This window comes from Hymenobacter rubidus (genome assembly GCF_016734815.1).
GTDB classification, from domain to species: domain Bacteria; phylum Bacteroidota; class Bacteroidia; order Cytophagales; family Hymenobacteraceae; genus Hymenobacter; species Hymenobacter rubidus.
The window spans coordinates 1-57,671 of the sequence record NZ_JAERQF010000013.1; the positions used below are offsets into that span (position 1 = coordinate 1).

At 63.7% G+C, this 57,671-nt stretch carries 30 protein-coding genes and 1 pseudogene (1 of these 31 running past the window's edge); 6 read left to right on the plus strand and 25 right to left on the minus strand.

The window, feature by feature from the left end:
• Positions 1–96 precede the first annotated feature (96 nt).
• The 4 genes and pseudogenes from JKL48_RS23760 to JKL48_RS10990 all read right to left on the minus strand — a co-directional run bounded on the left by JKL48_RS23760 (position 97) and on the right by JKL48_RS10990 (position 6,244).
• On the minus strand, positions 97–936 hold the full coding sequence (locus JKL48_RS23760) for a glycoside hydrolase family 16 protein (RefSeq protein ID WP_394368854.1): 840 nt from the start codon (positions 934–936) through the stop codon (positions 97–99).
• 396 nt (positions 937–1,332) lie between these two features.
• Positions 1,333–2,277 (minus strand): annotated as a pseudogene (locus JKL48_RS23765) (BNR repeat-containing protein); the annotation flags it as partial.
• 16 nt (positions 2,278–2,293) lie between these two features.
• Positions 2,294–3,019 (minus strand): hypothetical protein, encoded by a 726-nt coding sequence (locus JKL48_RS10985; RefSeq protein WP_201982358.1) that lies wholly within the window; start codon positions 3,017–3,019, stop codon positions 2,294–2,296.
• 69 nt (positions 3,020–3,088) lie between these two features.
• The gene (locus JKL48_RS10990) at positions 3,089–6,244 is read right to left on the minus strand and encodes a glycoside hydrolase family 2 TIM barrel-domain containing protein (protein ID WP_201982360.1); all 3,156 of its coding nucleotides are present in this window, start codon (positions 6,242–6,244) and stop codon (positions 3,089–3,091) included.
• Between the two features lie 319 nt (positions 6,245–6,563).
• Here JKL48_RS10990 and JKL48_RS10995 point away from each other — a divergent pair, with 319 nt between their 5' ends.
• Positions 6,564–7,646 (plus strand): glycoside hydrolase family 43 protein, encoded by a 1,083-nt coding sequence (locus tag JKL48_RS10995; RefSeq protein WP_201982361.1) that lies wholly within the window; start codon positions 6,564–6,566, stop codon positions 7,644–7,646.
• Between the two features lie 96 nt (positions 7,647–7,742).
• On the opposite strand, the gene JKL48_RS11000 is transcribed toward JKL48_RS10995, so the two are convergent.
• The 18 genes from JKL48_RS11000 to JKL48_RS11085 form a co-directional block, all read right to left on the minus strand.
• On the minus strand, positions 7,743–12,680 hold the full coding sequence (locus JKL48_RS11000) for a glycosyl hydrolase (protein ID WP_201982362.1): 4,938 nt from the start codon (positions 12,678–12,680) through the stop codon (positions 7,743–7,745).
• 249 nt (positions 12,681–12,929) lie between these two features.
• Entirely contained in the window at positions 12,930–13,934 is a 1,005-nt protein-coding gene (locus tag JKL48_RS11005) for a glycoside hydrolase family 43 protein (RefSeq protein WP_201982363.1), read from the minus strand.
• A gap of 197 nt (positions 13,935–14,131) precedes the next feature.
• Positions 14,132–16,009 carry an NPCBM/NEW2 domain-containing protein gene (locus JKL48_RS11010; protein ID WP_201982364.1) on the minus strand — a complete coding sequence of 626 codons (1,878 nt, stop codon included), beginning with the start codon at positions 16,007–16,009 and terminating at the stop codon, positions 14,132–14,134.
• A 76-nt stretch (positions 16,010–16,085) separates the two neighbouring features.
• Positions 16,086–18,500, minus strand: a complete 2,415-nt coding sequence (locus JKL48_RS11015) for a glycoside hydrolase family 127 protein (protein ID WP_317191924.1) — start codon at positions 18,498–18,500, stop codon at positions 16,086–16,088.
• 94 nt (positions 18,501–18,594) lie between these two features.
• Positions 18,595–20,529 (minus strand): glycoside hydrolase family 97 protein, encoded by a 1,935-nt coding sequence (locus tag JKL48_RS11020; RefSeq protein WP_201982367.1) that lies wholly within the window; start codon positions 20,527–20,529, stop codon positions 18,595–18,597.
• A gap of 23 nt (positions 20,530–20,552) precedes the next feature.
• Entirely contained in the window at positions 20,553–22,667 is a 2,115-nt protein-coding gene (locus JKL48_RS11025; protein WP_201982369.1) for a family 43 glycosylhydrolase, read from the minus strand.
• 65 nt (positions 22,668–22,732) lie between these two features.
• Positions 22,733–23,905 (minus strand): glycoside hydrolase family 88/105 protein, encoded by a 1,173-nt coding sequence (locus JKL48_RS11030; protein WP_201982371.1) that lies wholly within the window; start codon positions 23,903–23,905, stop codon positions 22,733–22,735.
• Positions 23,906–23,938: 33 nt separating this feature from the next.
• On the minus strand, positions 23,939–26,083 hold the full coding sequence (locus JKL48_RS11035) for a family 43 glycosylhydrolase (protein WP_201982373.1): 2,145 nt from the start codon (positions 26,081–26,083) through the stop codon (positions 23,939–23,941).
• 52 nt (positions 26,084–26,135) lie between these two features.
• Positions 26,136–27,782, minus strand: a complete 1,647-nt coding sequence (locus JKL48_RS11040) for an alpha-L-fucosidase (RefSeq protein ID WP_201982376.1) — start codon at positions 27,780–27,782, stop codon at positions 26,136–26,138.
• A gap of 72 nt (positions 27,783–27,854) precedes the next feature.
• The gene (locus tag JKL48_RS11045) at positions 27,855–29,393 is read right to left on the minus strand and encodes a glycoside hydrolase (RefSeq protein ID WP_201982378.1); all 1,539 of its coding nucleotides are present in this window, start codon (positions 29,391–29,393) and stop codon (positions 27,855–27,857) included.
• Position 29,394: 1 nt separating this feature from the next.
• Positions 29,395–31,470, minus strand: a complete 2,076-nt coding sequence (locus JKL48_RS11050) for a DUF2264 domain-containing protein (protein ID WP_201982379.1) — start codon at positions 31,468–31,470, stop codon at positions 29,395–29,397.
• A gap of 60 nt (positions 31,471–31,530) precedes the next feature.
• The gene (locus JKL48_RS11055) at positions 31,531–31,836 is read right to left on the minus strand and encodes a T9SS type B sorting domain-containing protein (RefSeq protein WP_201982382.1); all 306 of its coding nucleotides are present in this window, start codon (positions 31,834–31,836) and stop codon (positions 31,531–31,533) included.
• Positions 31,837–32,058: 222 nt separating this feature from the next.
• Entirely contained in the window at positions 32,059–33,216 is a 1,158-nt protein-coding gene (locus tag JKL48_RS11060) for a glycoside hydrolase family 43 protein (protein ID WP_201982385.1), read from the minus strand.
• A gap of 3 nt (positions 33,217–33,219) precedes the next feature.
• Complete coding sequence (locus JKL48_RS11065) at positions 33,220–35,112, minus strand: glycoside hydrolase family 35 protein (RefSeq protein WP_201982388.1); 1,893 nt, start codon at positions 35,110–35,112, stop codon at positions 33,220–33,222.
• 175 nt (positions 35,113–35,287) lie between these two features.
• The gene (locus JKL48_RS11070) at positions 35,288–37,000 is read right to left on the minus strand and encodes a RagB/SusD family nutrient uptake outer membrane protein (RefSeq protein WP_201982391.1); all 1,713 of its coding nucleotides are present in this window, start codon (positions 36,998–37,000) and stop codon (positions 35,288–35,290) included.
• 22 nt (positions 37,001–37,022) lie between these two features.
• Positions 37,023–40,172 carry a SusC/RagA family TonB-linked outer membrane protein gene (locus JKL48_RS11075; protein WP_201982392.1) on the minus strand — a complete coding sequence of 1,050 codons (3,150 nt, stop codon included), beginning with the start codon at positions 40,170–40,172 and terminating at the stop codon, positions 37,023–37,025.
• Between the two features lie 164 nt (positions 40,173–40,336).
• Complete coding sequence (locus JKL48_RS11080) at positions 40,337–42,085, minus strand: RagB/SusD family nutrient uptake outer membrane protein (RefSeq protein WP_201982394.1); 1,749 nt, start codon at positions 42,083–42,085, stop codon at positions 40,337–40,339.
• A 24-nt stretch (positions 42,086–42,109) separates the two neighbouring features.
• Entirely contained in the window at positions 42,110–45,226 is a 3,117-nt protein-coding gene (locus JKL48_RS11085) for a SusC/RagA family TonB-linked outer membrane protein (protein WP_201982395.1), read from the minus strand.
• A 548-nt stretch (positions 45,227–45,774) separates the two neighbouring features.
• Between JKL48_RS11085 and JKL48_RS11090 the strand changes: the two genes are divergently transcribed.
• The 4 genes from JKL48_RS11090 to JKL48_RS11105 all read left to right on the plus strand — a co-directional run bounded on the left by JKL48_RS11090 (position 45,775) and on the right by JKL48_RS11105 (position 54,143).
• Positions 45,775–49,995 carry a hybrid sensor histidine kinase/response regulator transcription factor gene (locus tag JKL48_RS11090; protein WP_201982396.1) on the plus strand — a complete coding sequence of 1,407 codons (4,221 nt, stop codon included), beginning with the start codon at positions 45,775–45,777 and terminating at the stop codon, positions 49,993–49,995.
• A 341-nt stretch (positions 49,996–50,336) separates the two neighbouring features.
• A complete protein-coding gene (locus JKL48_RS11095; protein ID WP_201982397.1) occupies positions 50,337–51,587 on the plus strand; it encodes a DUF2264 domain-containing protein in 1,251 nt (416 codons plus the stop codon).
• A 230-nt stretch (positions 51,588–51,817) separates the two neighbouring features.
• Complete coding sequence (locus JKL48_RS11100; protein ID WP_201982398.1) at positions 51,818–53,521, plus strand: sodium:solute symporter family transporter; 1,704 nt, start codon at positions 51,818–51,820, stop codon at positions 53,519–53,521.
• 103 nt (positions 53,522–53,624) lie between these two features.
• Positions 53,625–54,143: a transposase gene (locus tag JKL48_RS11105; protein ID WP_201982399.1), complete on the plus strand. Its 519-nt coding sequence runs from the start codon at positions 53,625–53,627 to the stop codon at positions 54,141–54,143.
• Between the two features lie 288 nt (positions 54,144–54,431).
• On the opposite strand, the gene JKL48_RS11110 is transcribed toward JKL48_RS11105, so the two are convergent.
• Positions 54,432–55,673 carry a glycosyltransferase gene (locus JKL48_RS11110; RefSeq protein WP_201982400.1) on the minus strand — a complete coding sequence of 414 codons (1,242 nt, stop codon included), beginning with the start codon at positions 55,671–55,673 and terminating at the stop codon, positions 54,432–54,434.
• Positions 55,670–56,788: a lysylphosphatidylglycerol synthase transmembrane domain-containing protein gene (locus tag JKL48_RS11115; protein WP_201982403.1), complete on the minus strand. Its 1,119-nt coding sequence runs from the start codon at positions 56,786–56,788 to the stop codon at positions 55,670–55,672. Before JKL48_RS11115 ends, JKL48_RS11110 begins: the two co-directional genes overlap by 4 nt.
• Between JKL48_RS11115 and ruvC the strand changes: the two genes are divergently transcribed.
• Positions 56,774–57,412: a crossover junction endodeoxyribonuclease RuvC gene (ruvC, locus tag JKL48_RS11120; protein ID WP_201982405.1), complete on the plus strand. Its 639-nt coding sequence runs from the start codon at positions 56,774–56,776 to the stop codon at positions 57,410–57,412. The two genes, JKL48_RS11115 and ruvC, sit on opposite strands and share 15 nt — an antisense overlap.
• Positions 57,413–57,452: 40 nt before the next feature.
• Here ruvC and JKL48_RS11125 read toward each other — a convergent pair whose 3' ends face one another.
• Positions 57,453–57,671, minus strand: partial view of a hypothetical protein gene (locus JKL48_RS11125; protein ID WP_201982407.1) — the 3' portion only. It continues 75 nt past the right edge of the window; 219 of the gene's 294 nt are visible here — the last part of the coding sequence; its start codon lies off the right edge, out of view — the gene reads right to left on this strand; it ends in the stop codon at positions 57,453–57,455.

Sequence of the window (57,671 nt, forward strand, 5' to 3'; positions counted from 1 at the left end):
CTCCGTGTCGGTGAGAGAAACATTCATGCGGCAAGATTAACCAACTACTTTCGTTTTTCACTTCGCGAAAGGTTTAATAGCGCTAAAGTCATTAAGCTAAAAAAGCGAATGCTGATACACTCGTACGTAATCAATTTCGTAGCGGCTGGGCAGGCTGGCTGGCGCTAGTTCACCGCCGTTATCGCCGCCTAGCGCTAGGTTAAGCAGTATGTAATGGGGTTGCATCATGGGGTTGAAGCTGGAGCCGTCCTGATTCACCGTGTTGGCGAGGAGAGTTTCGTTCAGCAACAAATCATCCACGTAAAGGCGGATGGCCGTGGCATCCCAATCCATGCGCCATATGTGAAACTTCTGACTCCACTCGGGGTCCGAAAAGCTGGCAACGGGCTTCGTTTCGCTGTGCCATTTGGCGCTGTAGGGCTTGGCCGTGCCGGAGGCCACATTAGCCAGAATCTTCCCCTGGTAATACTCCATTATGTCAATTTCGCCGTTGCTGGGCCAGGGTTTGTCCACGCCTAGTGTCCAGAAAGCAGGCCACAGGCCCGGCCGGGTATCAATGCGGGCGCGCATCTCAAAACGGCCATACTGCCACTGGTGCCGGCTTTGGGTATTGAGGCTGGCTGAGGTGTAGTCGATGGCGGGGCGGCTGGTGCGCCAGTCGGTGCTGCCCGGCTTGTACGTGGGGTTCGGGCGCGACTCCCGACGCGCTTCAATCACCAGCTGGCCGCCTTCCACGCGGGCGTTGTCGGGCTGGTACCACTGCAGCTCGTGGTTGCGGGCGAAACCGGTTTCGAACTGCCAGTTCTTCGGGTCGGGCGCGCCGGGCGTGTTGAACTCGTCGGCCCACACCAGCTTCCAGCCCTCGTAGGACGGCGCGGCGGCTTGGGCGCCGCTGGCGGCCTTGGTACCGCCAGCCGGGGCGCCCGGCGCGGCCACGGCGCCGATGTTGGCGGGCTGCACGGGCTGGCCGGGCTTCCATTCCAAGATGTATACGGGCTGGGCGGGCAGGTTTTCCAGCGTTTCGCCGTCACCCTGGCCGGTGCGCTGCACGAAGAGGCTGAGGATACCCTCGGCTTTCCAGCGCTCGGTGTCGTAGCTGGGTTCCCAGTTGCCCACGGAGCTGGCGGTGAGGTCGGCGGGCGTCCACTGATTTTTGGCGAGGTCGGGGCATTGCAACACGGAGGCGCGGTCCTGCCGCTCGGCGTCGCGGTAGAGCAGGTAGGCGGCCGTGCGGCCTTTTTGGGTCGAAACCAGCAGCTGCGGGCGCGCAATCGGAATCTTCTTCGTGCCCACCCCGCTCAGGCTGAACGGCGTGGTGCGCTGGCTGACCTGAGCCGTTTTCCACTGCTTTCCGGCCTTGTAAATCAACTGGTACTGGGGCACCTGGGTGCCGGCTGGCCGCCAATAAGTGGCAATGTAGGGCGTGCCCGCCGCGTCGGACGTGATGGTTGTCTGGTTGATTAGCTCGCTGTTTTGAGGGATTCGGGCGGCGTATTCGGCGGTGCTTTCGGTGATGGGAATCTGGTATTTCTCGCCGGTGCTGCGCTGCCAGGTCTGGCCGCCGTCTTTCGAGCAGGCGTAGGCCATGTCGTGGTTGGAGGCTACGTTGGGACTTTCGCGCCACACCCAGGAAACGTGGATGGTGCCGCGCGCGTCGATGCAGGCCTGCCAGTAGGCGTTGCGCTTGCCTTCCCCGTCGATGAGCACGCTGTGCAGGCGCGTCCACTGCCGGGTTTTCACCGAGTAGCGGTTCAGCACGAGGTTGCCGTTGCCGGAGCCGCCGTCGCGGTACATAAACAGCACGTCGCCGCCGGGGAAACGGTGAAACTCGGGGTAGCTCACCTTTTGCTCCTGCTGGCCGGTCATGGCTTCGAGCGGGCCCATTTCGAGCGAGCCGGGCGCTTTGCTGCGGCAGTAGTGTAGCGGGTTGTTGTGGTGGTCGAAGCTCAGGTGCAGGTAGCCCGCGCCGTCGGCCATCAGGCTGATGACGTTGTGGGCATCCTTCACATTGCCTTTGTAAGCAGTGCGCTGCACTTGCCAGGGGCCGGCGGGCAGGCGGCGTTTGGCCAGCGTCACGTAGCCGGTCGAGTCGTAGTAGGCCGTGTATTGTTCCCGGCCTTGCGTCACAACGGAGTTTTTGCGGAATACCGCGCCGTTCACATTGTTCTTCGCCCAGCCCAGGCCGACGGGCGTTTGAGCCAGCGCCGCGTTGGGCTGAACAACGCTACCGCCCAAGAGCATCAGCCACAGGCAACCGGCAAATCGAAAAGAAAACATCAAGTAAAGGGAAGATTTAAAGTAAGGCCGTGCCCCGAATCATAATTCGGGGCTTACCGGACGGGTCGGGAGCTGGGGGCGGTGGAATATGGTTGCTAATCCGGACATCAACCAGCACGTCGGAACCCGAAGCCACGGCCCGTGTAATGTCGATGCGCGCAATGGCGTCGTTGGCAATGCGCAGGTCGGTCCAGGCCACCGGCATGCCGTTGACCGCGTAGCTGATTGTGCCCGACAAGGCCAGGCTGCGCCCAATCCGGGCCAGGGTGCGGCTGGTTACTTTCAGCTTCGCCTTGCGTTTCATGGTGATATCGATAATGCCGTAGGCGGTGAGCGGACGCCACTGCGGCGGCGCATCGGCGCCTTTGTAAATCCTCAGCTTGTCAATGTCATTCGGGTTAATTGCCGGGTTGGTGAGGTCGATGACAATCGAAGAGTTCAGAAGTACCAACGGCCCCGGCGTAGCAGCCGGGCGCACCAAGGCAGCCGCAGGCACCGGCCTTGCATCCGGTGGCGGCGGAGTGACCGCCACGCCCTGGCGCGCCGGGGCGTCCGGCGACACGGTAGCCAACTTGGGGGCAATGGGCGCCACTGCTGCTGGTTGCGCCATACCCGGTAGCCAAGCCAGGCAACAAGTAGTCAGCAGCAGCGAGGGAATCCAGTTGGGGCGCATGGCGAGGGGATGTCGGGTTGTTAGCACGGTGTAGAGACGCGACACTTCGCGGCTGTCGTTGAACAACATCACCTTGAAAATGATGTCTGACCGGCAAGGTACCGGTCGTTCAACTACGAGATGCGAAGCGCCACGCTTTTACATACCCGCCCCCGATTGAAGCACTTTCTCGTCCACCAATCGCAGGGTGTAGCTGTAGCTGTACTGTTTGTCGAGAAGGCGGTAGGGGTCGTGCGGGTAGGCGCCCCAGCTGTTGTCGCCGCCCACGCCGCGCTGCTTCAGGTCCACGCTCAAAAACACCCGGTCGTGGCGCTTCACGTCGCTGATGTGCTGCTGCTTCTTGGTGAGGCCGGGGTCCAGCTCTTCGGTACGCACGTCGAGGGCGCTGAAGCTGAGGGGCTGGGCGCCCTCGATGCGCAGGCCCTGGCCGGTGGCGTTGGTGAGGGTGAGCCAGCGCGCCTCGGTGTGGTAGCCGGCCTCCTGGGGCCGGATGTAGGTGTTCGGAAACTGGTTGTGCACCGTGTCGCGGTACACGCCCAGGAAGGTGGCGGTGTTGCGGTCCTGGTAGTTTTCCCAGGGGCCGCGGCCGTAGTAGCTGAGGTTGCTGTAGCGGCCGGGCAGCTCCATGCGCATGCCGAAGCGCATGAGCTCGGGCAGGTCGCGGCCGGTCATGTCCATGGAGGCGGTTACGTTCACGGCACCGTCGGGCTGGATGAGGTAGGCCACGGTGTAGGGCACGTTGATGTCGGTGAGCAAATATTCCACCTTGATGGGCAGGCCGGCGGCCGACTCCTCCCCCACCGTCACGCGCTGCACCTTGCGGGCGGCGTGGGCCGTGCGCCACACGCCCAGCCGTTGCGGCATGCCGCTGCCGAAGTCGTTGTCCGTCGGCGCGCGCCAGAAATACGGCTCCGGGTACTGGCCAATGACCTGATTGGGGCCGCGCCGGTAGTTGCTCAGCCGGCCCTGGGCGGTGTTGAACTCGCCGCTTACTTCGCCCGAAGTAAAGGTCAGCTTGTCGCCCTCGCGCTTGATTTGCAGACCGGTAGCGGCCACGGCCGGGCGCGTGAAGTAGGCCGCATCGGGCGTGAGGCGGAACTGCTCGCGGGCCACCTCGTGGCCGGCCGGCAACAGCGCCTCGGCAGTTTTGGTGTGGGCAAATACGTTGAGCACGTACTCCGCGCCGGGCTCGGTGGTCAGCTTGGGCAAATCCAGCTTCACTTCCTGTCGCTGGCGCGGGGCGGGCTTGGCGGCGAAGGTGCCGGTTTTTACGGCCACGCCGTTTTTCAATAATTCCCAGCGGAAAGCATAGTTATCCAAATTTTTAAACGAGAATCCGTTGAGCACCGTGAGGCGGCCCGAGGCGGGCTGCGCGGCACTGAACCGGATGTCCTGGTACACTTTCTTCACCTCGTACAGGCCGGGGTGCGGGGTGCGGTCGGCGGCCACGAGGCCGTTGGCGCAAAAGTTTTCGTCGTTCTGGCGGTTATAGCCGCCCAGGTCGCCACCGTAGGCGAAGTAGGGCAAGCCGTGGTCGTCGGTCTGCAGGCCCTGGTCGACCCAGTCCCAGATGAAGCCGCCCTGCATGTGCGGGTGCGCCCGAATCAAGTCCCAGTATTCCTGAAAGTTGCCGCTGCTGTTGCCCATGGCGTGCGAATATTCGCACATGATGTAGGGGCGCTTTTTGTCGGTGGCTTCGGCGTAGTGGCGCATCGAGCCCATGCCGGGATACATCGGGGCCACGATGTCGGTGTTCACGTCCTCGCCGGCCTGCTCGAAGGAGATGGGGCGGCTGGGGTCGCGCTGTTTCAGCCAGGTGTAGGCCTCGTGGAACACCGGGCCGTTGCCGCACTCGTTGCCCAGGCTCCAGATGATGACCGAGGGGTGGTTTTTGTCGCGCTCCACCAGCCGGTCGATGCGGTCGCGGTGGGCGGCCTTCCACTCGGGGCGGTAGGCAGGGTGCTGGCTTTGGTCGAACCAGTTCTGCCACTCGGCCCCGTAGCCGTGGGTTTCGATGTTGGCCTCGTCTTCGAGGTAAAAGCCCAGCTCGTCGCACAGCGCCAGAAACCGCTCGTCGTCGGGGTAGTGGCAGCTCCGGATAGCGTTGATGTTGTGCTGCTTCATCAGCTCCAGGTCGCGGCGCATGCCGGCCTCGGTGACGGTGCGGCCGGTGGTGGGCTCCCACTCGTGGCGGTTCACGCCGTGCACCTCCACGGGCTGGCCATTCACCAGCAGCTGGGCATTTTTAATCTCCACCTTCCGGAAGCCGATTTTGCTGCCCGTGGTGGCCAGCACCTGACCCTGCGCATCGGCCAGCGTCAGGCGCAGCAGGTAGAGGGTGGGGATTTCCGCGCTCCAGGGCCGCGCCTTTGGCACGGTGCCGCTGAACTTCACGGGCTGCGTGGCAGCCCCGGCGGGGGCGGCCACGGCCTGCTCCTGCCGCCATACCACTTTGCCGGCCGGGTCCATAATTTCGGCCGTGAGGCGGGCGGCGGGCGCGGGGCCGAAGCTGCGCAGGGTCACGTCGGCCGCAAACTGCCCGTTTTTATAGGTAGGGTCGAGGTCGGCCTGGGCAAAAAAGTCCCACACCGTGTGGCGGGGCAGCGCCAGCAGCGTCACGTCGCGGTCCAGCCCCGATACCCGCCAAAAGTCCTGGTCTTCGAGGTAGGAGCCATCGTGCCAGCGCATGACCTGCACGGCCAGTTCGTTGGTGCCGGGCTTCAAAAACCTGGTAATGTCAAACTCGGCCGGCGACTTGGCCGCCTTGCTCAGCCCCACGCGCTGCCCGTTCACGTACACAAAGGCGCAGCCCGAAATGGAGCCGAAATGCAGCAGCACCTCGCGCCCTATCCATTCGGCCGGCACCGTGAAGGTGCGGCGGTAGGTGCCCACCGGGTTGTAATTTGGGTCGATGTAGGGCTGGTTGCGCGGGAAGGGGTAAGTGACGTTGGTGTAAATCGGCAGGCCGAAACCCTGCATCTCCCAGTTGCCGGGCACCTGAATGGTTTTCCAGGCTGCATCGTCGAAGCCCGTTTGGAAGAAGCCCAGCGGCCGGTCGGCGGGCCGGTCCACGTAGTTGAATTTCCAGGTACCGTTCAGGCTTTGCTGCCAGGGCGAGCGGGCGTTGGGAGCAGCCACGTCGGCCGGGCGCTCGTAGAGCTGGAAGGTGGCACGGGGTGCTTCCTGGCCCTGCTGGATGAGCTGCGGGTTTTGCCACTCGGCGGGGTCGGGGGCCTGGGCGGCGGCCAGGTGGCCAGCTAGCAGGGCAGCCGTTAGAAAACGAAAATCGGGCATGGAAGACGGAGAGGAAAGGCGGTAGTAGCGGTGGCGAAACGGCCCACCGGTCGGGCGGCAAACACCAAGGCAATACTACTTCCGTCCGCTTTCCCGAAGGGGGGACATTTTCAGAGAAAGACAGGGATAAATTTGACACAGCCCATAAGCAGCATGTCTGGTATTTAGTTTAAAATATTGATTAACATTGATTTGATTCAGTAATTTTAATTCTATTTCTGAAGCTTAGCCAAAACGCCCCCCTATTTCGACGCAAATCCGGCCGGTGCGACTTATCAGAGCAATCTACCTTCGGTCCATGCTTTTAACTTCCCTTTTTATGTCCTTGCGCCCCTACGTTCGACAACGGGTATTGGCTGCGGCAGGTAATGGGTGTGCCTTGTTGCTGGCTACCGCGCCGGCTGCCCTGGCCCAGGTTCAGCCCCTGCTCTCTCCCGTTACGAGCAGCCCCGATGCGCCCGTCAACGTGACGGCCCCCACCCCGCTGCCGGTGTACGGCAACCCCATCATCCGCGACAAGTACACGGCCGACCCGGCCGCAATGGTCCACAACGGCACGGTGTACCTCTACACCGGCCACGACAACCCGCCGGCCGGCAAGGAGTGGTACTACATGAAACAGTGGCTCTGCTACTCCTCCACCGACATGGTGCACTGGACCGAGCACCCCTCCCCGCTCAACGTGCAGGCCTTCGCCTGGGCCAAGGCCGATGCCTGGGCCTCACAGGTGGTGGAGCGCGGCGGCAAATTCTATTGGTACGTGGCCGTGGAGCACGGCAGCATCGGGGGCAAAGCCATCGGCGTGGCCGTGAGCGACAGCCCCACCGGCCCCTTCAAAGATGCACGTGGCTCGGCGCTGGTTACCAACGATATGACTAAGGACACAAAAATCAGCTGGGATGATATTGACCCTACCGTGTATGTGGACGACAAGGGCCAGGCCTACCTCTACTGGGGCAATACGGTGTGCTACTGGGCCAGGCTCAAGCCCAACATGACCGAGTTCGACGGGACCATTCACGCCATCACCGCGCTGCCGCAGTTCACCGAAGCGCCCTGGCTGCACAAGCGCAAGGACTGGTACTACCTGAGCTACGCCACCGGCTTCCCGGAAAAAATAGCCTACGCCATGAGCCGCAGCCTCGAAGGGCCGTGGGAGTACAAGGGCATTCTCAATGAAGTAGCCGGCAATTCCAACACCAACCATCAGGCCATCATCGAGTTTCGGCACCAGTGGTATTTCATTTACCACAACGGCAGCATCAACACGCACGGCAGCAGCTTTCACCGCTCGGTGTGCATCGACAAGCTGGATTACAACAAAGACGGCACCATGAAGCGGGTGGTAATGACCACCGAGGGCGTGGTTCCGCCGGGCCAGGCAACACCGGCTGGTCGGTAGGTTCCCCACCTGAAGTAGCAGAGCAGGCCAACCCGTTGGCAAACAAAAAGCCCCGCCACTGCAAAGTGGCGGGGCTTTTTGATAAGCAGCCGCAAGCTACTCGCAGACGAGGCGCTTGGTGACGATGCCCGCGCTGGTTTCGAGTCGCAGGGTGTATACGCCGGCGGCCAGGTCCGTGAGGGGCAGTGAGCGCAGGGTAGCGCCCGCGGGCAGCGGGCGGGCTAGTACTACCTGGCCCAGCGCGTTGAGCACCGAGGCATTCAGCTTCTCGTGCTGGAGCGTGGCAGGTAGGCTCAATTTCACTTCGCCGTGGGCCGGGTTGGGGTACACCTCGACCAACTGACTGAGCTGGGCGGCGGCGGTGCCCAGCACCTGCTGCGGGCCGAACAGCAGCTCGAAGCGGCCCGTGGCCGAAGCCCCGGCGGCTACGGTGAAGGTGTAGCTGGTTTGCGGCGCCAGCGGCAGCACGGTGCCCGTCAGCAGGTCGCGGAGCGAAACACTACCTGCCTGGTTCAGCAGCTGCTCGGCGCGCAGGGTATAGGTGCCGGGCCGGGCTACGGTCAAGCCCAGCGGCACAACCAGGCCCTGGGTGCCAGGCTGCGGCAAGCCGTTGATGCTCAGCTCCTGCCCGCCGGCCAGCGAAAAGACGTTCACGGCGGCGGGGCCAACGTTGCGGAGCTTATAGGCGTCGTAGCGAGAATCAGGGCCAGTGGTGGCGCCGGCTTCGAAGTACACATAGGCATCATCAGCCACGACGGCCACGCCGCTCAGATGGAGCTGCACCAGGGGGCGGGGGTCAGCGGTACTGCGATTCATGGCGGGCTGCGCCCCGAAAGTTTTGACGCGGTTGCTGTTATTGAGGGTGAGCATGGGTGTGGCACCAGCGTTGCTAACCCGCACCACGAAGCCCTGTCCGGCCGGTATTAGTGCCGAAAACCCACCGATACCATTGGTGAAGCTGCGGTAGCTGCCACCGTATTGGGCAGTGCTTTGGTACACATACACGGCATTGTCGAGACCGACGGGCACTGTTACGGTACTCCAGTCGAGGGGGGCCGGGTACGGGTTGCCGAGCAAATACCAACCGGCTTCGGACGGTATGCCACGGGTCAGGGAGGTGTTGACAGGGCCATTATTGAGTGTACCCACAAAATCGACCAGCGCAGTGCCGGGCAGGTTCACGGTGTAGCCCTGGCCCACGGCCAGCGGACTGCTAAGGGCGGCTGGGGCTACCCAGCCTTGGTCGAAGTAGTTGGTGGCAGCCGTCAAGCGACTCTGGTCATAGGTGTACACGGTGGGGAAAATACCGTTCGAGTTGGCCACCACCGGCGTGAAGTTACTGGTGGTGAGGTCGGCTACGGTGGTGTTGCTCACCGGAGTACTGTAATGGCGGTAACCCAGGCCGGGGTTCAGGCTGGGGTCGAGGTAGCGCTGCACGGTGGCGGTGCCGTTCACTACCCCCCCGGTATTGTCTACCAGCGCGGTGCCGGTGGCGTCGGAGTGCAGGGTCAGGCCGTAGGTACCGAGGGTCAGGTTGCCTTGGGTAAGGCGCAGCACCTGCATCACGGTCAGTGGGGCACTCAGGGCCACGCCGGTGGCGTTTTGCACCGTCAGGTTGCGCACCTGGGCGGGCAGGCCGGCGCCCGTTTGCTGGGGCTGGGTGCCGAGGTAGGTGTAGCTCGCATCGGGGCTGAAGGTGCGAGTGCCGGTGGTTTGCACCGCGCCGCTCATGGTGCCCGTGGGCGCAATGCCCGTGGCGTCACAAATACGCAGCTCCGCGCCGGCCTCCACCATGAAATCGGCCGCGCCGGTGATGGGCTGGCAGCCGGTATTCAGCATGCCGCCGCTGGCTACGGTGATGGTGCCGGCCGCCACGAGCGGGGCGCTCAACGTCAGTTCGCCCTGCACCAGCACGTTGCCGTAGCGGCTGCTGGTGCTCATGTTCATCTGCTGGCCGGCCACTACGGTCAGGTCGCTCAGCACGGTGAAGGTGCGCGACACCGAGGTGGCGCCCAGGTATTTGAAGTCGCCGGGCTGGCTTACGGTGATGGTGACCGTGCCCGGCCCCACGATGCTGATAAGGCCGTTGTTCACGGTGGCCACGTTCAAATCGGAAGTCGCGTAGCCCAGTTGCAAGCCCGAGGTGGTGGTGGCGCTGGGGTAAAAATCGGCCGCGCCCTGCACTTGGTCGGGAATGGCATTGAAGGTGATGGTCTGGGGCACGCGCACATACAGCGAGTCGCGGGTGCCGGGTGTGAAGGCGATGCCGCGGTAGGCGTAGGTGGTGCTGGCGGCGTTGTTTTTCAGCACCGTTTGCGTCACGCTCAGGTTGTTGGTGAAGGCGGTATTGGCCAGCGTGTAGGTGGTGGCCCGGTCTTCGAGGCGCACCATCGACGTGTAGCTCACGGCGTAGAGCGTGGGCACGCCGCGCACCAGCGTGCCGGTCATGTCGCGCAGCAGGTTGTCGTTCAGGCCCGTGATGGTGAAGGTGCCGCGCGCCGTCCAGGTCGTGCCGTTGAAGGTGTACTTGTTGAGCGTGGGCGTGGGCGTGTCGTCGGTGTAGTATAGCAGGTCGAAGCCCGGCACGCTGGGGTTCACGTCGAACATGACAAACCCGCCCGGCTGCGAGGTCGACGACGGCGCCGGCAGGCCCGGCAACGTGACGGGCGTGGCCGCCCGGCCGGGCATCCCGTTCAGCCGCATCACCTTGGTAGTGGTGGGCGCGGCGGGGCCACCGGAGGTCGAGCTGGCGCCCGGTACGGTGGAGGTGGTGAAGTACAGGTTGCCCTCGTACACGGCCAGCTTTTTGAGGCTGATGGTGGGGAAGATGGTGACGCCCGTGCGCGTCTGCGGCGTGTTGGTCACGGTGCGAGGCAGCGAGGCGTGGCGCAGGCCGTAACTGTTGTTGCCGTAGGCGATGTACACCGTGGCGCTGTCCGTGACGGTGGCCGTGCGCATGGGCTGCCCGCTGCCGTCCGAGAAGCCGGTGCGGGTGTCGAGGTTACCGTCGGCGTCCAGAATAGCCACCACCCGGGGCGAGCTGCCGCCGTTCACGTTGGTGTTGCCGGTGGCCGAGTTGAAGCCCGAAAGCGCCATCTTGGTGCGGTCGGGCGAGATGCCCAGCGCCCCGTCGGCATTGGCTTTCATGGCCGAGCCCACGTAGCCGAAGTTGGCCCCGTAGTTGGCCGTCGGAATATTCACGGTCCGCATCAGCTGCCCGGCCGAGTACAGCGGCCCGCTCACGGGCGCAAACTCGTCGATGTACACCGGCAGCGTGGCGCCGGTGCCGCCCGTCCAGGAACTGCTGCCGTAGCGCGTCACGGCCAGGTTGCCGCGGCCGAAGGGCACCGGCACGGGCACGCTCACGGTGGGCGGCACCAGTGTGGGGTCGTAGGCCATGGGCGAAATCTTGTCGCGGTACACGATGCCGGCCGGCGTGATGGAGCTGGGGTCCGAGTCGGTCACAAACATCTTGCGCGTGTCTTCCACCCACTGGTACAGCGAGTAACGCTCCACGATGCGCGCCGTGTCGAGCATGGTGATGAAGCTCTGAATTTTGGCCGCCTCCTCAGCATAGGTCGGCTTCGGGCAGCCCGTCGAGCTGGTCCAGTTGGCGCCGTTGTTGAACTCCGTAATCCAGATGGGCCGCTTCGTGCGGTCATAAATGGCTTTCAGAAAGCCGTAGAACTGCGAGGCCGTCTGGCAGCCCCGGTAGAAGTGAATGGCCACGTAATCGACGCGGTAGCCCGCCGAGTCAGCCTTGTCGATGAAGGAATACAGCCAGCTCGCGCCACCATCGGTCGGGGCCGGCGAGCCCACCCGCAGGCCCGACTGCAGCAGGCCCGGCCAGTTCAGCATGGCCGTCTGCGGGCTCATGTTGGCCTGTTGGGTCGAGTTCGGCTCGTTGTAGCCCAGCAGGTGGGTCACCTTCCGTTTGGCGTTGGTGGTGGCGAAACCGGGCCAGTACTGGTTCTGCCGAATCGGCACGTACTCCATGTCGAGGGTCGACTGCCCGTTGTTGTTCCAGTTGTAGTTCCAGGCCGCGTGCAGCGAATCGCCGAGCAGCGGGGCGCTGCACCAGCCTTTCTTGCTCACCCAGGCCCACGGAAACACCCGTACCAGCGAGATTTTGCCCTGCAGATTCGTCGGCAGCGTGTTGATGGTAAGGTCATTATCGGGCGCGATGTACACCTTACTGGCGCCCGTGCCGTCCTCATTTTCGGCGAAGGTGGCCATGTAGCCCTTCTTCAACCGAAACGAGGCAATGGCGTTGTTGAACGCGCCCAGGTCGGCCGTTTTGTAGTAGGTGTACTGGTCGAACGGCATGGCGCTGCCGCCCAGGCTGGCGGCGGTGTAGGCCTGCAGCGGCTGGTAGCTAGCCGGCTGGCTGATGAGCACGCAGCCCTGCAGGTACTGCACCAGCCGCACGGTGGTGTCAATCTGGGCACGCTGCCCGTTCATCATCACCTGGGCCAGTAACCGCTGGTTGAACTTCGACGGCCGCACGCCCTCAAAATACAGCCACACGTTGTCGCCCTGCATGTCTATCATCGTGCCCGGCAGCGGGTTGCTCCCCGTGATGTGATACTCCGAGTTCCCGCTGATGCTCAGGATGCTATTCGTGATGCTAGCCTGCGTGCTGCTCGGGGCATTGCTGATGGTTTGCACCGGCAGGGCCGCGCCGGTGGGCTGCAAAGCGTAGCTTTTGGGGGCGCCGCTGGCGCTGGTTACCACGATGCTCAAGCCGCTGGTGAGCACCGTGGTTTTGGCTACCGGCACACCGGCCCCGTTCACCACTTTGATAGAGGCACCGGCCGAGTACTGGCTGCCCGAAAGCAGCTGCGCCACGCGGCCGTTGGCGGGCAGGCCGGTCACCTGCAGGTTGGTCTGGTCGATGGTGCCGAGCCAAGCGGCTGTCAGGTCGTTGGCCGTCGATTGGGCCAGGGCGGCCGTGGTGGTCAGCCAAGCCAAAGCCAGTAGTAAGAGGTGGAACGAGCGCCGCCACGGCGCTCGGTGAGGGGTAAAGTTTGCCATTGCTGGGTGGGAAAAAATGGAAAAAGGGATACCGGCGAAAGTGCTGCCCTGCCGCTGTCACCGGCCCGCAATTGCTTTCACAAGGCAATGCTACCCACAGTATTCCTCCAGCAACGGGGGCATTTTATTAAAAAAAAGGGGGCAAATCCACGCTATGGCTCAGATTGCGGCCAGCCCCCTTTTTTTGTTGATTTGCCCCTTCAGCGGGCTTTGTTTTCTGACCGCGCCAACCCGGCCCTGGCCCCTGGCTCAGGGCTGATACGGCTGGCCCGGCACCAGTTTGTCGCCGGTCAGGTCGACTTCGAACAGGCGCGGGATGCGGATGTATTGCCCGTGCTCGTCGCGGTGGCTGTGCAGGGCCATCAGCGTTTTGCCGCCGAAAGTGCGGAAGAGCATGCCGTGGCCGTAGTTGGGCGGCGTAATCGGGGCGGGCTCCTGCACCCAGGGGCCCGCCAGCTTCCCGCTCGTGGAATAGGCCACGCCCTGCGTGTACACATCGTACACCCAACTGGTCCAGAGCATGCCCAGGCGGCCGGTTTTGGTTTGAAACACGAAGGGGCCGTCGGTGACTTTATTGGGGCGCGCGGGGCCAGAGCGCGGGTTTTCGCGGCTCCAGGGCGAGTCGCTGGCCCGGAACAGCACCCGCCCCTCCCCCACCGTACCGCTGAAATCAGGCTTCAGGGCAATCTGCTCGACGGTGCCGTTCATATTATTCAGCCACTCATCGCAATACACCATATAGGCCCGGCCCTTTTCCACCCACAGCGTGGCATCCAGCGTCAGGCGGTTGGCGGGCATGTAGGTGGCGTCGGACATAGGCTTATATGGGCCGTCGGGCTGGTCGCTCACCAGCACATGGCAGGCCCGGCGCTCCAGCTGGCGGCCGTCGCTGGCGCTGACCTTGAGGGCCGAATTGGTGAAGGTGGCGAAGTAGTAATACTTGCCTTTATACAGGTGTAGCTCGGCCGCCCAAATCATCGGTTTCGGCCCCATCCAGGAAGCGGGGTCGGGCTGGGCTACCTCGTAAGGGCCATCCCAAAACTTCAAATCCGGGCTTTTCCAGAGCAGGCCGCCCGTGCCGGTCATGTAGTAAAGGTGGGTTTTGGCGTCGGCCAGAATGAACGGGTCACTCAGCCGAATGGAATCCAGCGGCACGTGCTGCCGGACGGGGCGCGGCCCCGAGCGCTGAGCCAGCACAGCCATCGGCAGCAGCAAACAGACCAGCAGGGCTGTATAATTTGTTTTCAAACTCATTAGTAAATGATTAGACAGGCATTAAGTGGCCACGCACAAGTATGCGTATACAAAAAGGTGGTCATGCTGAGCTTGTCGAAGCATCTCTACTGCAATAGTAACTAATTGCGTTGCGCGGTAGAGATGCTTCGACAAGCTCAGCATGACGTTCAGGCAAACTCGGTTTACTGAGTGCTGACAAGGCGACCGGAGCGGCGCTACTTTTTCTTGCCGGTCTTTGGGGCCGAAAGGCGGTAGAATACGGCCCCGTGCCGCCGCACAAATGGCGCGAGGCTGCCCGCCGACACCGCCACCGGACGGCCCGTCCACAGGTCGGTAACGGTGGCTCCGGCGGCGAGCCCCAGTTCCTTTAGCGTCACGGGCACGCGTACTGAGTCGGCGGGCGGGGGCAGCATGGGATTTTGGGTGAATATCAGGGGTTGAAACGTGCCGCCGGTGTTCTGCCCGGCGGCGGCCTGGTCGAGGCCCACCGTGGCCGTGAAGCGGGTGTAGCCGGCGGGCAGGCCGTACTCAATCAACGAGTTGGCGTGGGTGCCGATGCCCTGCTGATAGGTTCGCTCGCCCACGCGCAGGGCCGCGCCGCTCACGCTCTTGCCCACCGTGGCTTTGCCCCAGCCGGCCGAGGCCGCCCGCCAGGGCAAAGTGGTGAGCGCCACCGAATCGGGGCCCCGGTGCAGCATGGGGTTCAGCCAGTCGGCGTGGTCCCAGGCCGTGCCATCGCCGCCGTCGCGCACCACCAGGTAGAGCTTCGAGGCACCTTTCAGGTCCACGGCCACGGGCTGCTGCGGGTGCTGGCGGTCGAGGCGCGGGCCGGCCCAGGCGGCGGCGCTGGCGGGGGCCGGCTGCTGGTCCTGGGCGTTGAAGAGGGCCAGGTAGGTGTCGCCGGTGGCGGGGTCTTTGGCGGTCCAGGCCACCAGGTCGCCGTGCCGCCAGTGCTGGCGGCCGCCGGTGCTGCGCTGGTTCACGGCCAGCACGGCCTTGTTGGTTAATAAACTGAGGGTGAACGGGTCGTTGCTGGGCAAATCGCCGCCGAACATGAGCGGCGAGCGAAAGATGCTCCAGAGCGTCATCAGCGTGCGCTGCTCGTCTTTGGTGAAGCGCGTCATGCGGTCGTTGCCGCGCTCGGCCCGGATGCCCAGGCGGCCCAGGGGCAGCATGTCGGCGTCGGGCCAGTTACCGGGGCGGGTGTAGGGCGCCCAGCGCTCGCACACCTCAAAGTGCTCCTTTAGCTGGTCCCAAGAGTCCCAGAAGTCGCCCACGGTGCGCCACATGTTGGCATGCTCCTGCGCGTGCTTGGCGTCGGCAATAGGGGTTTCGCCCGGCGACATGCTCAGCACAATCTTGCGCCCGGTGCGGTCGATGGCCTTGCGAATCAGCTCAATCTCGCCGGTGTGGTAGGGCTCGGAAAGGTCGTCCACTTTCACAAAATCCAGGTCCCAGCTGGCGTAGAGCTCAAACAGGGAGTTGTAATATTCCTGCGCGCCCGGCCGGTCGGCCACCACGGTGTACATGTCGCGCAGCCAGCGGCACTGCCCGTCCTTTGTGTGGATGTCGGCCGCCGTCAGCTGGGTGCCTTTGATGGGTAGCTTGCGCAGCACGGCCTGCACCGGCACCCCGCGCATGATATGGATGCCGAATTTCAGCCCCTTGCTGTGCAGATAGTCGGCCAGCGGCTTGAAGCCTTTGCCGCCCCCGGCCGACGGAAACCGGTTGGGCGCGGGCACGAAGCGGCCGTACTCGTCGAGGTTCCAGTCGGGGTCCTTCTCGTTGTAGCCGTGGGCCGTGTCGTTGCCCACGTACCAGCGGATGTCCACTACCACGTACTCCCAGCCGCTGGCTTTCAGGTTTTTGGCCATGTAGTCGGCGTTGGCCTTGGTTTCGGCTTCGGTCACGGTGGGGCCGTAGCAGTCCCAGCTGTTCCAGCCCAGCGGCGGCGTGGTAGCCCAGTTGCGGAAGGTGGGCTGGAGTTGCTGGGCCTGGGCGATGGGGAGGCTGAAAGCAAGCGTGGCGCCCACGGCGGCCACCCGGCGGCCCCAACGGGCGGCGGGGGCAATACGGGAAAGCAGGTTGGTCATGGTAGTCAATCGATTGTGTAAAAGCAGCGCATAGTTAAATTATTGTCTCATCGAGCATGTCGTTCGGAGTTCTCCCCTACTTCAGCAGCCGCACGTCGTAGATGCCGCCGGCCGTGGAACCGGCCGCTGCCGCGAACTTCACCGTCAGCGCAGTGGCCTTGCGGACGGCTTCGGGCAGCTCGTAATCGGCCTCGTAGAAGTCGTTGCCCCGGCTGCCGTCCAGCGTCACGTCGGTGAGCGGCTGGCCGTTGACCAGGATGGTGAAGTGGCGGCTTTTGTCGCCGCCAAAATAGGTCAGGCGCAGTGTTTTGGCCTCGCGCTTCGGGTTTTGCAGGCGGTAGCTGAACCAGTGGGCGGCATCGCGCCAGTGCCGCTCGCGGAAGTTGCCGGCATTGGACTGCTCGCCCTCGTAGGCGTGGTCCGATTCGGGCTGCTGCTCGCCGGGGCTCACCTGGTCGACGGTGCGGGCGGCCAGGGCGCGGCGGGCGGCGTCTTCGCGGCGCAGCGCCTCCTGGCGAGCGGCCAGCTCAGTGGGCGTGGCCACGGGCCAATAGAGGGTGTAGCGGGCATCGTGAATCTGGTAGAATGGTACCAGTTCCGTATTACGCGGCTGGCCACCATCGGCGAGGCTGGCCACCGTGAAGGTGAGCGGCTTGCCGGGCACGGGTTGCAGGCCAGCCGTCAGCTCGGCAGCCGAGCTAGCTACCAGCACGGGCGTGTTTTCGATGGGCATGAGTGGCCCGCGCGCTACGTGGCCCATGCGGCTGGCATCGGCGCGCAGGCCCCGCAGGCCGGTGGTGTCGGTGCGGGCAGCCAGCACAATGGGGCCGCGCACAAACGACACCCAGGGCGAGTGGTCGGGCAGGTACTCGGCCTGCGTGTGCTGCGGCAGGGCCACCGTCAGCACGTCGCCGGTGCGCCACTTGCGGCTGATGGTGGCGTAGCCGGCCTGCGCCATGGTGTCGGCGGGCACGGGCTGACCATTCACGGTCAGCTTAAACTCGGCAGGGCGCACCCACACCGGACGGCGGATGCGCAGGGCCAGTTGGCGCGGCTTTCTCAGGGTGAGGCGCAGTGTACTCTGCTCCTCGTAGGGAAAGCGCGTGGTTTGCTCCAGGCTTAGGCCAGCCTCGGGCCAGCGCAGGCGCGAGGGCAGGAATAAGTTAACCAGCAGCTCACTGGTGCCCCGGCGGGCGTACACCAGCTCGCCGTACTTGCCGTGGTTTTCCAGTCCCGAGCCCACGCAGCACCAGAAGCTTTCCTGCGGCTGCGAGTACACGCGGTAGTGCTGCGGCCGAATGGGTGTGAAGTACACGAACCCGCCCTCGGGGCCGGGATGCTGGCTCGACAGAATATGGTTGTACATCGCCCGCTCGTAGTAGTCGAGGTAGCCCGTGCTGCCGCTCGTAAGGTAGAGCTGCTTGCTGAGCTTGAGCATGTTGTAGGTGTTGCACGTCTCCGGACCCTCGCGGCCTTCCAGCATGGAGGTGAAGTTGTTGACCGGATTAAAATGCTCGCTCACGCTGTTGCCGCCGATGCTCACGGTGCGGTGGTGCACCACCGTTTGCCAGAAGAAATTGGCAGCCCGCGCCCAGCTGGTATCGCCGCCCACCTCGGCCACGCGCTTGAAGCCGATTACCTTGGGAATCTGCGTATTGGCGTGCTGGCCGGTGAGCACATCCTTGCCCGCCAGCAGCGGGTCCAGGGTTTTGCGCTGCGAAAAGCGCTGGGCCAGGCGCAGGTACTTGGGGTCGTGGGTGAGCTGGGCCACGTCGGCAAACACCTCATTCAGCCCGCCGTGCTCGCTGATGAGCAGCTGCTGCACCTGCGCGTCGGTGAGGCCGGCGGTGAGGTCGAGCATCCAGTCTGTAAGTCCGATGAGCACCGTGCGGGCCGGCGCGCTGCCGGCGTAGAGGTAGGCGTCGCGCAGGCCGGCGTTGGTTTTGTGCAGGTTGTAGAGCGGTACCCATTTCTTATTCAGCTCGAAGCCGCCGACCTGGATGTTGCCGGCCTTGATTTGGGCCCACATGGCCTGGCCGCCGGGCACGCCGCCCACGTAGCCGTTGCCGTTCTGGCGCTGGCAGCGGGCCAGCTGCTCCACCATGTAGGTCAGGCGCTGCTGCACCTGCTGGTCGCCGGTGGCGGCGTACATCAGGGCCAGGGCCGAGAGGTAGTGCCCGCCAATGTGGCCGTCGAGGCCGGTGTTCTCCCAGTTGGGGTAGCGCTCGGCTTTGGTGGGCAAGCCCGCGTCGAGCAGGTAGGGTGCCAGCAGGCGGTCAGGGTCGAGGGCCAGCAGGTAGGCTTTGTCGGTTTGCTGGGCGGCCAGAAAGGGGCTTTCGAGCAGCTGCACGGCCGCGAGCGGAAAGGCTTCGAGCGGGATGGGCGGCTTGGTTTGGGCCAAGCTGGTGAGCGGCAGCGCACCAGCCAGCAGCAGCAGCTTCAGGCGGCGGACGGCGGAACAGCGCAAATCGCGGGCCGGCAGCGGGCGCACGCAGTTTCTCCAAATTGACAGCATTTTCCGACTACTTCTTTTTCTCTGATTTTGAACTCATTGCCAGTATGAACAAGGCATTATCACGGCTGACTTACTGCGGCTGCACCACAAAGCCGCCGCGCGCCGGCAGCGTGATGCTGGTGGTGCCGCCGGCTACTTCCCTGGTGCTGAAACTGCGGTTGGTGTCGCCATCGGTGATAAGCGCGCCGGCTTTCAGGCCCAGCTTTCCAAGGTCGAGCCGGATGGTCTTGGGCTGGTCGGTGGCATTGATGCCGGCCACGTACCACGCGCCGCCGGGGGCCTGGCGGGCCAGCACCGCGTACTGGCCGGGAAAGCCGTCGAGCAAACGCACATCGGCCCAGCGGGGCGGCAGTTTTTTCAGGAAGTCCTGCACGTAGGCGGGCTGCCGGGCCATGCCCTCGTCGGTTTCGGCATAGTGCTGAATGCCCGACTGAAATACCACCGACAACGCCAGCTCGAAGGCATTGGAGGTGCGGCGCTGCTTGCCGTTGATTTCCGAAAAAGCCACGGGCGTGAAGTCCATCGGCCCCACAGCGTTACGGGTAAATGGCAGCGTGGCGCAGTGCGTGGGCTCCTGGTCGGTGTTGGCCTGGTCGAAGGTCAGAAATTCGAAGCCGCGTACAGCTTCCATGCTCACAAGGTTGGGATAGGTGCGGTTCCAGCCCCTGGGGATGGTGGTGCCGTGAAAGCTGACCAGCAGCCCGGCCGTGGCGGCGTCGGTCAACAGGTCCTGGTAGTAATTCATGAACGACTGCCCGTCGCCCCCGAAAAAGTCGATTTTTACCCCCGCGATGCCCATCTGCCGGAGACGGGTGAACTCGGCCCGCCGGCTGGCAGCGTCAAACAGTTTGTTGATGGGCGTTTGCGGGGCCTCGTTCCAGTGGCCGTTCGAGTTGTACCACACCAGCAGGCGCACGTTTTTGCCACGGGCGTAGGCAGCCAGCTCGGCCATCTTGTCGTAGCCAATCTGCGTGTCCCACAGGGCATCAACCAGGCAGTACTCCCACCCCATGGTGGCGGCATAGTCGATGAAGCGGCGCTGCACGTCGTAGGTGGTGTTCTTATCGCCCAGCAGCACCCACGACCACGACGCCCGGCCCGCAGCCGTGGGCAGGGCGGCCGTGGTGGCCGGGGCGCTCAGGTCGGTGGTCAGCGTCGACTCGACGACGGGGGCCAGCGTATTGCCCACCACCAGCACGCGCCAGGGCGAGCGCCAGGGCAGGCGGCCTTCGGGCAGCACGGAGGCCGTGGGCGTGGTGCCCTCCGGGGCCTGAGCAAAGGCAATGCCGTACTCGCCCCCGGGCGACTGGTGCGCCAAGTGGCTGCCGCAGTAGTCGCGGCCCATGTTGGCTTCAGTGAGCAGCAGCCAGTGCCCGTTGGCCTGAAACAGCGCCGGAAACGACCACCCTTCGCCCAATGGCGAGACCGTGCCCGCCGCCACTTCCTGCTGGTAGTATTCCTCGTACGAAGGCTGGGTTTTGGCCCAGCCGGTACCGGCTTTGGCGTGCGGGTGCAGCCAGCCTTTGGTCCCTGCAGGCAGGCTGAAGGTGGTTTTTTCGGCCGTAATATGCTGAATGTCCTGGCTTGTGCCGGCTACCACGTAGCGCAGCGCCACGCCATCGTTCGATACCTGAAACTCCACGTCCAGCTGCGGGCCACCCGCCGGGCCCGCGAAATGCACAACCCGGCAGTTGGCCTTATAAGCGCACGCGGAGCGCTTGTCGGTCACGAGCTGGTAGCTGTCGGTTATGGCCGTCACCTTATCGGCGCGCACCAGTTTCAGCTTTTGGGTCAGGTCGGCGCTGGCCAGCACCAGGCCCAGACGGGAAGGCCGCAGGATTTCGGTGCGGTCGTAGCGCACGGCGTAGCTGGGGCGGCCCTGACTGTCCAGGTCCACGGTCACTTGAATCATCCCGTTGGGACTGGCTACGCGAACAGGTTCAGCGGCCCGGGCGGGGGCAGTGGCCAAAAGGCCCAGGGCCGTCAGAAGAAGAGAATAGCGCATCAGGTACTTAGAAAAGCAAACAGTCATTTCACCACTTCCCACGCAAAACAAGCCCCGTCGCGGCGGTTGGGGCGGGTGCCGGGTGCGTCGGCTGAGCACAGGCTGCCGGCGTGGGGGTCGGCGAAGAGGTAGCGGTGGGTCAGCAGCGATTGCAGCATCAGGTCGCCGCGCTGCATGTCCTGCCACTGGAAGAGCGAGGCGTCGCCCTGCTCCTCTTTTTCCAGCCGGACTTCGGCCAGGCCGCCCAGGCCGCGCACCGTCACCCAGCCGCCGGTGGCTGCCGACTGCAGGGCCACGCGCCCCCGGCCCCTATCCACCACGCGGAAGCGGCGGGCCGAGCCGTCGGCGGCCAGCTTGTCGCGGGTGGCTACCGGGCGCACAAAGTTTTTCCAGCCCACCAGCACCGTGCTATCGGCCAGGCTCGTGAGCTGGATTTCCTGGCCGTAGGGAATGGGCCGCGTCAGACCGCGCGCACGGGGCTCGGCCACTTCGAAGGTGTTGAAGTCGGCGTAGCCACCGTCTTTGCCCAGGGTGTTGTAGTTGAAGAGGCCATAGCGCACCCCCTGGAAGGTACGCAGCTGAAATACCATCGTGCATTCCGGCCCCAGCTCGGTGAAGGTTCGCCCATCGAAGCTGTAGCTGAAGCGGGCCTTTTCGGTGTCGAAGTTGCAGCTGGCGCGCAGCCACAGGTGCGGGCTGGCCAGCGGCTGCCGGGCCGTTTGGCCGGTTACGTGGTCGTACTGGCGCAGCTCCAAGCCGCTGGTTTCACGGGCTGCGCCCAGCCAGGCGTAGGGCCAGTTCAACAGGGCCAGTCCGGCCACGTCGCCGAGCTGCAGCTTGCTCAAATCCACCTCCGTTGTCACCACCGATTCGGGGCCCACGGCGCGTTGGGTGAGCGTGTTGCGGGCCTGCCAGAAATCGGGCGCGGGCAGGGCGTGCAGGCGCAGGTGGCCCTTACGCTCGCTGAGCGACCATTTGCCGGCCGTGGGCGCGTGGTTCCACTGCCACACCGGTTGCAGGGCGGCGGCGGCGAAATCGTCGCTGCGGCGGTAGGGCGCATGCGGGGTGTCGGTGGCGCCGGTGTTGGGCTTCACCCAGGTGCCGGGCGTGCGCGTGAGGTTGCCGGGCAGGCCGAAGTAAGGCCAGCCGTCTTGCCAGGTTACGGGGGAAAGGCAGGTGAGCCGGCCAATGGAGTTGTGGTCCATCATCGACCAGCCCCACCACTCCCCGGCCGGCGTTTGCACCAGCCCGCCCTGGTGCAGCGTGATGCTCCGTACGAGGTTCGGGACCGGCGGGGCCAGCTTGAACGGCGGCTGGCTGCCGCCGACCAGCTGGTAGCCCGTGCCGAAGCCCAGGTTTTCCTCGGCGCTGATTACCTGCACCTGGTAGGGGCCGCGCGGACTATCGGCCCGCAAACACACCTGGTAGCATAGCGGGTCGTAAATGGTGTTGGTAATGTAATACTTGCCGTCAATCTTGTAGAAGTGGCTGCCCTCGCCCGCCCCGCTGCCCTTGGTGGCAATCAGCTGCTCCGAGCCGGGCCGAATGTCGGTCAGGTCGTCGGTCAGCTCGGCCAGGTGCACGTCCTCGTAGCCCCAGATGACATACACCTTGCCATCATCGTCAAACAGTACCGAGAGGTCGTGAAACGACTTTTTCAGCTCGGTGTGCGTCCACGGACCTTTGGGGTTGGTGGCGGTGTAAAGCTGGGTTTTGCGCCCGTTCACGTTGGTGAAGATGTAGAACTTGCCATTGTGGTAGCGGAAGCTCGGGGCCCAGATGCCCTGCCCGTAGATGCTCTTGCCGTCCTCCAGCCGGTAGGCGGGCCCGAAGTCGAGCGTGCCGGCCGCGTAGGTCAGAAATTCCCAGTTCACCAGGTCTTTGGAGTGCAGCACCGGCAGGCCCGGCATGGCGTGCATGGTGGTGCCGGTGAGGTAGTAATCAGTGCCCACCCGGATGAGGTCGGGGTCGGAAAATTCGTCGTAAAACAGCGGGTTGGTGAAGGTGCCGTTGCCGTTATCCGAAGTCCAGGTAGGCGCGGTAAGGAAGCCCGGAGTCGCTTTTTTTTGTGCTATGGCTGGCAGCCCGGCCGCTAATAGCCAGCCGACACAGCAGATTTTAGTTAGTAAGCCTCTCACGTTGCGGTTAATTGGTTCATTATCAATAAAATAGTCCGGTATTAGCGTGTTTACTTTCTGCGATACTAGGACTTCGCCGGAGCCCCGCCGGCATAGCGGTACATCTCACTGGCCGCCAGCAGGAAAGCCCCCACCCCGAAGTTGGCCGTGGAGTTCTTGTCCACCACCTGGCCGGGAATGGCTTTCTCGCCGATGGGCTGCACGTAGCCCAGCGTGCCGTCGGGCTGCAGGGCGGTGGTGGTGAGGTACTGCCAGCCTTTCATCGCCGTGGGCAAGTACTGCTTCTGGTCGAGCACGCCGTGGTTGATTCCCCAGAGGTAGGCATAAGTGTTAAAGGCCGTGCCGCTGGTTTCGGGGCCGGGGGCGTGCGCCGGGTCGAGCAGGCTGCGGGTCCAGTAGCCTTCGGGCTGCTGCGCTTTCTGGAGGGCAGCGGCCAGACCGCGGTACTTGGCCAGGTACTCGGGGCGGTGCGGGTCGGTGGCGGGCAGGTCCTGCAGCACCTTGGCCAGGCCCGCAAACACCCAGCCGTCGCCCCGCGCCCAGAAGTCCTTCCGGCCGTTCACCGACTTGTGCTGGGGGTACACGTACTTGGCGTCGCGGTAGTAGAGGCCGGTTTCAGCGTCGTACATAATGCTGTTGGCGTAACCGAAATATTCGTGCAGCTTCTCTAAATACTGCGGGTTTTTGGTCACGCCGTAGAGCTTGGTCATCACCGGCATCACCATGTAGAGGCCGTCGGCCCACCACCAGTAATCGTTCTGGCTGGTGCTCATTTCGTATTCCATCACCTCGCGGGCGCGGGCAATGCGCACCGGCTCGGGCTTGATTTTATAGAGGTCGATGTAGGTCTGGAAGCACACCTGCCAGTCGCCGAACAGCACGTAGTCCGGCGTTTCGCCATACTTGTATTTCCAGGCGGCCTTGTCGGTCGAGGTGGCACCCTGCCAGTTGTTAAACACCGCCCAGTCCTCGGCGTACTGGCGGTACTTTTCGTTTTTGGTCACGGCGTAGGCGGCCATGTTGCCGGTCTGGTAGGCCGCATTGTCCCAGAAGGAGCGCACCTGCGCCGGGTGGCCAGCCTGCCAGTGGTCGTTCACTTTCGTGATGAGGGCCAGCACCTCGGCGGGCTGGGGCCGGCCGGTTTTCGCGCCGGCCTGGGCAGTGGCGCAACCGGTGTTAAGCAGGCTGACAACTCCCAACAAAGCGGCTCCCAGCAGACGATTAAAGTATTGTGACATAGTAAATTAAAGTTGGTTGTTCCGCCAATGGCGCTAGGGCACCCGCACCGGCGCAATGCCAGCGTGCGTGGGCACCACCGGCCGGATGCTGCCGTCGGCGTTAAATTCCAGCTTGTCGATGCACACCTCGCGGTGAAAGCCGGCCTCCTGGCCCATGCCGAGGCCCTGCGGGTAGGTGAAGCGGTGGTACACCACGTACCACTCGTCACGCCCCGGCACCTGCACCACCGAGTTGTGGCCGGTGCCGTAGATGCCCGACGCCGGTTCTTTACTGATTACCAGGTTATTGGCCGGCACCGTAATCGGGCCCAGCGGCGAAGCGGCCGTGCCGTAGCGCACGCGGTAGTCGGGGCTGCGCGTGTCGTTTTCGCTCCACATGAAGTAGTAGGTGCCGTTGCGGAAGAAAGCGTAGGCGCCCTCCCGAAAGGTGGCATCGGGCGTGAGCACCCGCGTGGTACCGGGCTTCAGGCTCAGCAGGTCGTCGGCCAGCTCGGCCCCGGCCAGGTAGCCATTGCCCCAGTAGAGGTATAGTTTGCCGGTTTTAGGGTCGCGGAAAGCCGCTGGGTCAATCTGCTGGCCGCCCTTCACGCTTTCGGGCAGCTTATCGAGCAGCGGCTGGCCCGAGTCTTTGAACGGGCCGGTGGGGCTGTCGGACAGCGCCACTCCTATTTTGGCCCCGGCGCAGAAATAATAGGCGTAACGGTAGCCAGCGGCCGTTTTTTGCTCGATGATGGTGGGAGCCCAGGCGCTTTTTTTCGCCCAGCTCACATCCTTGGGCAGGTCCAGGATAACGCCCTCGTCCTGCCAGTGCACTAGGTCAGGCGACGAAAACGCCTTGAAGGACGTGCCCGACCAGCCGGTGAAGCCGTCGCTGGTCGGATAGAGGTAGAACCGCCTGGTTTTCTGCGAGTACAGGATGTCCGGGTCGGCGTAGTAGCCAGTCAGGGCGGGGTTGTGGGTTTCGGTGGCGCTCACGGCGTAGGTCTGCGGCTGGCCGCCGGTGCCGATGGTGTAACGCACCAGACCTTTCGTGAAATCCTGCGGCCCGGCAGGCTTGACAGTAACGCCCGCGAAGCCGGTAAACTCCGGGTTGAACGCCGTAAGCCGCGTGCCCGGCTGCACCAAGAAGGCCACCTTGCCAGCTGCCGTGTCCACGGCCGTGTTCAGTGGGCGGATGGCGGGGTTGCGGGCCGTGGGCAGCACGTCGGCCGGGCGCAGCCAGCGCTGCGCCAGCCGGGCGGCCTCGGCGGCTGTGATGGGCATGACGGTGCCGTGACGGGGGTGGAAGTTCATGCTCACCTCGCCGTCTACTACCTTGAAATCCTGCAGGTTGCTGGTGCGTGTGAACTGGTAGCGCCCGCTGGTGTACATGTCGTACATCAGGATGTAGTCGCCCGAGTCGTTGAGCTGAAAGGTGCCCGCGCCCTCTACCGGAATGCTGGTTTGCTGCACGTATTTATCACGCAGCACGTAGCCGCCGGTCAGCCGGTCCGATACGGCGATTTTGATGCCGTTGCCCTGCCCTTCGGTCTTGAAAAACAGGTAGTACTTGCCGTCCTTCGCCACAATATCGCCGTCGATGCACGAGCCGTTGGTGGGCGAGAAAAACAGCTGCTTCGGCTCGCCTTCCAGGTCGGTGAAGTCCTTATTGGCGTAGGCGTAGTAAATTTTATCGGGGTCGTTGCCGTGCTTGAGCGAGAAGTACACCAAGTACTTCTTTGCCTGCGGGTCGTAGATGGTTTGGGGGGCCCACACACGCAGCAGGTTTTCCTGGCCGGGGTAGCGTTTCTGGAAATTAATTTTACTGGAAGTCCAGTTAATCAAGTCGTTGGATTTGAGCAGCACCATGCCCCGATTCGAACTCCAACCCTTGGCCGATACCATGTCAGTAGCCACCATGTAGAAGGTCTTGCCATCGGCCCCGCGCAGAATGTGCGGGTCGCGCACGCCCCCCGTCTCGCTGATGTCGGCCGAGGAAATGATGGGCCGGTTGCCGTTCAGGGCCGTGTAGTGAAAGCCATCGGGGCTAAGGGCGAAGCGAATAGCCTCTTCGGCCTTGTCATTGCCGGTGAAGTAGGCAAAAAGGTAGGCCGTGGTCCTGGGCGGAGCCGCAACGGCCGGCCCGCCCAGGCACAGCAGCCCGAGTAGTAGCACCAGCCCGGCAGGAAAATTCTTCATGAACCAGAATTGAAAACAATGATAAAATGGGGGGCTACAGGGATTTGTGCCATTAGGCGGTGATTTTGAACGCGTAGGCCAGCCCGGCGGCCGGGGCCTGGGCTGGCAGCTGCACGCGCAGGCCCTGCGCTGTGCGCTCAAATTCCAGCGGCACGCCGGCGTGGCCCAGCAGCTCAATCCGGCGCACCGGCTGCGGGCGCAGCGGGCTACCGGCGGCCAGCGCAGCCAGCACCAGATACCCTTCGGTGGGCCAGCCCAAGGCCGTGGCATACAGCACGTCGCCCTTGGTCACGTAGCGGATGTCCTGCGCGCCCAGCGGCTTGCCCTTGCCCTCGTTGAAGCCCTGCGCGGTGAGCGGCGCGGCGGCGGCCAGCGCCGGCCCTTCGCCCAGCACCTGCCAGGGGCGGGTGCCGTAAATGCTTTCGCCGTTGGCCCGCATCCAGGCGCCAATGCCCTCCACCACGGCGCGCTCCTGCTCGTCGATGGTGCCGTCGCCGCGCACGGGCACGCTCAGCAGCAGGTTGGCGTTTTTGCTCACCGCATCCACCAGCGTGTGAATCACCGTTTGGGCGCTCTTGTAGCCGTGGTGGTCGTAGATGCGGCGGTCGTAGTGCCACTGGCCTAGGCAGGTATCGGTTTGCCAGGGCAAGGGCTCAATCACGTTGCTCTGACCCCGCTCGATATCCCAGACCAGGCATTTGCGCTGCTGCTCGTTCAGGATTTTGCCGTTTATCACGGCTTCGAGCCGGCCGCCGTGGCGGCGCAGGCTCTCGTTGTACATGTGCGCCGCAATGCGCAGGCCCACGTCGCTCACCGGCCACAGTGGCAGGGCCGTGTCGTCGAAGTACACGAGGTCGGGCTCGTACCGGTCCAGCAGCTCGATGGTGCGGCGGTAGAATTTTTCGCAGTACTCCTTGCTGGGCGGGATAGCCCCGTTGTTCCAGTCCCACTGGCCATGAATGGCGCCGGGGCGCTCGCTGCCCGCGCTCAGGGGGTGGTTTTGGGCGTACAGCGCCTGCGGGTCTTCGCCATGCCACCACTGGCCCCGGCCCTGGGCGGCGGTCAGGTGGCCATCGTAGGGCACGCCAGTTAGGGGGCCATTTTTGTCGGCCAGCTGGGCTGCCTCGAGCCAGCGCCAGGCATGAGCCGCGTGCACGCTCACGCCGAAGCGCAGGCCGTGCTTTTTGGCCGCTTTGGCCCAGCCGCCGATGAGGTCCTTTTTCGGCCCCAGGCGGGTCGAGTTCCAGGGCTGGTGCGCGCTTTTATATAGGTCGAAATTGTCGTGGTGGTTGGCCAGGGCCACGAAGTACCGGGCCCCGGACCGCTGGTAGAGGCCCACCAGCTCATCGGGGTTCCAGTTTTCGGCCTTCCAACTGTTTATCACGTCCTTAAACCCTGCTTTCGAGGGATGGCCGTAGTGCTGGAGGTGATAGTTGTACTGGTCGCTGCCCTCCTGGTACATGCCCCGGGCGTACCAGTCGCCGCGCTCGGGCTGGCACTGCGGCCCCCAGTGCGCCCAGATGCCAAACTTGGCGTCGCGGAACCACTCGGGCGTCTGGTACTGCGCCAGCGACTCCCAGGAGGGTTGGAACGGCCCGGCGGCAGCCGGTGGGCGGCCAGCGTAGCCCGTCACCAGGCCGGGCAGCCAGGCAGCCGGGGCGGCCAGGGCGAGGTTCTTGAGCAGGTCGCGGCGAAGCATGGGAGGTGGGAATTAATGGGAAGAGAAAGGTTTCAGCGCAGCACGGTCAGCTTTATCGGGTCAACCTTGTGGTCAGCGCAGCTCGCTTACCAGCGTCACCACCGAGCGCGGCCCCACGACTAGTGGCCGCCCGGCAGCCAGGGCCAGGCCAGGCTGTAAATCGGCGGTAGCCGAGGTGACGTAGGTGCGGCCGGTGCGCAGGCGCTGCCGCCCGGCCAGCTCGAGCTGCACGGTGGCGGGTGCGTCGTGGTCGTTCACCAGCACCACTACCAGCTGCTTGCCCGTTGGGCTGCGGTAGGCCGACACCAGCGGCTGGCCGGCACGGGTCGAGTCGGCCAGGGCCACGGGCAGGCGCACCGCACCGGGCCGCACGAAGCGGCTGTAGTTGCCCAGCGCCCACAGCATTTTGCTCGGGTAGTAGTTGCCGTCGGTCTTGTTCTTATCCACATACACCAGCCCGTCCTTGTAGTCGTAGGGCGAGATGGCCAGCCACCACTGCCAGGCCGCCGCGTTGCCCACGGCCAAGTCGAGGTGAATGGTGCGGGCCAAGTACAGAGCCGGGGCCATGCCCAAATCGCGCGGGCCACCGTTGATTTCACCCGCATTGTCGCCCAGTATGCAGTACTCGCTTTGCCAGTAGCGCAGGCCCGGCACCGCCGCTACCCGCGCCGCCAGGCGCTGCCGCACCGCCACCGCCGACGCAGCCGGCGAGGTGGTGAAGTAGCTATGCCCAGCTATAATGGGGGCCACCTGCGGCACCTTGGCCACAGAGGTAGGCGCGGCCGGTGCGCCGAAAAACGCGGCTATCTGGTCGCCCCGGCCGGGTTTGTCGGCCCATTCGTAGAGGTGGTTCAGCTTGCCGGCTTCGGGTATCAGCAGTTTAGTAGGCAATTTATTATCCACCAGCGCGGCGCTTAGGGCTTTCACCACTCCGGCTGCTTCGCGGTTGCGATAGGGGCTGCCCTCCTGCCCGCCGCTCCAGTCCCACTGCGGCTCGTTTATGGGGCTGAAATAGTCGAAGGTGATGCCCGTGGCTTGCCGCACGCCGGCCACTACCCTGGCGCAGTACGCCCCCAATGCGGCGTAGCGGGTCGAGTCGAGATTGGTCTGGTCGTGGTCGGCGTGGGCTTTACCGTTGCGGGTGAGGCCCACGGGCGGGCTGTTGAGGAAGGCCAGAAACTGCCGCACCCCGCGCCGCCGCGCCGCTTCCAGAAACCAGCGCTGCCCGGCCTGCCGCGTAAAATCGTAAGTGCCGTCGGGCTTTAGAAACGACTCGGCCCGCCGCCACTCGTCTTTAATGTCGCTGGCCGCGCCCTGCTCGGCGCTGCCCGCGCCCACGTTGAAGCGCCACATCGACAAGCCAATTCCTTTTGGCTGCCCATCAGGACTGGCCTCTTGGCTGAACAGCAGGTCGGCAATGGCTTCTTTCTTGGCCGTTGGCCACTGGCCCACAAACTGACAGCTCCAGGCATCCGAAGCCGCGAAGTTGGCGATGGTCTGGGCCGGGTGGTCGGCATCGATGCGCACCATTACCGGACCCACTTGGGCGCGGGCCAGGCCGGGCAGGGCCAGCACCGCAACGAGCAGAAGGGACGTGAAGCTAGCGGGCATATCAATCCGGGTAATTTAGTTGCCGCTGGCTGCCATCGGCCATCGTCACGGTCACGCGGCCCGCGACCGAAGTATTCAGCCGGCGCACGGGCAGCAACTCAGCATCGGTCCACTTCTCGCCCGATTTTTTCCACAGCAGTAGCGTCGCAAATGTTCCGGTAGCCGGCGCGGTGCTGCCTACGGCATCGAGCACAGTGCTGACTTGGGCAACCGGATGCAGGCCGGTGGCGTCCACGGCTTCTACCTGGTCCCAACCGGCCAGCGGTACCAGCGCGAGCTGGTAAGTACCATTGTCAATGAGACTGACTTTGCGGCCTTTCACCTTGCGGGTGCTGCGCCGGATGGTACCCGTGAGGTTAGGCAGCGCATAGTGACCCAGGCGCAGGACGGTGGCCTCGGTACTGGCGTTCAGGTCGATGCGCAGGATGCCGTTGGGCAGCGGCATGTCGGCCAGACGCAGCTTGATGTTTGGGTTGGTTTCCAGCTCGGCGTTGCGGTAGTACGCGCCGTCCTCGAACTTTTTGAAGGTGTAGAGGCGTAGCGCTTCCCACTTTGCCTCCTTGTTTTTGAACACGTAGTTCATGGCCACCTCGCCGTTGGGCCCGTCGGCCTGCCAGGGGAAAGCACTGTTGTAGCTCAGCCGATTGTAGTTCTCGCTGGCCCGAAATGGCTCGCCCGCGCCGATGGCTTTAAAGTGGCACCATGCCCGGATTTCAGACGCGCCGATGTCGGCGTAATCCGTCAGCAGAATGCCGGGGCCGGGCAGGTAGGTATTCAGCACCTTGCCGGGGGCCAGCGCCCCGGTGCCCCAGGGACCTTCGTTTTCGATAGCTGTCCAGAACGGCGAGTCAGCCGGCGTGAGCAGGCCCAGGAAGATTTTGCTCAGCCAGTACATGCTGCCCCGGCAGCTATAGCTCTGCACGGCCGGGTCGAACTCGCCGTAGAAGCCTAGATTGGGCACGTTGTCCTGCAAAAAATCGGGGTTCTCCAAAAATTGCAGCAGCGTGCCCGAGGCAATGCGCCGCATCCAGCCGAAGTTGGTGTCGGCCTCGGGGCGCAGGCCCATCAGTGGGAACGGCACCGCCGCCGCAAAGCGGTAGCCGATGCTGCGGCCGTACATTATCATGCTACCGTCGCGGGCAAACATGTACGGGTAGCTGGCGCGCAGGGCGTTGAAGTTGGTGGTGAGCTGGGCCGCCACGGTGGGGTAGTGCGTACGGCTGTAGTATTCGGTCCAGAGCTTGCCGTACATCTGGAAGGCCCACATGCTGTAGTAGTCGTAGAACGGGGCGTCATGGTACCAGCCGTCGCCACGATAATGCATAAGCTGCTTCTGCAGGTATTCCTCCATCATCAGCTTGTTCACGGCATAGCCGCGCGTGTCGAAAAAGCTGAGCACGAAGATGTTGAAGTAGCGCCAGTTCTGCCCCACGGTGGGCCCGTCGCCGTAGCTGAGCATGGTGGCCGCCAGGGCATCTTTGGTGGCCCTGGGCAGCGGGTCCCACAGTATTTCGGGCGCCGCGAACAGCGCCACTGCCAGCCCGCCAAACTCGACCAGGTTCTGGCTGGGACCACCGTCCTTAGCGCGGGGCTTGATGAAGCCGGGGCTGGCCGGGTTCACCAGCTGGCTGATTTGGTGGCGGTAGTAGTCGGCCACTTTCACACCGTTCAGCGTCAGGCCGGGGTCTTCCTTGAGCAGCGGGGCGGCCATGAACAGAGTGCGGCATAGGCCTTCGAGCTTCTCGGTGGGCACCTGTCCTTCGTTGCGCGGGTAGCTCTTGCCGGGCTGCTTCGGGAATTGCATCGGGTCGTCCAGCGTATGCACGTAGCTGAACGCGCCGCTAAGCAGATAGCGGGCCGCGTCCTGCCAGTGCCGGCGCGTCATGCCGGTGAAAGGACTCAGCTGTTTATCAGGGTTTTTAACCTCGAATGGCAGCAGCTTCGTGGCAGCGGGGGCTACGTGCGTGTCGAAAAAAGCCGGTGCCGGTGCATTGGTCTGGGCGGCGGCGGACCTGGCGGCCAGCCCACCCAAGCCAAGCAGCGTGCAGAAAAACAGGCGGTAAGAAATGGCTAACACGTGAGGGAAAAAATGAAGCAGCTGTTTTTACTGAAGAGCGGTGGGCTGGTCTGCCGTTCATTACTGTAGTACTTCAAGCCAGCCCCGGCGCAGCTGGCCGCTCGGGGATATGGCGCAACAGGTAATAGTAGAGGCCCGGTGGCGGCCCTTGGGCAGCCCAGCGGTTGTCGTACCGGGCTTGCTCAAACACCCGCTGCCCCACCGATTAAAGACCTGCAAGCGCCAGTCGGCAGCTTCCAGGCCATCGAGCACGAAATAATTGTTGCGCCCGTCCCCGTTAGCCGTGATGATGTTGGGAATGAGGCCCACCGCTGGCTGGTTGGTGTTGCCGCTGCCGGGGCCATTTGGTCCACCCGACAGCGGCAAACGGGCATTGGACTAACATACAAACGCACGGCTCCGACCAGCGACCAGGAAGAGTCCCACCTCTCATCTGGCCAGCCACCCGATTGGGGCGGCGCCCGCTCACTCAATTGCCTGGTCGGAGCAGTACGTTTGTTAGGGTTGATGGCTATTTCTGCCAGCGAAATGTGTTGAAGAACTTGGCATCGTTCAAATTGCTCAAATCCGGTTCGGACGGGGCCTCTCCTATTGCGCGGTGGGGGCTTTGTCTTTGAGTTGATTGAACGCATTCAGGTCCCAGCGGTCGGCCCAGCGCAGCCGGGGCTGGTCGCCTTCGAAGGACAGCGGCAGCCAGATGTAGCCCCCGTCGATGGGGTTTTTCGGCGTCCAGCGGTCAGCCATGAAAATGAAGGAGTCAGCCTTGCCCGCCACCGGCAGAATGTAGGTACTCTGCGAATTGTAGGTGATGTTGGCCTGCAGGCCGGTGGCCGGGTTATCCAGCTGCTTCCACGGCCCCCAGACGGACGACGCCACGAACGAGCGGGCCGCGTTGGGCGCCCAGCCGGTGCAGCCCGAGGTGAGGAGGTAGTACTTGCCGTCCTTTTTACACAGGGCCGGCGCCTCGTTATGCCCGGCTGGCGCAATGGTGTTCCAGCGGCCGGTAAAACCCTGGTAGTCATCGGTCAGTTCGGCGACGTGCAGCGTCAGGTTGTCTTCGGAAGAGTGGATGTTGTAGGCTTTACCGTCATCGTCCACAAACACCGTCATGTCGCGGGCCATCTGGCCGGGCTGGAAATCGCGCCGGATGAACAGGCCTTCGGCCACGGCCTTGGTCCAGTCGGGCGTCCACCATTTCAGGTCCTTTTCGCCCGGCCGGTGCTGTTTCCACTCCTCCTTGAAGCCCAGCGGCCACTGGCCGGCGCCGGGGCGGTACGAGCGCACGTACTGGTACGGCCCGGTGGCTTTGTCGCTCACGGCCACGGCGGTGCGGGCGGCCGCGTAGCCCTGGCCCTTCAGCTCCAGGTGAAACCACATCACGTACTTGCCTGTCTTCTTATTGAACACCACTTTGGGTCGCTCTAGAATGCAGCCCTTCTCGATTTCGGAGCCGGAGCCGTCGGGTGCCACGGCCAAGGCAATGCCCTCATCCTGCCAGTTATAGAGGTCTTTGGAGGAGTAGCAATGCACGCCCACCTGGGCGCTGTTGCCCTTGGGCCCGGCAACCTTGTGCTCGCCAAACAGGTAGTAGCGGCCCTGGTCGTAGAGGGCGCCCGCGCCGTGGGCGTTGAGGTGAGCGCCCTTGTTGTCGGGCCACGTCTTGCCGGGCTCGAAGGCAGTGCGCGTCTGCGCCGGGGCGCTGCCGGCCAGCGCCAGCAATGCCATGGCCAAAAATGTCTTTTTCATGGCTCAGTCGTTGGTGGTGGTGGCCACACCCGGCTGCAGGTCGTTCAGGATGGCGTGGTCGAGGAAGGGCAGCTTGGTTTGCTCGGGCTTGAGCAGCTCCAGCACGGCGATGGTATTCTGGCCTTTTTTTAGCCACTCGGCCGGTACGTACAGGGTTTGCTGGGGGCCGATGGCCCAGTAGCGGCCCAAGTTGTGGCCGTTCACCCACACCACGCCCTTGCCCCAGGTGCGCAGGTCGAGGTAGGTATCCACCGGCTTGTCCACGTTGAAGGCGATAGAGCGGATGGTGGGGGCGCTGGTTGCGGTCAGGGCGCGGCCGCTGGTTTTTGCCAGCGTGGGGGCCTGGTCGAAGGGCAGGCCGAACATCTTCCAGCTTTTCACCTCGGTGCCGCCCAGGCTCACGCTTTTGGTAATGCCTTTATTATTCTGAAGCAGGTACTCGCCGAAGTTGACGCGGCCGAGGTTTTCTACCAGAATATCCAGCTGCACCGGCCCGGCGGGCAAAGCCACCTCTAGGGCGTCCTGCCGCAGGCGGCGGTCGAGGGTGCCCACGCGCTTGCCGTTCACCATCACCACGGCATAGTCGCGCAGGTCACTGATTTTAAGCTTTTGGGTACCGCCACCGGTCACCGTGGCGCGGTAGAGCACAAAGCCGTAGGCTTGTTTCAGAGCCTCGAACGTGAGCGGGGTGGCGCTGGCCACCGGCGCGGGCAGGCGGTCGAGCAGGCTGGAATTCTGCGTGAACTGTAGCGCGGGCAGAGCCACGCTGGGCTTGGCCGCGGGCACGGCCGGCAGGGGCTGGCCGGCTGGCCGGTACTTGGCAATGACTTCGCGGAAGGCCAGGAACTTGGGCGTGGCGTTGCCGGCTTCGTCCAGCGGCGCGTCGTAGTCGTAGCTGCTGATTTGGGGCTCGTAGTGCGAGGAGTCGCCCTTGTAGTTGGCGCCGTTCATGAAGCCGCGCGTGGTGCCGCCGTGGAACATGTACATGTTGATGCTCATGCCCGCGCGCAGCACCGAATCCAGGCCCGGCGTGTAGTTGCGGGCCGGCACGGTGTGGTGCTTGGTGCCCCACCAGTCGAACCATGCCGGGTACCACTCGGCCACGTAGTAAGGGCCCTTGCCACCGTGGTTAGCTTGCACCAGCTTGCGAATCTGGCTGGGCTTGTCGGTGCCGTTCACGGCGGGCAGCAGGCCGGGCAGGTGGCCAGCGGCCACGTCGCGCACGGGGTCGCAGGTATAGAGCAGGCCGTCAAAACCCACCTCCTCGAATAGCTTTTTATTCGAGGCCAGATACGCCTTATCGGAGCCGTAGGAGCCGTACTCGTTTTCCACCTGCACCATCAGGATGGGACCGCCGTGGTTGACTTGCAGCGGGGCCAGCTGCTTGGCCACGGCCTGCAGGTAGCGGCGGTAGGCGGCCACGTACTGCGGCTCCTGGCTGCGCACTTTCAGGCCCGCAATGTTCTGCAGCCAGTAGGGGTAGCCGCCAAATTCCCACTCGGCGCACACGTAAGGGCTGGGGCGCAATACCACCCACAGGCCTTCCTCCTGGGCCATTTTCACGAAGGCGGCCACGTCGTTATTGCCCGTGAAATCGTACTGACCCGGCTGCGGCTCGTGCGCGTTCCAGAACACGTAGGTGCCCACCGTATTCAGGCCCATGGCCTTGGCCATTTTCAGGCGCTGGCGCCAAGCCTCGCGCGGAATGCGGGGGTAGTGCAGCTCGCCCGAAATCATCTGAAACGGCTTGCCATCGAGCAAAAACTGCTCGGCGCCCAGCGTGAAGGTGTGCGCGGGCGTGGGGGCCGGCGTAGCAGATAAACCCAGGCCACCGGCCAGCAGTAAGGGCAGCAGGCGGCGCATGGGGCGGTGGAAAGAGATAATGGCAGCGGACATAAATCTGATAATCAACGGGTGGTTTGTCGGGCGAAGCGTATACGCAGCATTCCTACCGCGTTACCTCACCCCCGGCCCCTCTCCCGCGGAGAGGGGAGCCACGGCGGCGCAAACGCCTGCAATCGTTCGGCTCCCCTCTCCGCGGGAGAGGGGCCGGGGGTGAGGTGATAAAGCCCTACCAGCCGGGGTTCTGGCGCATGAGGGGCACCTTGCGGATTTCGCCGTCGGGGATGGGCAGCAGGTACATCTCGGGGCGGAAGTTGTGGCGGCGAATGCTCGACACCACGTTGTAGGTGTAGGTGAAGTTGGGCGTGGTGCCGCTGCGCACGATGCGCATGCGGTTGTTGTAGGCGTTGTTGGTCACCATCGCAATTTTCCAGCGGCGGATGTCGTGCCAGCGGTGGTCTTCGTAGGCCAGCTCGATGCGGCGCTCGTTCTGGATGAAGGTGCGCAACTGGGCCTGGCTAATGCCGGCCGGGATGCCGTAGCGGCCATCGGTGCCGGCGTCGATGCCGGCGCGGCGGCGCAATTCTATCAGCTTGGGCACGGCCAGCGTGGTTTGGCCGGTTTCGTTGATGGCCTCGGCGTAATTGAGCAGAATTTCGGCGTAGCGCAGCAGCGGCCAGGCGCGCTGGGTGTTGGCCGAAGAAAGCGCGTCGCACATCTTGCGGCAGTAGTAGCCGGTCACGGATGTGGTGCCGTCGAAGCCATCGGAAGCGGCGCCTTCGTAGGTGTTCACCGGCGCCATGGCCCCGCTCAGGAACAGCAGGGACTGGTTGTAGATGATGGTGTTGTAGAAGCGCGGGTCGCGGTTCACGTAGGGGTTGGTGGCCACGTAACCCGAGGTGGGGTCGGTGATGGGCTTGCCGCTCTTCATGGGAAAGGCGTCCACGATGTTCTGGGTTGGCATGGCGTTCCAGGCCCCGCCGCGGGTGGGCGGGAAGTAGAAGCCTTCCATGTCGCGGTTGGCGCCGCGGTTGAAGGGCAGGATGTATTCGGTGTTCACGCGCTGCAGAAACAGCGAGTAGAAGCCGTTGCCGGGGGCCGTGGCGTTGTCCTCCACCAGCGCATATTGGTTCAAGTTAATCACGGCCTGGGCCGCGTCGGCGGCAGCCTGCCAGCGGCTTACGTTATACGTCGGGTAGCTCACGACGGCCGCCAGGCTGGGGTCCTGAGTTTCGGCCCCGCCGTTGAAGAGCGGGCTGGCGGCCTCCAGCAGCAGGCGGCTTTTCAGGCCCAGGGCGGCGCCGCTGGTGATGCGGCCGTAGTCGGTGCCATTCTGGTTGGCGCGGCTGGTGAGCCCGGCGGCGCAGGCATCCAGCTCGCTGCTCAGGTAGGCCACGCAGTCGGCGTACGAATCGCGGGGTTGGTTGATGACGTCTTCGATGCCATAGACCTTGTCGCCAATCAGCGGCATGCCGCCGAAGCACACCAGCAGCTGCTCGTAGTAGTAGGCCCGCAGGAAGCGCGCCTCCAGCGCCAGCCGGTTTTTGGTCGATTGGGCCAGCGGCGTGGTGGGCAGCTTGCTCAGCAGCAGGTTGCAGCGCCGGATGTTGGCCCAGGGCAAATCGTAGAATTCCGGGAACGGAAAGTTGAGCGGCGTGAGGGTGCCGCTGTAGAGCACCACGGCCTTCTGGCCCGAGCCCGAGTAGCGGTATTCGGCGTCGTCGGTGGCTTCTTCGGTGTTGCCGTGCGAGTCCCAGCGGCCCTTCGCGAAGCTGAAACCCATGTCGGCGTACACGCGCGAGAGAAAGGAAAACGTGCGCAGGCTATCGGAAAACACCGTGTCTTCGGTGAGGGCGCTGGTGCGCGGCTCCAGGAAGTCGTCCTTTTTGCAGGCCGTGGTCAGGGCAACCCCGGCCAGTAGCAATCCAAGTAACTTTTTCATATCAGATGGGTGGGAAGTCGGGCTAGAAAGTGACGCTCAAACCGAAGTTGATGAGGCGCTGCGGCGGGTAGAGCGGGCGCGAGGTGTTGAGCGTCACCTCGGGGTCGAAGTCGTAGAGCTTGTCGACGGCCGACCAGGTGAGCAGGTTGGTGCCGTTGGCGTAGATGCGGGCCGAGGGAATGCCCAGGTAGCGCATGAAGCTGGTGGGCAAGTCGAAGTTGATTTGCGCGGTTTTGAGGCGTACATAATTGCCCGAAATCTGCCAGAAGGTCGACTGGTTGGCGCTGGGGTCGCTGATGCCGCCGAGCAGCGTCAGGCGCGGGTACTGGGCGTTGTCGCCCAATTCGGGCGTCCAGGCGTTTTGGTGCACGGCGCTCAGGTTGGCGGTGAAGGCCTTGATGGCCTCGCTGGCACCCGACACGTTGAAGTTGCTCGCGCCCTGAAATAGCACGCTCACGCTCAGGCCCTTGTAGCGGGCGCCTAGGTTCACGCCGTAGGTGGTGTTGGGCAGGTTGGGCAGGCCGGTCACCTTGCGGTCGAAGTCGTTGATGATGCCGTCGCCGTTCAGGTCCTGGTACTTCAGGTCGCCGGGGCGGGCGCCGGCGGCCGGCTTGGCCACGTCGGAACTGGCAATGTCGGCGGCGCTGTAGAAGCCTTGGAAGATGTACACGCGCTGCTGGCCGATGCTGTTGCCGGTGAAGCGCTGGTACTCGTACTGCGGCACGGGCTCGTCCTGAAACAGAATCTTGTTCTTGGCAAACGAGTAGTTGCCCTTAATCGACCAGGAGAAGTCCTTCGAAATGGGGCTCTGGTAGCCCAGCTCCAGCTCGTAGCCACGGTTGTTCACGCGGCCCAGGTTCACGGGTGGCAAGGACTGGCCGAAGATGCTCGACACCGTGCCGCGGGTGGTCAGGATGTCGTACCGGTCGTTGTTGAAGAAGTCGGCGCTGCCGAAGAGCTGGTCCTTGAACAGGCGGAATTCCACGGCCACGTCAAGCTTTTTCTCCTTCTCCCAGGTCACGTCGTTGTTGGCCAGGCGGCCTTCTGCAATGCCCGGCGCGCCGGTGCTGTTCAGGCCGAAGTCGTAGGCGGTGCTGCTGCCGTAGTTCTGCTGGTAATAGTAGGTGAACTGGTTGCCCAGCGCGTCGTTGCCCACCAAGCCGTAGCTGCCGCGCAGCTTCAGGTAGGTCACGGCCGGCACGGCGTCGCGGAAGAACGACTCCTCGGCCACGTTCCAGCCCGCCGACACGGCCGGGAACAAGCCGTAGCGGTTGTCGGCGTTGAAGCGGTCGGAGCCGTTGTAAGCCCCGTTCACCTGGAACAGGTAGCGGTTGTCGTAGTCGTAGCCCAGGCGGCCCGAGTAGCCCAGGTAGTTGCTCGGGATGAAGTTGTAGGTGTAGTCGCTGTTGGCAGCCGTGTTGGCGTTGCGGTTGTACAGCGCCAGGCCGTACACGTGGTGCTTGCCGAAAGTGCGGTCGTAGTTCACAATGGCCTGCAGGTTCACCACGCGCGAGGTGCTGCCGCCCGAGTAGCCCAGCGCGAAGGGGCGGGTGCGGTAGAGGTTGGGGTCGCGGGCCTCGTAGTTTTCGGGCGTGCTGCCGCTGGCCGGCGTGTAGATGAACGACGGGAAATCGGTGCGCGTCATCTGGCGGTAGTAGCCGTAGTTGCTGGTGTAGGCCAGGCGGCCGGTCACGTTCAGGCCCTTCAGCCCATCCGCAAATACGCCCAGGTCCTGCTTCAGGGAGAACACGCCGTTGATGTTGTTCTCGTTGTTGCGGCGGTAGCCGTTGTTAGTGAGGCGGCCCACGATGTTGTTCACGTTGTAGCCCGAGTTCACATCGCGCGACCATTTGCTGTAGCCGTACGAGCCGTCGGGGTTGTAGATGGGGTAGGCAAACGGCGCCAGCGTGGGAAAGCTGCTGTAGTCGTAGAACACGTCGTCGTTGGCGTTGAAGGCCGAGCTAAACGGCGTGTTCACCCGCGGAATGTTCACCTGGCCGAAGTTGCCGTAGAGGTCGATGCGCGCGTCGAGGCCCTTGGTGATGTTGATGTCGAGGTTCGAGCGGTAGTTGTAGCGCTGGTGGAAGTAGTTGCTGTTCACGCCGGCGTCGCTGCCGAAATCGTTCAGCAGGCCGTTCTGGTAGAGGTAGCCCACCGACACGAAGTACTTCACCCGCTGCGAGCCGCCGCTCATGTCCACGTTGGCGCGGTACTGCTGGCTCCAGTCCTTGAAGAGCACCTTGCGCCAGTTCACGTTGGGGTGGCCGTAGGGGTCCGAGCCGTCGCGGAATTTCTGAATATCATCGTCCGAGAAGCGCGGCTTGAAGCCGGCCACGGGGTTGAACTCGTTGTCGTTAATTTGGGCCTGGTCGTAGAGGCGGGCCGACTCGGCCGCGTCGAGGTAGTGGGTGAACTTGGTGGGCTGCGTCAGGCCAAACTCCACGCGGGCCGAAATCTGGGGCGGGCCGTCTTTGCCGCGGCGGGTGGTGACGACCACCACGCCGTTGGCCCCGCGCACGCCGTAGATGGCGGTAGTGGCGGCGTCTTTCAAAATGGCCAGGCTTTCAATCTCGTTGGGGTCGAGGCGGGCAAACTGGTCGTAGCTGTACTGCACGTCGTCGACGATGATGAGCGGCTGGTTGTTGCCGTTGTAGGAGCTGATGCCGCGGATGAAGAACTGCGCGCCGTCGGCGCCCGGCCGGCCCGAAGGCTGCTGCGAGAAGAAGCCCGGCAGGCGGCCCACCAGCGTGTTCTGCAAGCTGGCCGAGGGGTTTTCCCGAATGTCCTTGCCGCTCACCTGGCTCACCGAGCCGGTCTGCGTAATCTTCTTCTGCTCGCCGAAGCCCACCACCGTCACCTCATCAAGGCTCTGGTCGGCCGATTCCAGCTTCACGTCCACGCTGGTGCGGGTGCCCACTTGCACCTCGCTCAGCTTGTAGTTCACCGAGCGAAACACCAGGATGCCGCTCTTGCCCTTGATGGCCAGACTATACCGGCCTTCGGGGTCGGTGGTGGTACCGTTCGAAGTCAGGTCCTTCTCGTACACGGCCACGCCGGGCACGGGACCTTGCGCGTCGCGCACGGTGCCCTGCACCGTCCGGCTCTGCGCCGCCGCCCGCTGGCCGAGGGTGCTCAGTACCAGCAGGAAAACAATGAATAAAAAGTTTTTCATAAGTCGGGTGGGAAAATCAGTGGTGAAATGGGGAGGTGGTAAGTGGGGGAGAAAGGGAGATGGGGTGTGATGAAGTGTCAGAAGCGTTTTTTGGTGAGGCGCAGACTTGGCTTCCTCATTCGCACTTTCCCTCCTCTCTTCTCCCTTCCTCACCCGCTCCCCTCCTACCAGCCAGGGTTCTGCGTCAGGTTCAGGTTCTTGGTGGTCTCGTCGTAGGGCAGCGGCATGTAGTAGAGCCGGGGCTGCCAGGTCATATTGGCGGCCGTGGTGGTCGTGTAGGTGTAGGTGGGCGCCGTAGTAGTGCCGCCTTTCGTAATCTGCACGCCGTAGAGCGGGCCGTTGAGCACGTTCTCGGCCGTTTTCCAGCGGCGCAAATCCCAGAAGCGGTGCTCCTCAAAGCCCAGCTCGATGCGGCGCTCGTTGCGGATGAACGTGCGGGCGTCACTCTGGCTCAGCGTGGCCGGGATGCCGTAGCGGCTGTTGGTGCCCGGCGTGAGGCCCGCCCGCTGCCGCAGGGGCAGCAGCAGGGTCAGCGCCTCGGTGGTGCGGCCCAGCTCGTTGAGGGCCTCAGCGGCGTTGAGCAGCGTCTCGGCGTAACGGAAAATGGGGAAGTTGTGGCTCTGGTTGGAGTAGGCGGTCGCGGTGGTGAAATCGCCCAGGAACTTGCGCAGGTAGTAGCCGGTGCGCGTCTGTACGGCCCCGCCGCCGGGCCGGTCGCGGCCGCCGTCGAAGGTTTCCACGTTGCGGCTCAGCCAGCGGCTGCCGGGGGTGGTGGTGCCGGTGGTCACGCCGTTGGCAAACACCGAGAACAGCAGGCGCGGGTCGCGGTTGGCGTAGGGGTTCTGGGCGCTGTAGCCCGAGCCGGCGTCGGTGATGGCCGCGCCCGAGAGCATCGGGAAGGCATCCACGAAGTTCTGGCTGGGGCTGGTGAGGCCCTGGCTGGCGGCCGGGGCGCCGTAGCCCATGGGCGCGTTCCAGTTTTCCAGCGTGGTGTTGTTGCTGGCCTGCTTGGCCAGGATGATTTCGCTGTTCTTCTTGGTAGTGAACACGCTGGGGAAGGCCGTGGCCGTGGGCGTCATTATCAGCGAGTGCGCGTTCAGGGCGATGAGGTCCTGGGCGGCGGTGAGGGCCAGCTGCCAGCGGTTGGCGTCGGCGGTGGGGTAGCCCTGGCGGTCGCCGGCGCCGTTCACCTGCCCGCCGTTGAAGAGCGGGCTGGCGGCGTAGAGCAGCAGGCGGCTCTTGAGGGCGAAAGCGGCCGTGCGCGGAATCCGGCCCCACTCGCCGTCCGGAATGGCCGAAGGCAGGCGCAGGTCGGGCTTGATGAGGTCGCACTCGCTCACGATGTAATTCACCGTTTCGGCGTAGGTGTTGCGCGGCACCGACAGGTCGTCGTCGAGTGTAAAAATCTTGTCGCCGATGAGCGGCACGCCGCCGTAGCGCTTCAGCAGCTCGAAGTAGAGCATGGCCCGGATGAAGCGGGCTTCGGCCTTCCAAATCACGATGTTGGCCGGCAGGGCGGGCACGCGGTCGATGTTGGCCAGGAAGATGTTGACGCGGCGGATGCCGGCGTAGGCCGAGCTCCAGTAGGCGTCGGGGTTGTTCACCACGCTGATGGTGCCGTTGGTGAAGTACTGCGCCGGCGAGTTCAGACGCGAGGGCAGGGCGTCGTCGGTGGCGGCGGCCAGGAAGTCGCCGGGGCCCGTGAACGCCCCGATGCGGTTGAAGCCGCCGGGCAGGTAGTTGAACAGGTCGTTGAAGAAATACAGCGCCACGGTGGCGTTGCGGTCCTTGGCGTCCCACTCCGTGTCGTCGCGGATGAGGTTGCGCGGCTCGGTTTCGGGGTCTTTCTGGCAGGCGGTGGTGCCTAGGGCCAGCACGGCGGCCAGGGCCGCGGCGTATAGTTTCGTATTCATCGGAACAGAAGCGGCGGGTGGGAATTAGAGCTTGAGGTTGACGCCGAAGTTGATGAGGCGCTGCTGCGGGTACGCGGCGGTGAAAATCTCCGGGTCCACGCGGTCGTACTGGCTGAAGGTCACCAGGTTGGTGCCGTTGGCGAAGAAGCGAATGCCCTGCAGGCGCACGCGCTTGCTCAGGTTCAGGGGCAGGGTGTAGCCCAGCTCCACGTTCTTGAGGCGCATGTAGCTGTCATCGTGCAGCCAGTAGCTGCTGGTGGGGGCGTAGTTGTTCAGGTTGTTGCCCAGGCTCAGGCGCGGGTAGCTGGCGCCGGGGTTGCTGGGCGTCCAGCGGTCGAGGTGCTGCTCGAAGGCCCCGCCAAAGCCGCCGTTCTGGAAGGCGTACTCCGAAGCGCCGCTCAGGTAGATGACGCGGCTCAGGCTGCCCTGCAGCAGGGTGGTGAAGTCGAAGCCTTTGTAGCGGGCGCCCAGCGTCAGGCCAAACGGAATGCTGGGGTTGCTGCGGCCGATGGGGGCCACGTCGAACTGGTTAATCACGCCGTCGCCGTTCAGGTCCTTGTAGCGGATGTCGCCGGGCTGGGGCGTGTAGCCCACGATGGTGGCGGCGCCCTGAATCTCGGCCTGGTTCTGGAACAGGCCGTCGGCCACGTAGCCAAACGCCTGGCCCACCGGCTGGCCGGTGCGCTGCATCCAGGGATAGGGCCGGTACACCTCGTCCTGATACTCCACTTTCGAGTACTGCACGCCCACGTTCACGGCCGCCAGCAGGCTGAGCTGGCCGAAGTTCTGCTGGTAGCTGAGCTGGGTGGTGAGGCCCTGGTAGCGGTTACGGCCGATGTTCTCATCGGGGTACAGCTGGCCGATGAGCGTGCTGCTGCGGCCGCGCTGCTGCAACAGGTCGTAGTACAGCGAGTTGTAGTACTCCACCGTGAAGCCCAGGTGGTTGTCGAGCACGGCGCCCTGCAGGCCCAGACTCAGCTTGCGGCCTTTTTCCCAGGTGCGGTTGCGCGAGGCCAGCACCTGCTCGCTGTTAGAGAACTGCGTGCCGGCACCCGTGCCGAAGTAGGGCGCCGAGGTATCGAAGTAAGTCTGAATGTAGGTGAAGTAGCCCGGCACGTCGTTGCCGGTCAGGCCGTAAGAGCCGTACAGCTTCAGGTACGAGAGCCAGGGCTGGGTGCCCTTCATGAAATCCTCGCGCGACATGTTCCAGGCCAGGCCGGCCGAGGGGAAAAAGCCGTACTTGAAGTCGCCGTTGTCGGGGTAGCGGTTCGAGCCGTTCAGGCCGAAGGCCAGCTCGGCCACGTACTTGCCCTTGTAGTTGTACGACGCCCGGCCCGAGAGGCCCTGCACCGTGTAGGGCAGGTCCGAATCCTGGAGCAGCGACTGGCGCGAGGCCAGCGCCACGGCGTGCAGGCCGTGGTTGCCCAGCTGCCGGTCGTAGCCCAGGTCCGCCTCCAGGTAGGTGGTGTTGTTCTGGAAGTTGACGCCGTTGTTGTTCTGCTGGTCGCCGTTGGTGCCGTACTGCGTGTAGGTGGGCTGGCCGGCGGCATTGGCGCCCTGCACAAACACGGCGAAGGTTTTGTCGCGGTACACCGTCTCGGAGAGGCTGGCGTAGTACGAGGCCATCGCCTTCACCCACAGGCCGGGCGTCACCTCGTCCAGGGTGCGGCGCAGGTAGAAGTCGGCCACCACGTCGCGGTTGTAAAGCTGCCGGTAGCCCGAGCCGATGGTCTGGGCCCACAGGTTGTTCTGGAACTGCTGCGTGCCGCCGTAGCTGCCGTTGGCGTTGTACACCGGGTAGGCCAGCGCCGGCGTGTTGTAAAGGGCGTTGAGGATGGACGGCAGGCCCTGCCCGAAGTTGGCGCCCGTGTCGTTCGAGGTCAGGATGCGGCCCAGCAGGCCGATGCCGCCGGTGAGCTTCTTGCTCAGCTGCAAATCCACGTTCGAGCGGACGATGTAGGCCTTGTAGTCGTTGCTGGTGTTGTACTTGTTGATGTCGCTGGTTTTCAGCAGGCCCGTCTGGCTCAGGTGCTCCAGGCTCACGAAGTAGCGCGAGAACTTGTTGCCGCCAGTGGCCGAAAACGTGTAGCGGTCCAGCTTCGACGACTTCTTGAGCAGCTGGTCGAACCAGTTCACGTTGGGGTGGCCGATGGGGTCCGAGCCGTCGCGGTACTTCTGCAGGTCGTCGGCCGAAAAGCGGGGCTGGAAGCCGGCCACCGGATTGGCGGCGTTGTCGTTCGTCTGCGCCTCGTTATACAGGCTGGCGTAGTTGTAGGCATCCAGCGGCTTGGGCAGCTTGATGGGCTCCTGAATGGCCGACTGCACCGTGAACGAGATGCGCGGCTGCCCGGGCGTGCCCCGGCGCGTCGTCACGTTCAGGATGCCGCCGTTGGTGTTGCGCACGCCCAGCATGGAGGTGCTCAGCGCATCCTTCAGCAGCGTCACCGACTCAATCTCCTCCAAATCGAAGTTGTAGATGGGCCGCACCACGCCGTCAATTACCACTGTGGGAAAGCGGCCCAGCAGCGAGGCGCTGCCCGCGTCGCTGCCCGGCTGCCCCGAAATCTGCGTTACCTGCAGGCCGGCCCCCTGCCCGGCCAGCGCCGTCACAAACGACGTCACGGGCAGGCGCAGCAGCGCGGCGTTGTACACGGTCTGCGTCGAGGCGGCCGTGAGGTCGGCCGGCAGGCTGGTGCCGAAGAGCAGGCGCACCGGCTTGAGGCGGGCCACGGCCGGGTTCTTGGTGTCGAGCAGGATGATGGGCGTGAGGTCGTCGGTGGCTGTGTAGCGCCGAATCACCGAGCCTTCGATGCTCACCGTCAGGGTTTCACCGGCCTTCACGTCTGGCATCCGGGCCTGGCCCAGCGAGTCGGTCACGACGGTGTAGCTGTTGGCGCCGCCGTTGGCCAGGGTCACGCCCCGCAGCGGCTCGCCGTTTTCGTCCGTCACGGACGGGGTGAAGACGGTGATGGCCGGCATCGACTGGTCCGGGGTTTTGGTGGTGTCGCCGGGCGTGGTGGCGCGCGGCGGCATCACCGGCATATTCATCACCTGCGCCTGGGCAACTGTGGTGCCGGCCACGCCTGCCGCTGCTAATAGCAATAGCCGGCGCAGGGCCCTTGAGGGTAAGGGTTTTCGCATAGGATTGAAGGAAAGTTGGGTACAGTGGGTGGGAAATTGCTGTAGTGTCCACATCATGGAAACGGCTACCGACGACCGAAGTGAGTAAATGCTCAATCACAATCAATCGATTGTGCCCTGGTGCTTGGACCGAACAAAAGTAGGCCTGCTCAAAACCATTTATAGGGGGGGATTCCCATCGAATTGCGGGGGGATAATTCACAAAATCACGCCTCCCGGCAGGATGCATCAACGCCTAAACAGCACTGTATTTAGCTATTATATAATTGTTAATCAGCATTATTTAGACAGAACAAGGACTGACTAAAGGGGGGATATTCCGAAATCGACGCTTTTCGGCAGTTGGCACCGCGTGCTACCTTGCATCCCTGTAGCACTCCAAAACAGACTGGGCACCGCCGCCGATGCCGGCTCTGTTCTTGGCAGCCGCGGCGGCGTTCAGCGCCGCTTTTCAATAATGCTACCGTTGGAACTACTGCTAGCGGCACTCCTCTATCCCACCCACCGCATTTATGGCCTCCGTGCACCGGAAATTTGCCGCTTCTTTTTTGCTAATCTGGCTAGCTCTGACGGCGCGGGCGCAGGATACCGCGCCGAGCGAGTTTCGCTTCGAGCACCTCACCGTCGACCAGGGCTTGTCGCACTCCGACGCCATGGCCGTGGCCCAGGACCGCGCCGGCTTTATTTGGGTGGGCACCAACCGGGGCCTCGACCGCTACGACGGCTACAGCCTCAAAACCTACACCCTGCCCATCACCCGCGAGGGCGTTTCCGGCAACCGCATCAAAGTGTTGCACCTGGCCCCCAACGGCCGCCTGTGGGTGGGCACCGAGCGGGCCGGCCTGGGCTACTACGATGCCGCGACTGACAAGCTCACGACGCTGAACGAGGCTGCCGCGCCCGCTGCTTACCGGCCATTGGTGCGGCAGCTACTGGGCGTCAGCATCATGGGCCTGGCTTCGGATGGGCAAGGCCAGCTGTGGGTGGGCACCCAATGGGCGGGCTTGTTTGTGCTGGCATTCGACAAGCAGGCCCACCTCGCCACCATTCGCCGGGTGCCCTTTGCCGCCAACGCGCCGGCGACCTATGCCCTAAGCAGCCTGGCCACCGATGCCGAAGGCAACGTGTGGGTGGGCACCTACGACCACGGCCTGGGCGTGGTGCGGGCCGGCAGCACCGCCCTGGCCATAGAAGCCACGGCTTTCACCGAGCTGGTGCGGGTGCTGCAGGTAGACCGACGCGGCGACCTGTGGATTGGCTCCGACCAGCGCGTGTTTTGGGTGAGCGCGGCCAACCGCCGGGCCGTGCGCGAGCTAACCACCCATCCGCAGCCCATCGCCTATCCGCAGCTGCAGTCCATGCTGCTCGATTCGTTCGGGCGCTTGTGGGTGGGCACCATCTACGGGCTGTATGTGTGGGAGGCGGGCGCCGTGACGGGTCAGGCGCCGCCCCTGCGCCCCGCTCCTACCCTGCTGTTACCCGCCGATGGCGAGCCCTTCAGCATCAATTCGGAGCGGGTTCATCAGATTTTTGAAGACCGCACCCAGGTGATGTGGCTGTGTGCTTCGGCGGGGGGCCTGAACAAAGTAGACCTGCGCCAGAAGCCTTTCGGCCAGCTGCGCCGCCAGCGCACCGGGCAAACCGCGCTGGCCAACAACTACATCAACGCCATTTACAAGGAAGAGGCCACCAACACGCTGTGGCTGGGCACCCGCAACGGGGTACAGGCCTACGACCTGGCCCGCCAGACCTACCGCAGCTACACCAGCAAAGACGGCGGCACCCGCGGCGTAGATGTATCGGCAGTTTTCAAGGCCAGCAACGGCACGCTGTGGTTTGGCACCCGCAGCCGCGGCCTGGTTAGCCTCACGCGCCAAAACGGCCGCGAAAAGCTAACCACTTACAACCAGCTGCCCAACGGCATTCGGCTTAATACCATCAACATTGAGCGCATAACCGAGGACCGATACGGGCACCTGTGGGTGGCCACCTACGGCGCGGGACTGTTCAAATTCAGCCTGAGCGGTGAGTTTTTGGGTAACTACCGCATGGAAAACAGCGGCCTGCCCACCAACATTTTCTCGTTTCTGCTCTACGACCCGCACCAGGATGTGCTGTGGGCCAGCACCACCGACCAGGGCCTGCTGAAGCTGCGCGCTACGCCCGACTCGCTGCAGATACTCCGGCAGCTCCGGCACCAGCCCGACGCGGCCGATGGCCTACTGGTAAACTTCGTATGGCCCCTGCTACTCGACCGCCAGGGTACCCTCTGGATTGGCACCATCGGCGGCGGCCTGCATCAGCTTAATACCGACTCGCAGGGCCGCGAGACAGTGCACAACCTGCATAAATACCTGCCGGAGAGCGATGTAGAGAGCATCATGGCCGACGATGCCGGCCAGCTCTGGATTGGCGGCACGGGCCTTTACCGCTATTCGCCCGGCACCCGCCGCTACCTGCGCTACGACGTGGCCGACGGCTTGCAGAGCAACGCCTTTAAGGTGGGGGCTGCCGACCGCGGGGCCGACGGCACCCTGTATTTCGGGGGCATCAACGGGGTGAGTTATTTCCAACCGGCCACCATTCAGCCCAACCCGCATGCCCCGGTGGTGCAGCTCACGGGCCTGCGTATTGCCAGCCAGCCCGTGGCTGTGGGCCAGCCCTTCAACGGCCGGGTGCTGCTAACGCGGCCCTTGTCGGAACCGCAAACGGTGGTTATCCGGCCCGGCGACAACGACTTTTCGGTCGAATTTGTGGGCTTGAACTACGCCAACCCGCAGAAAAACCGCTATGCCTACCAGCTCGAAGGCTACAACGCCGGTTGGGTGACGCCGCCGCCCGGCCAGCGCTCGGCCAGCTTCGCTAACCTGCCGCCTGGCCAGTATACCCTGCGCGTGAAAGCCAGCAACGGAGAAGGCAGCTGGTCGGTCCAGCCCGCCATCATGCACTTCGACGTACGCGCCCCTTGGTACAAAACCGCCTGGGCGTATGGGCTTTACGCGCTGCTGCTACTGGGCGCCGTAGCGCTATACCGCCGCATTGAAATGAGCCAGCAGCAACTAAAAAGCCGCCTGGTATTGGAGCAGTTTCAGGCGGAAAAAGAGAAGGAGCTGACCAATCTCAAACTGGGCTTTTTTACCAGTATCAGCCACGAGCTGCGCACGCCGCTCACCCTCATTCTGGGGCCGATGGAGGACGTTATCAGTAGCCTCGGTGCGATGGTGGGCGTGCAAACCAAGGTGCAGCTGATGCAGCGCCAGGCCCAGAAGCTGCTGGATTTGGTGAACCAGCTGCTCGATTTTCGCAAGGTGGAAACCGGCAACGTGCCCCTGCGCGCCAGCTACGGCAACGTGTTGCCCTTTCTGACCGAACAGTTTGCCAGCTTCCAGCTGAAAGCCCAAGAGCGCGCCGTGCACTACCAGCTGCAGCTACCTGCCGAGCCAGTAGAGCTGTTTTTCGACCGCAGCAAGCTGGAAATCATTTTGACCAACCTGCTGGCCAACGCCTTCAAGTACGTGCGCGACAAAGGCCGGGTGGAGCTGGGCGCCTCGGTGGTGGGCGATGCCGGCGGCAATGCCGTGTATGAGCAAGGCCAGCTGACCGGCAACTACTTGAAAATAATGGTGTCGGACACCGGCGTGGGCATTGCGCCGCACGAGCTGCCGCGCATTTTCGACCCCTACTATCAGGCTTCGCACACCAACACGCTGCGCATGACGGGCACCGGCATTGGCCTGGCCCTGGCCCAGCAGTTTGCCCAGCGCCACGGCGGGCAATTGACGGTGGCCAGCACCCAGGGCGTGGGGACCACCTTCGAGCTGCGCCTGCCTTTCGGCCAGCAGCACCTGCAGCCCGAAGACCTGGCACCGGCCCAACCAGACCTTCCCAACGCCGCCCCGACGGAGCCCACGCCACCGCCGGTGCCCGATGAAGCCGCAGAACCGATGGCGCCTACGGCGGTGGAGCCTGCCCCGCCGGCCGGGCCACCCCACCTGCTGCTAGTAGAGGACAACGACGAGCTGCGCGAGTACCTGGTTCAGCTATTCGAGGCGGATTACCAGGTAATAACTGCCGAAGACGGCGTAGTGGGCTGGGAAAAAGCGCTGGCCCAGTTGCCCGACCTCATTATTTCGGACGTGATGATGCCGCGCTCCGACGGCCTGGAGCTGTGCCAGAAAATCAAGCAGCACCCCAAAACCGCCCACATCCCAGTGCTACTGCTCACCGCCCGCACGGCCGAAATCCACCAGCTCGAAGGCCTGGGCATGGGAGCCGACGACTATGTGAGCAAGCCCTTTAACCCTACCCTGCTGCAAGCCAAGGCCGAGGGCCTGCTGCGCAACCGCCGCAAGCTGCATGAGTTCTACCAGCGCCGCATTTTGCTGCAGCCCACCGAGATAGTAGTGGCCGACGCGGACCGGGAGTTCCTGGAAAAAGCGATGGGCATCGTTGAAAAGCACTTAGGTGACTCCGATTTCAACGTGCAGGTACTGGTGGGCGAGATGGCCATGAGCAACTCGATTTTCTACCGTCGCATCAAGAGCATCACCGGGCAAACCGTGGTTGAGTTTATTCGTGATGTGCGCCTGAAACGCGCCGCCCAGCTCCTGACCCAAACCACCTTGCGGGTGGCCGAAGTAGGCTTCGAGGTGGGCATCGAAAATGCTAAGTATTTCCGGCAGATGTTCCAGAAGCTGTATGGCATGACGCCTTCCGAATACGCTAAGCAACACCGGGACGTAGCGAACCAGGTAGCGAATGAGGATTGAGCGCTTGCGCAGGCTAGTTGCCACTACCGGCTAGCAAATGGGCAGGCCCTGATTTGCAGCCTGGCGAAAATTTACCCGCTATTTCCCCGAAATGCACCCCCTGGTTGGGGTAATGGCAGCTTAGTATTGCAGTACCGTTGCCCAAGCTGGTGAACCGCTTGGCGCAAACGGAGGAGGTGGCCATCTGTAAGGTTACTTCTGCCCCTTTCTGATAATATGGTCCTTCGCTTGTGGAGCGGCCTGCTCTTCAACACGCCCCTGTTTACGTCCTATATGGCTTGGTTGCTGGCCCATTCCTTCGTGGGAATCGAATCGGCCTCGTGCTCAATCACTAATCTCGTATGAAACGCCGCTACTTCCTCTCCCGGGCCACGGTGGGTGTATCCGCGCTTGCGCTTCCGCTGCCGACGCTGGCCGAACATCCATCGGAACTTAGCCAGGTGTCCCGCCCAACGGATGAACGCGCTTACTGGCTGGCCACCCTGCTGCGCGTGGCCGAACCCGTACTGGTGGCGGCCAGCGCCGGAATGCTCAAAGCGGCCATGCCCGTGGAGGCCGCCCCTGGCCAGCAAGCCGGGCGGCGCAGTGTGACGCACCTGGAGGCGCTGGGCCGCACCCTAGCGGGCCTGGCGCCCTGGCTTGAGACAACCGACGTGCCCTCCAACGAGGCCACGCGCCAGCTGCGCGCCGCCGAGCAGGCCCGCCAAGCCATCGCTCACGCCGTGAACCCGGCGGATGCCGATTTCCTGAATTTCACCCAGGGCGGCCAGCCGGTAGTCGATGCTGCTTTTCTGGCACATGCCCTATTAAGAGCCCCTACTGCCCTGTGGGCCAAGCTTACTCCCAACACGCAACAGCAGCTGGTGCTGGCGCTGCAAAGCACCCGAGCCATCAAACCTGTGTACAGCAACTGGCTGCTGTTCAGCGCCATTATTGAGGCTGCGTTGCTCAAATTCAGCGGTAGCGGCGACCTCATGCGCATGGACTACGCTATTCGGGAGCATCAAACCTGGTACAAAGGAGATGGAGCGTACGGCGACGGGCCCGATTTTCACTGGGATTACTACAACAGCTACGTCATCCAGCCCATGCTACTGGATGTGGTGGGCACGCTGGTAGCCGTGGGCAAAGAGCGAAAAGAATTGCTGGAAACGCTTCGTACTCGGGCCCGCCGCTACGCCGCGGTCCAGGAACGCCTGGTGGGCCCGGATGGCTCCTTTGCGGCTTTTGGTCGTTCCCTGGCTTACCGTTGCGGAGCCTTTCAGCACTTGGCCCAGTGCGCGTTACAAGGTCTGCTGCCCGAGACACTGCCGGCCGGGCAGGCACGGGCAGCCCTAACGGCGGTTATGCGCCGCACGCTGGATGCGCCGGGCACCTTCGATGCTAAGGGCTGGCTGCAAATCGGACTGTGCGGTCATCAACCCGGTATTGGGGAGGGTTACATCTCTACCGGTAGCCTGTATTTGTGCACCACGGCCTTTCTACCGCTGGGGCTGCCGGCCAGCCACGCGTTCTGGGCCGAGCCAGCGCAGGAATGGACCGCCCGGCGCATCTGGTCGGGGCAGGACGTGAAAACCGACCACGCGCTGTAAATGCCATCATGAGTGCGCGGACGCCCCCGCCCCGGTTCTTCACCCCAGCAGCTTCGTTCAGGGGGCTGCTATCTTATGCCTTGGTTCTGAAGAGTCCTTGGAAGCAACCCCGACCAGCTCTGGCTGGCAAACGTGCGAATTTTATGACTGGCGAACCTATCCGGCCAGCTTTGCTTGGCGCGCTTGTATTCCATTCCTCAAGCCCATGGCCTTTTCTAACTAATCACGCAATGCAAAACACTTTTAATACGCTCGACCTGGGGGTCTTTCTATTTTACCTCATGGGTGTAGCGGCCTACGGGTATTACGTGTACCGTAGCAAGCAGCAGGAGCAGATGAACACCCGTGACTACTTTCTGGCCGAGGGCTCGCTGACGTGGTGGGCCATTGGGGCGAGCATGATTGCCTCCAACATTTCGGCTGAACAGTTCATCGGCATGAGCGGCAACGGCTTTCAGGTGGGCGTGGCAGTGGCCGCCTACGAATGGGTGGCGGCCATCACGCTCATTATCGTGGCCGTATTCTTCATGCCGATTTACCTGAAGCAGCGGATTTATACCATGCCGCAGTTTCTGGAGCAGCGCTACAATGCGGCGCTGAGCTTGATAATGAGCATTTTCTGGCTGTTTTTGTACGTGCTGGTCAACCTCACGTCCATTCTCTACCTCGGGGCGCTGGCCATCAGCAACCTGGTGGGCGGGGCCGAGAGCTTCCACCTGATTATGGTGGCGCTGGCGGTGTTTGCGCTCATTATCACGCTGGGGGGCATGAAGGTGGTGGGCTACACCGACGTTATTCAGGTGACGGTGCTCATCATCGGCGGCCTGGCCACTACTTATCTGGCTCTCACGCTGGTGAGCGAGAAGTTCGGGCTGGGCAGCAGCGCCATCGCGGGCTTCAACGCCATGATGCGCGACGCCGGCGACCACTTCCACATGATATTCCCCAAGCCCACCCAGGCCACGCCGCAGGTCGACGTGAACAAGTACCTGATGGTGCCGGGCATCGCCATGTATGCCGCCGGCCAGTGGATTGTGAATCTCAACTACTGGGGCTGTAACCAGTACATTACCCAGCGTGCCCTCGGCGCCGACCTCAAAACGGCCCGCACCGGCATCCTGTTTGCCGGCATGCTCAAGCTGCTGATGCCCGTGATTGTGATGCTGCCCGGCATCGCGGCCTATGTGCTGCACAAAAACGGCAGCCTGCAATCCCAAATGGCCCCCGGCGGCGCCTTCAACTCCGACAACGCTTACTCGGCCATTCTCACCTTCCTGCCCAACGGGCTGAAGGGCTTGTCGCTGGCCGCCCTCACGGCGGCTATTGTGGCCTCGCTGGCGGGCAAGGTCAACTCCATTTCCACCATCTTCACCCTCGACGTGTACAAGCGCTACCTCAACCAAGACGCAACGGAGCAGAAGCAGGTGTGGGTGGGCCGGGTCACGGTATTTGCCGCCATGCTGCTGGCCATCATGCTCACCTGGAAGGACTTGCTAGGCATCGGTGGCGAAGGGGGATTCACTTACATTCAGAAGTACACGGGCTTTATCTCGCCGGGCATTGTAGCAGTATTCCTGCTGGGCCTGTTCTGGAAGCGTACGACCGCACCGGCCGCCATTGCCGGCATCCTGTCGGGCTTCGTGCTGTCGGTGTTTTTCAACAACTACGCCCCAGGCGTGCTGGGCCATGAAACGCTGCTTTACACCGCCTTCCCCAACGGCCACGGCGGCTACGAGATTCCTTTTCTCATTTGCATGGGCCTCTCTTTCGCCTTCACGTTTGTGCTGATGGTGAGCATGAGCCTGGCCGGGCCGGCCATCAATCCCCGCGCTCTGCACTACGAGGCGGGGCAGTTCAAAGTGGCGCCCAGCACGCTGGCCCTCATCGCGGTGACGCTGCTCATGATAATGGCGCTCTACGTTAAATTCTGGTAATTCAGCCGGTTGCTGAATCAGCGGCCAAAAAAAAGTCTGCACGCTGCCGAGCGCGTGCGGCGGCGTGCGCCGGGACTTTCTTGAAGCCCTTCAGGACGAAGACGTGACCCGCTTCAAATTCGTGGACGAGACGAGCGTCAGCCTGACCTACACCCGCCGCTACGGCCGCGCCCCAGGCGGGCGGCGGGTGGACGCGGCCGTGCCGCTGCACAACGGGCCCAGCGTGGCGGTGGTGGCCGCCCTCTCGGCCCAGGGCGTGGAGGCCGTCATGGAACTGGACGGGGCCGTGAACACGGCCAGCTTCGCCGGGTACCTCGAGCAGGGGCTCGGGCCGGGCTTGCAACCGGGCGACGTGGCCGTACTGGACAACTTGCGGGTCCACAAGGCGGCCGGCCTGGCGAAATTGGTGGAAGCACGCGGGGCCCGGCTCCTGTTTCTGCCGCCCTACTCGCCGGATTTTACGCCCATTGCGTTGGCCTTCGGCAAGCTCAAAACCCACCGGCGCACCGCGGCCGCCCGCACCCGCGAGGCGCTGACGGCCCCCTTGCAAGCGGCGCTGCCCTGGATAACGGCCGAGGATGCTCAAAACCGGTTCGACCACGGTGGCTACCACGTACACTGACTATGAAATTGCTCTAATACGCTGCAACTCTAACGCAAGACACAATTGAGGGGGCCTAACAATTTTTTGTTGAAAGGCGCACTACCAAGGCATCATCGGCCCTAAACCCGGCTAGCCCGCCCGCGCTCAAAAGGGTAAAACCAACGAGCACGACGATTAAGGCCATGCCAACCGAAATGGCAAAACCAGCCGAAATAAAGCGCATAACGAGTTGAGCTTAGGAGGAATATGTGTGCGGCGAACTTACCTCGCAAGTCCACCGTGAACTCTCTTCTTTCGTTACTTTGGCTACCATACCGCCCGCCCCTTCCACTGGTAGCCGCCCCGCCAGCCGGCCGCCCCTACCGCCAGCGCATACGGCGCGTACAGCAGCTGCAGCGGCAGCAGTCCCCACAACCACTTGCGCCGCCCGAAAAACCCCAGCACTGGGTTCAAAAACCAGGCATCGGCCCCGAGCTTAACCGCCCAGGCAGCGGCCACCCAGGGCCACCAACCAGGCCACGCCAGCCCCGCTCCTATCCCGGCGGCTAGGGCCACGTTGGCGCCCAGCACCAGCAAAGCCAGGCGGCGCGGCGCGGTGCTGTGGTAGTGCCGCCACTTGCTGGCCCAGCGCACCCGCTGCCGCAGCAGCGCCCGCAGCGTAGGCGGCGCGGCCGTACGCACCATGGCCGCCGTATCGGCCAGAAAATGCGCCGTACCGGGGAAAGCTGCGTGGATTTTGTGGAGCAGAAACTCGTCGTCGCCGCTGGCCAGGTGGGCATTGTCGGCGAAGCCGCCCACGGCTTCGAACGCTGTGCGGCGGTAGGCCAGGTTGGCCCCGTTGCACATGGTGGGCTGCTGGCAGGCCAGGCAGGCCGCGCCCACGCCCACCAGCCCGGCAAACTCCAGGCCCATGAGGGTTTGCAGGAGCGAGTCGGAGCCCGTCAGCAGCACCGGACCGCTGAGGAAATTGGCCTGTGGCTCGCGCAGAAGTTGAGTTGCATAAGCATCCAGCCAGCCCGGACCCAGTCGGCAGTCGGCATCGGTGCAGACCAGCCACGGGGCGCGGGCCGCTTGCTGGGCGGCGAGTAGGGCGGCTTTTTTACCGGTTTCCGTAGCCGGCAGGGTGATGAGCCGCAGGGCAAACGGCGAGTCGCGGGCAGCAGCGGCTACGAGGGCGGCCGTGGCATCGGTGGAATGGTCGTCGGCTATCAGGACTTCGAAGTGCGCGGCGGGCAGCAGCTGGACACGGAGGTCATGCAGCAGCTGGGGCAGGTTTTCGGCTTCGTTGCGAGCGGCAATGAGGATAGCGAAGAGGAGCGGTTGCGAAGATGTTGAACTGAAAAGTTGAGAGTTAAAAGTAAAAAGTTCGTCATTGGGGGCGGTTACGGCTTCCCCTGTGGCATGAACAGTCGCACCAGCTACTTCAACGCTTTTTCCTTTTAACTTTTCACTTTTAACTCCATTCGCCAGCCAGCCGGCCCGCAGCCGCACCATCAGCCCCGCATAAAGCAGCGGCAATACCAGCAGGGCCATTCCAGCCAGCATCATCGGCCCGCCCGCTTTTCGCGCAGCACCCGCAGGCCCGGCACCAGCAGCAGCCCGGCCGCGCTGGGCAGGGCAATATTGATGACCCACAAACTCAGGCTGGCCGACAGCACCGGTAGCGCCGGCTGGCCCAGCAGGCCGAACAAGTGCGTGGCCGACAACTCCCGCACGCCCACATCGGCCAGGGCATTGAGCGAGGGCACCAGTGATTTCAGCAGGAAGGTCCCCGCCACCGCCGCTAGCCCCGGCCCCAGCGGCCCGCCCACGCCATAGGCCGCCAGCAGCAGCATAAACTGCGCGCAAAACACCCCGTAGCGCAGCCCCGAAAGGACCAGCACCGCGTGCAGCGCCCGCGCCGGATACGTGGGCATGATGGCCAGCGCCGGCCGAAACCGCCGCAACGGCCGCCACACGCCCAGCGCCGCCAGCAGCAAGCGCGAACGGTACAGGGGCACCAGTACCAGCGCGCTCAGCAGCACGGCTGAGGCCGCCACGCCCAGCCCGGCGGCCGGGTAGCCCTTCAGGTAAAACGTCAGCAGGAAGTAGAGCAGGCCCGCCACGCCCGCCAGCACGGTGGCCACCAATTGGCAGTAGCGCCCCAGAAATACGGCGCCCAGCGCACTCACCCGGCGGCTTTTCAGCTCGATGATGCGGCCGGCGTAGTCGCCCACGCGGTTGGGGGTGGCAAAGCCCAGCGTGAGGCCCACCAGCACCGCCCGAAAGCTGCGCCCGAAGGTGACAGGCTCCAGGTGCCGGGCCAGGCGGTACCATTTCCAGGCCTCCAGGCCCCAGTTGAGCGGCACCAGCGCCAGGGCTGCCAGCACCGGCCCGCGCCCGGCCCCGCTGAGCGTAGTAGCCAGCAACTGCCGCCAGGCCTTCGCCGTATCGGGCGCGGCAAAAATGGAATTGTACAGCAGCCCCAGGGTGAGCAGGGTGACGCCAATTTTGCCCCAGAAAACCAGCCGGCGCCATTGCCGGGCGCGGCGGGTTTCGGGCTCGGGGGCGGGTTGGCGGCGATTAGGGCCGGAAGGGCTCAGGCTGGCGGCTGCAGCCGGCGCGGCGCTAGGTGTAGTGCCCTGGCTTGGGTTGTAACTTTGTGTCAGATGCCTGCCCCCCAACGCCCCCGCCCCGCCCCTGCCGTCGAGCTGCTGCCCAAAATCATTATGGGCGTCGACCCCGGCACCCAAATTATGGGTTACGCCCTGATTGAGGTGCGCGGCCAGCGGGTCGACGTGCTGTGCTACGACGTTATCAATATGAAGGCGCTGGGGTCGAACCATGCCGTAAAGCTAAAGCGGATTTTTGACCGCATGCTGGAGCTCATCGACGAGTACCTGCCCGACGAGCTGGCCATCGAGGCCCCGTTTTTCGGCGTCAACGTGCAGAGTATGCTCAAGCTGGGCCGGGCCCAGGGCGTGGCCATCGCCGCCGCCCTCTCCCGCCAGATTCCCTACGTGGAATACGCGCCCACCAAGGTGAAGCAGTCCGTCACGGGCTCGGGCTCGGCCACCAAGGAGCAGGTGGCCCACATGCTGCGCCAGACCCTCACGCTGCCGCCCCTGGCCGAAGCCAGTAAGTTCCTCGACGCCACCGATGCCCTGGCCGTGGCCCTCTGCCACCATTACATGAAGGGCAACAACACCACCGTGAGCGGCGGCAAAAGCTGGGGCAAGTTCCTGACCGAAAACCCGGAGCGGCTGGGGGCGAGTACGGGCAAGAAAAAAGCGCAGGCGAAGGGATAGCGCAAGCGGCAAGTATGCTCAAACTGATGCCTGCATTCTCCTAAAAGCGCCGCCCGAAGAATTTTGAGATATCAAAATAATACGACACCGTACTCCCATCCGATTTCTTAAACGCCAGAATGTCGTAAGGCTTTTTGTTTTCTGAGGTTAAGGATTGCCTTACGAATTGGCAGTCCGGGCAAACCTGCCTGACGTAGGCGTACTCCTGTGCTACTCCTCGAATAACAATGGCTTGCTCGAAGGAACTGCCGTCTCTTTC

Excerpts from the sequence above, each read along its gene's own strand:
- JKL48_RS10985 (WP_201982358.1), bottom strand. The coding sequence starts at position 3,019 with ATGTTGTTCAACGACAGCCGCGAAGTGTCGCGTCTCTACACCGTGCTA.
- JKL48_RS10990 (WP_201982360.1), bottom strand. The coding sequence starts at position 6,244 with ATGCCCGATTTTCGTTTTCTAACGGCTGCCCTGCTAGCTGGCCACCTG.
- JKL48_RS10995 (WP_201982361.1), top strand. The coding sequence starts at position 6,564 with ATGTCCTTGCGCCCCTACGTTCGACAACGGGTATTGGCTGCGGCAGGT.
- JKL48_RS11000 (WP_201982362.1), bottom strand. The coding sequence starts at position 12,680 with ATGGCAAACTTTACCCCTCACCGAGCGCCGTGGCGGCGCTCGTTCCAC.
- JKL48_RS11005 (WP_201982363.1), bottom strand. The coding sequence starts at position 13,934 with ATGAGTTTGAAAACAAATTATACAGCCCTGCTGGTCTGTTTGCTGCTG.
- JKL48_RS11010 (WP_201982364.1), bottom strand. The coding sequence starts at position 16,009 with ATGACCAACCTGCTTTCCCGTATTGCCCCCGCCGCCCGTTGGGGCCGC.
- JKL48_RS11020 (WP_201982367.1), bottom strand. The coding sequence starts at position 20,529 with ATGCGCTATTCTCTTCTTCTGACGGCCCTGGGCCTTTTGGCCACTGCC.
- JKL48_RS11030 (WP_201982371.1), bottom strand. The coding sequence starts at position 23,905 with ATGTCACAATACTTTAATCGTCTGCTGGGAGCCGCTTTGTTGGGAGTT.
- JKL48_RS11035 (WP_201982373.1), bottom strand. The coding sequence starts at position 26,083 with ATGAAGAATTTTCCTGCCGGGCTGGTGCTACTACTCGGGCTGCTGTGC.
- JKL48_RS11040 (WP_201982376.1), bottom strand. The coding sequence starts at position 27,782 with ATGCTTCGCCGCGACCTGCTCAAGAACCTCGCCCTGGCCGCCCCGGCT.
- JKL48_RS11045 (WP_201982378.1), bottom strand. The coding sequence starts at position 29,393 with ATGCCCGCTAGCTTCACGTCCCTTCTGCTCGTTGCGGTGCTGGCCCTG.
- JKL48_RS11060 (WP_201982385.1), bottom strand. The coding sequence starts at position 33,216 with ATGAAAAAGACATTTTTGGCCATGGCATTGCTGGCGCTGGCCGGCAGC.
- JKL48_RS11065 (WP_201982388.1), bottom strand. The coding sequence starts at position 35,112 with ATGTCCGCTGCCATTATCTCTTTCCACCGCCCCATGCGCCGCCTGCTG.
- JKL48_RS11070 (WP_201982391.1), bottom strand. The coding sequence starts at position 37,000 with ATGAAAAAGTTACTTGGATTGCTACTGGCCGGGGTTGCCCTGACCACG.
- JKL48_RS11075 (WP_201982392.1), bottom strand. The coding sequence starts at position 40,172 with ATGAAAAACTTTTTATTCATTGTTTTCCTGCTGGTACTGAGCACCCTC.
- JKL48_RS11080 (WP_201982394.1), bottom strand. The coding sequence starts at position 42,085 with ATGAATACGAAACTATACGCCGCGGCCCTGGCCGCCGTGCTGGCCCTA.
- JKL48_RS11085 (WP_201982395.1), bottom strand. The coding sequence starts at position 45,226 with ATGCGAAAACCCTTACCCTCAAGGGCCCTGCGCCGGCTATTGCTATTA.
- JKL48_RS11095 (WP_201982397.1), top strand. The coding sequence starts at position 50,337 with ATGAAACGCCGCTACTTCCTCTCCCGGGCCACGGTGGGTGTATCCGCG.
- JKL48_RS11100 (WP_201982398.1), top strand. The coding sequence starts at position 51,818 with ATGCAAAACACTTTTAATACGCTCGACCTGGGGGTCTTTCTATTTTAC.
- JKL48_RS11110 (WP_201982400.1), bottom strand. The coding sequence starts at position 55,673 with ATGATGCTGGCTGGAATGGCCCTGCTGGTATTGCCGCTGCTTTATGCG.
- ruvC (WP_201982405.1), top strand. The coding sequence starts at position 56,774 with ATGCCTGCCCCCCAACGCCCCCGCCCCGCCCCTGCCGTCGAGCTGCTG.